Origin of the sequence: Sandarakinorhabdus sp. (assembly GCF_032115815.1) — a bacterium.
In the GTDB taxonomy this organism is placed as follows: domain Bacteria; phylum Pseudomonadota; class Alphaproteobacteria; order Sphingomonadales; family Sphingomonadaceae; genus Sandarakinorhabdus.
Genome location: NZ_JAUMBI010000243.1, coordinates 1 through 47,340, shown reverse-complemented (window position 1 = coordinate 47,340; position 47,340 = coordinate 1). Strand labels below are relative to the sequence as shown.

At 65.6% G+C, this 47,340-nt stretch carries 46 protein-coding genes and 2 tRNA genes; 25 read left to right on the top strand and 23 right to left on the bottom strand.

Translation table 11 applies throughout. The features are described from left to right. Positions 1–691: hypothetical protein (locus tag RT662_RS13995; protein WP_313671307.1), on the bottom strand; the 691-nt coding region annotated here is incomplete at its 3' end. 423 nt (positions 692–1,114) lie between these two features. On the opposite strand from RT662_RS13995, the gene RT662_RS13990 reads away from it, so the two are divergent. Then, positions 1,115–1,188: transfer RNA gene (locus RT662_RS13990), tRNA-Gly, on the top strand. A 206-nt stretch (positions 1,189–1,394) separates the two neighbouring features. Here the strand turns inward: RT662_RS13990 and scpA are convergent. Next, positions 1,395–3,533, bottom strand: a complete 2,139-nt coding sequence (gene scpA, locus RT662_RS13985) for a methylmalonyl-CoA mutase (protein WP_313671306.1) — start codon at positions 3,531–3,533, stop codon at positions 1,395–1,397. A 123-nt stretch (positions 3,534–3,656) separates the two neighbouring features. Between scpA and RT662_RS13980 the strand changes: the two genes are divergently transcribed. Further along, complete coding sequence (locus RT662_RS13980) at positions 3,657–3,845, top strand: hypothetical protein (RefSeq protein ID WP_313671305.1); 189 nt, start codon at positions 3,657–3,659, stop codon at positions 3,843–3,845. 277 nt (positions 3,846–4,122) lie between these two features. Further along, positions 4,123–4,401, top strand: coding sequence for a hypothetical protein (locus RT662_RS13975; protein ID WP_313671304.1), 279 nt, complete (start codon positions 4,123–4,125; stop codon positions 4,399–4,401). 82 nt (positions 4,402–4,483) lie between these two features. Here the strand turns inward: RT662_RS13975 and RT662_RS13970 are convergent, their stop codons facing one another. Beyond that, positions 4,484–7,246 (bottom strand): [protein-PII] uridylyltransferase, encoded by a 2,763-nt coding sequence (locus RT662_RS13970; protein ID WP_313671303.1) that lies wholly within the window; start codon positions 7,244–7,246, stop codon positions 4,484–4,486. A 42-nt stretch (positions 7,247–7,288) separates the two neighbouring features. Then, on the bottom strand, positions 7,289–8,281 hold the full coding sequence (dgcA, locus tag RT662_RS13965) for an N-acetyl-D-Glu racemase DgcA (protein WP_313671302.1): 993 nt from the start codon (positions 8,279–8,281) through the stop codon (positions 7,289–7,291). 77 nt (positions 8,282–8,358) lie between these two features. Here dgcA and RT662_RS13960 point away from each other — a divergent pair, with 77 nt between their 5' ends. From RT662_RS13960 to RT662_RS13935, 6 genes are all read left to right on the top strand, one after another. Next, positions 8,359–8,667 (top strand): hypothetical protein, encoded by a 309-nt coding sequence (locus RT662_RS13960; protein ID WP_313671301.1) that lies wholly within the window; start codon positions 8,359–8,361, stop codon positions 8,665–8,667. 29 nt (positions 8,668–8,696) lie between these two features. Then, on the top strand, positions 8,697–10,565 hold the full coding sequence (locus tag RT662_RS13955; protein WP_313671300.1) for a S9 family peptidase: 1,869 nt from the start codon (positions 8,697–8,699) through the stop codon (positions 10,563–10,565). 111 nt (positions 10,566–10,676) lie between these two features. Beyond that, positions 10,677–12,578 (top strand): DUF3604 domain-containing protein, encoded by a 1,902-nt coding sequence (locus RT662_RS13950; RefSeq protein WP_313671299.1) that lies wholly within the window; start codon positions 10,677–10,679, stop codon positions 12,576–12,578. Positions 12,579–12,587: 9 nt separating this feature from the next. Then, positions 12,588–13,436, top strand: coding sequence for a peptidylprolyl isomerase (locus tag RT662_RS13945; protein WP_313671297.1), 849 nt, complete (start codon positions 12,588–12,590; stop codon positions 13,434–13,436). Then, positions 13,433–14,419: a HupE/UreJ family protein gene (locus tag RT662_RS13940; protein ID WP_313671296.1), complete on the top strand. Its 987-nt coding sequence runs from the start codon at positions 13,433–13,435 to the stop codon at positions 14,417–14,419. Before RT662_RS13945 ends, RT662_RS13940 begins: the two co-directional genes overlap by 4 nt. A 90-nt stretch (positions 14,420–14,509) precedes the next feature. Then, positions 14,510–14,644, top strand: coding sequence for a hypothetical protein (locus tag RT662_RS13935; RefSeq protein ID WP_313671295.1), 135 nt, complete (start codon positions 14,510–14,512; stop codon positions 14,642–14,644). Here RT662_RS13935 and madM read toward each other — a convergent pair. The 4 genes from madM to RT662_RS13915 form a co-directional block, all read right to left on the bottom strand. Continuing rightward, positions 14,622–15,389 (bottom strand): malonate transporter subunit MadM, encoded by a 768-nt coding sequence (gene madM, locus RT662_RS13930; protein ID WP_313671294.1) that lies wholly within the window; start codon positions 15,387–15,389, stop codon positions 14,622–14,624. The genes RT662_RS13935 and madM overlap by 23 nt on opposite strands. Continuing rightward, a complete protein-coding gene (gene madL / locus RT662_RS13925) occupies positions 15,386–15,745 on the bottom strand; it encodes a malonate transporter subunit MadL (RefSeq protein WP_313671293.1) in 360 nt (119 codons plus the stop codon). Before madL ends, madM begins: the two co-directional genes overlap by 4 nt. An 11-nt stretch (positions 15,746–15,756) precedes the next feature. Further along, a complete protein-coding gene (locus tag RT662_RS13920) occupies positions 15,757–17,274 on the bottom strand; it encodes an amidase (protein ID WP_313671292.1) in 1,518 nt (505 codons plus the stop codon). A 123-nt stretch (positions 17,275–17,397) separates the two neighbouring features. Next, a tRNA-Cys gene (locus RT662_RS13915) sits at positions 17,398–17,471 on the bottom strand. Between the two features lie 142 nt (positions 17,472–17,613). Here RT662_RS13915 and RT662_RS13910 point away from each other — a divergent pair. The 8 genes from RT662_RS13910 to RT662_RS13875 all read left to right on the top strand — a co-directional run bounded on the left by RT662_RS13910 (position 17,614) and on the right by RT662_RS13875 (position 24,689). Next, the gene (locus tag RT662_RS13910) at positions 17,614–18,267 is read left to right on the top strand and encodes a protein-L-isoaspartate O-methyltransferase (RefSeq protein ID WP_313671291.1); all 654 of its coding nucleotides are present in this window, start codon (positions 17,614–17,616) and stop codon (positions 18,265–18,267) included. Between the two features lie 70 nt (positions 18,268–18,337). Then, entirely contained in the window at positions 18,338–18,637 is a 300-nt protein-coding gene (locus RT662_RS13905) for a DUF2497 domain-containing protein (RefSeq protein WP_313671290.1), read from the top strand. A 39-nt stretch (positions 18,638–18,676) separates the two neighbouring features. Beyond that, on the top strand, positions 18,677–21,316 hold the full coding sequence (locus tag RT662_RS13900; protein WP_313671289.1) for a valine--tRNA ligase: 2,640 nt from the start codon (positions 18,677–18,679) through the stop codon (positions 21,314–21,316). 65 nt (positions 21,317–21,381) lie between these two features. Then, the gene (locus RT662_RS13895; protein ID WP_313671288.1) at positions 21,382–22,827 is read left to right on the top strand and encodes a serine hydrolase domain-containing protein; all 1,446 of its coding nucleotides are present in this window, start codon (positions 21,382–21,384) and stop codon (positions 22,825–22,827) included. Positions 22,828–22,883: 56 nt separating this feature from the next. After that, positions 22,884–23,612, top strand: a complete 729-nt coding sequence (locus RT662_RS13890; protein WP_313671287.1) for a heme ABC transporter permease — start codon at positions 22,884–22,886, stop codon at positions 23,610–23,612. Beyond that, positions 23,612–23,764 carry a heme exporter protein CcmD gene (ccmD, locus tag RT662_RS13885; protein ID WP_313671286.1) on the top strand — a complete coding sequence of 51 codons (153 nt, stop codon included), beginning with the start codon at positions 23,612–23,614 and terminating at the stop codon, positions 23,762–23,764. The genes RT662_RS13890 and ccmD overlap by 1 nt, the downstream gene beginning before the upstream one ends. After that, on the top strand, positions 23,761–24,195 hold the full coding sequence (gene ccmE, locus RT662_RS13880; protein WP_313671285.1) for a cytochrome c maturation protein CcmE: 435 nt from the start codon (positions 23,761–23,763) through the stop codon (positions 24,193–24,195). Before ccmD ends, ccmE begins: the two co-directional genes overlap by 4 nt. Next, a complete protein-coding gene (locus RT662_RS13875) occupies positions 24,195–24,689 on the top strand; it encodes a biotin transporter BioY (protein WP_313671284.1) in 495 nt (164 codons plus the stop codon). The genes ccmE and RT662_RS13875 overlap by 1 nt, the downstream gene beginning before the upstream one ends. Here RT662_RS13875 and RT662_RS13870 read toward each other — a convergent pair. Genes RT662_RS13870 through RT662_RS13845 form a run of 6 tightly spaced genes read right to left on the bottom strand, consistent with a single transcriptional unit; the run spans position 24,686 to position 29,463 of the window. Further along, positions 24,686–25,084: a DUF2948 family protein gene (locus RT662_RS13870; RefSeq protein WP_313671283.1), complete on the bottom strand. Its 399-nt coding sequence runs from the start codon at positions 25,082–25,084 to the stop codon at positions 24,686–24,688. The genes RT662_RS13875 and RT662_RS13870 overlap by 4 nt on opposite strands. Continuing rightward, on the bottom strand, positions 25,077–26,360 hold the full coding sequence (murA, locus tag RT662_RS13865; protein ID WP_313671282.1) for a UDP-N-acetylglucosamine 1-carboxyvinyltransferase: 1,284 nt from the start codon (positions 26,358–26,360) through the stop codon (positions 25,077–25,079). The genes RT662_RS13870 and murA overlap by 8 nt, the downstream gene beginning before the upstream one ends. Positions 26,361–26,369: 9 nt before the next feature. Further along, positions 26,370–27,263, bottom strand: coding sequence for an EamA family transporter RarD (gene rarD / locus RT662_RS13860; RefSeq protein ID WP_313671281.1), 894 nt, complete (start codon positions 27,261–27,263; stop codon positions 26,370–26,372). A 48-nt stretch (positions 27,264–27,311) separates the two neighbouring features. Next, positions 27,312–27,866, bottom strand: a complete 555-nt coding sequence (dcd, locus tag RT662_RS13855) for a dCTP deaminase (RefSeq protein WP_022679986.1) — start codon at positions 27,864–27,866, stop codon at positions 27,312–27,314. Beyond that, complete coding sequence (locus RT662_RS13850) at positions 27,866–28,357, bottom strand: UPF0262 family protein (protein ID WP_313671280.1); 492 nt, start codon at positions 28,355–28,357, stop codon at positions 27,866–27,868. The genes dcd and RT662_RS13850 overlap by 1 nt, the downstream gene beginning before the upstream one ends. Next, positions 28,354–29,463: a serine hydrolase gene (locus tag RT662_RS13845; RefSeq protein ID WP_313671279.1), complete on the bottom strand. Its 1,110-nt coding sequence runs from the start codon at positions 29,461–29,463 to the stop codon at positions 28,354–28,356. The genes RT662_RS13850 and RT662_RS13845 overlap by 4 nt, the downstream gene beginning before the upstream one ends. A gap of 27 nt (positions 29,464–29,490) precedes the next feature. Here RT662_RS13845 and RT662_RS13840 point away from each other — a divergent pair, with 27 nt between their 5' ends. Then, positions 29,491–29,844: a hypothetical protein gene (locus RT662_RS13840; RefSeq protein ID WP_313671278.1), complete on the top strand. Its 354-nt coding sequence runs from the start codon at positions 29,491–29,493 to the stop codon at positions 29,842–29,844. On the opposite strand, the gene RT662_RS13835 is transcribed toward RT662_RS13840, so the two are convergent. Further along, positions 29,841–30,818, bottom strand: a complete 978-nt coding sequence (locus RT662_RS13835) for a magnesium transporter CorA family protein (RefSeq protein WP_313671277.1) — start codon at positions 30,816–30,818, stop codon at positions 29,841–29,843. The two genes, RT662_RS13840 and RT662_RS13835, sit on opposite strands and share 4 nt — an antisense overlap. Positions 30,819–30,913: 95 nt before the next feature. Here RT662_RS13835 and RT662_RS13830 point away from each other — a divergent pair, with 95 nt between their 5' ends. Beyond that, positions 30,914–31,756, top strand: coding sequence for a cytochrome b/b6 domain-containing protein (locus RT662_RS13830; RefSeq protein WP_313671276.1), 843 nt, complete (start codon positions 30,914–30,916; stop codon positions 31,754–31,756). Beyond that, positions 31,753–32,526, top strand: coding sequence for a molybdopterin-dependent oxidoreductase (locus tag RT662_RS13825; RefSeq protein ID WP_313671275.1), 774 nt, complete (start codon positions 31,753–31,755; stop codon positions 32,524–32,526). The genes RT662_RS13830 and RT662_RS13825 overlap by 4 nt, the downstream gene beginning before the upstream one ends. A 92-nt stretch (positions 32,527–32,618) precedes the next feature. On the opposite strand, the gene RT662_RS13820 is transcribed toward RT662_RS13825, so the two are convergent. From RT662_RS13820 to radA, 6 genes are all read right to left on the bottom strand, one after another. Further along, the gene (locus tag RT662_RS13820) at positions 32,619–33,233 is read right to left on the bottom strand and encodes an HAD-IA family hydrolase (RefSeq protein WP_313671274.1); all 615 of its coding nucleotides are present in this window, start codon (positions 33,231–33,233) and stop codon (positions 32,619–32,621) included. Between the two features lie 599 nt (positions 33,234–33,832). Beyond that, positions 33,833–35,632: a monovalent cation:proton antiporter-2 (CPA2) family protein gene (locus RT662_RS13815; RefSeq protein ID WP_313671273.1), complete on the bottom strand. Its 1,800-nt coding sequence runs from the start codon at positions 35,630–35,632 to the stop codon at positions 33,833–33,835. Next, entirely contained in the window at positions 35,632–36,063 is a 432-nt protein-coding gene (locus tag RT662_RS13810) for an iron-sulfur cluster assembly scaffold protein (RefSeq protein WP_313671272.1), read from the bottom strand. Before RT662_RS13810 ends, RT662_RS13815 begins: the two co-directional genes overlap by 1 nt. A gap of 55 nt (positions 36,064–36,118) precedes the next feature. Further along, complete coding sequence (gene cysS / locus RT662_RS13805; protein WP_313671271.1) at positions 36,119–37,462, bottom strand: cysteine--tRNA ligase; 1,344 nt, start codon at positions 37,460–37,462, stop codon at positions 36,119–36,121. After that, on the bottom strand, positions 37,462–38,127 hold the full coding sequence (locus tag RT662_RS13800) for a CvpA family protein (protein WP_313671270.1): 666 nt from the start codon (positions 38,125–38,127) through the stop codon (positions 37,462–37,464). The genes cysS and RT662_RS13800 overlap by 1 nt, the downstream gene beginning before the upstream one ends. A 38-nt stretch (positions 38,128–38,165) precedes the next feature. Then, on the bottom strand, positions 38,166–39,545 hold the full coding sequence (gene radA / locus RT662_RS13795; protein ID WP_313671269.1) for a DNA repair protein RadA: 1,380 nt from the start codon (positions 39,543–39,545) through the stop codon (positions 38,166–38,168). Positions 39,546–39,629: 84 nt separating this feature from the next. Between radA and RT662_RS13790 the strand changes: the two genes are divergently transcribed. Together RT662_RS13790 and RT662_RS13785 are read left to right on the top strand one after the other, a co-directional pair. After that, positions 39,630–40,868: a M20/M25/M40 family metallo-hydrolase gene (locus tag RT662_RS13790; protein ID WP_313671268.1), complete on the top strand. Its 1,239-nt coding sequence runs from the start codon at positions 39,630–39,632 to the stop codon at positions 40,866–40,868. A gap of 87 nt (positions 40,869–40,955) precedes the next feature. Then, positions 40,956–43,226 carry a patatin-like protein gene (locus RT662_RS13785; RefSeq protein WP_313671267.1) on the top strand — a complete coding sequence of 757 codons (2,271 nt, stop codon included), beginning with the start codon at positions 40,956–40,958 and terminating at the stop codon, positions 43,224–43,226. Here RT662_RS13785 and RT662_RS13780 read toward each other — a convergent pair whose 3' ends face one another. Both RT662_RS13780 and RT662_RS13775 read right to left on the bottom strand, forming a co-directional pair. After that, complete coding sequence (locus RT662_RS13780) at positions 43,227–43,967, bottom strand: hypothetical protein (protein ID WP_313671266.1); 741 nt, start codon at positions 43,965–43,967, stop codon at positions 43,227–43,229. It abuts the gene before it with no gap. Positions 43,968–44,049: 82 nt separating this feature from the next. After that, the gene (locus tag RT662_RS13775) at positions 44,050–44,526 is read right to left on the bottom strand and encodes a hypothetical protein (protein WP_313671265.1); all 477 of its coding nucleotides are present in this window, start codon (positions 44,524–44,526) and stop codon (positions 44,050–44,052) included. Between the two features lie 468 nt (positions 44,527–44,994). On the opposite strand from RT662_RS13775, the gene RT662_RS13770 reads away from it, so the two are divergent. The 3 genes from RT662_RS13770 to atpA form a co-directional block, all read left to right on the top strand. Beyond that, positions 44,995–45,381 carry a hypothetical protein gene (locus RT662_RS13770; protein WP_313671264.1) on the top strand — a complete coding sequence of 129 codons (387 nt, stop codon included), beginning with the start codon at positions 44,995–44,997 and terminating at the stop codon, positions 45,379–45,381. A 105-nt stretch (positions 45,382–45,486) separates the two neighbouring features. Further along, positions 45,487–46,047, top strand: coding sequence for a F0F1 ATP synthase subunit delta (locus tag RT662_RS13765; protein WP_313671263.1), 561 nt, complete (start codon positions 45,487–45,489; stop codon positions 46,045–46,047). Between the two features lie 15 nt (positions 46,048–46,062). After that, positions 46,063–47,340 (top strand): F0F1 ATP synthase subunit alpha (gene atpA / locus RT662_RS13760; RefSeq protein ID WP_313671262.1); only part of this gene is annotated, 1,278 nt, incomplete at its 3' end.

Here is a 47,340-nt window from a genome sequence, read left to right as displayed (position 1 = left end):
AGTAGGCAGCCCCAAAACCCGGATTGGCTTCCCCAAGGCTGCTGCGGAATTTCGCCACCGGATCATCGGGCTGCAGCGCCTGATCGCCGTTATGGATATCAAGGATGGCAAAGCGGCTTTTCATGTCATCGCCGCAATGCCGCAGCATGGCCCGCTGCACCGCGATGCAGCCATCCTGATCCAGCCTGACTGCATCCGGGATCACCAACAGGGTTGGCTCCGGCGCGTCTTTCAACGCCTCGATGCCACCCTTCAGGCCCGACTGCGCGTCGCCCAGAGCGATGACGTCTTCGTAATTGCCCACCGATACGATCCAGCACGGCCCGCCGCCGTTATCGAAGAACATCCGCATGGCATGCGACAGCAGATACTGCCTGTTCTGCGGATCGGAACGAACAACGCGGAAATCCCCGGTGCTCAGCTTCACCGGCCATGCGCGTTGCGGCCCCGCGCCAGGCACGGGCGGCTGTGTGCCCGGCCCCATCAGCGTGAAATGCGGCACCGAAGGCCCACCAAACACCATTTCAAACTCGATCATGGACGTGAGCTTGAACGGGATGTTCTTCAGCGCCTTGCCCTTGAAATCGGCCTTCTCGGTATAGCCGACAAAGGCCGGCACCGCCGTTTCCACCGGCACGACAGACGGCGGAAACGCGCTGTTCTCGGCGATATAGATGCCTGGCGTCTTCATCTGAACCGGCCTTTCCTGCCGCCCGTCTGGATGCGGGCCAGGCAATGCTTCAACGCCTCGTCACACTTGGAGATGCACCGCCACGATCCGGACGGCCAGTCGATCGGCATCGTGATCAGAAATGCGAAACGGCCAACTTCTGTGCATGATCGATCACGATTGCACCCCTTGCTTGGCCATTCATTCAGCGGATCAAGGCAATTGAACAGGCAAATCAGCCTTTTTGCAACAGGTGGGCGCCACACTCAGCAGCCGCGAAATCGTCCGCCCGATAGGGTGAATGCGAGCCGAGGTGGCCCCACAAGCACGCTTTATGTTGACGATGCAGCGGTGGTGGTGGCAATCGGCGTTCGCCTCGCTGGCCTCACCGCTTTAAACGGGGGGGCAAGCCAGTGAGCGCCGGCGGGTTCAACCCGTTGGAATGCGGGTATGATGTAATGGTAGCCTGTCAGCTTCCCAAGCTGAACGCGCGGGTTCGATTCCCGCTACCCGCTCCATCGCCGCCGGGCGTGAAAATAGCGCAGCTATTTGCCGGCTCCGGCAAGATCGGCCCGGCGACCAAAAAAGGCGGCCCTCAGGCCGCCTTTTTCGTGGCTCGTTCGATGCCAGATCAAGTCCGGGGCGGGCATTGTGGCTCCGCCACACCCGTCCTTCTTGTTTCCTGCCTCAAGGCAGAACCGGCGGCTCCGCCGCCAGCTGCCCCTTACTCCGCAGCTTCACCCAACGGCGGCAGATTATGCCCCAGCAGCCGCAGCAGTTCGGCCGCCGCCTCGACGATATTCGTCCCCGGCCCGAAGATCGCCACCGTGCCCACCGATTTCAGGAAGTCATAATCCTGGGCCGGGATCACCCCGCCGGCGATCACCTTGATATCGGGGCGCCCGGCTTGCTTCAGCTCGTTGATGAGCGCCGGCACCAGGGTCTTGTGGCCCGCCGCCAGTGATGAAGAGGCGACCAGATCAACATCCAGCTGCAACGCCAGTTCGCGGGCTTCCTCGGGCGTCTGGAACAAGGGCCCGACGGTCGCATCAAAGCCAAGATCGGCCAGCGCCGTGCCGACCACCTTGGCGCCGCGATCATGCCCGTCCTGGCCCATTTTCACGATCAGCACCCGCGGCTTGCGCCCGGTGCGGCGCTCGAACGCCTCCACGCCCTCGGCCACGCGCACATAGGCAGGATCGGCCTTGTAGGCATCGGCATAAACGCCCTTGACCATCTTCACGACGGCAGCATGGCGGCCGAACACATCTTCCATGGCCGCGCTGATTTCGCCCAGGGTGCAGCGGGCACGGGCGCACTCGATGGCCAGCGCCAGCAGATTTTCGCTGCCGCGCGCGCCTTCGCGCAGGGCATTCAACGCCGTTTCGGCCCGATCAGGATCGCGCGCCGCCTTCACCGCTTCGATGCGCGTGATCTGGCTGGCGCGCACGGCCACGTTATCCACGTCCAGCACCGGCACTTCGTCCACGCTGCCCGGCTTGTACTTGTTGACGCCGACGATGACCGTCTCGCCCATGTCGATGCCGGCCTGCTTGGCAGCGGCAGCGGCTTCGATGTTGAGCTTGGGCAGGCCGCTGGCGACCGCCTTGGTCATGCCGCCCAGCGATTCGACCTCGTCGATGATGGCCTGGGCACCGTCCACCAGTTGCTTGGTGAGCGCTTCGACATAATAGCTGCCGCCCAGCGGATCGACGACCTTGGTGATGCCGGTTTCTTCCTGCAGCACAATCTGGGTGTTGCGGGCGATGCGGGCGGAAAAATCGGTGGGGAGCGCGATGGCTTCATCCAGCGCATTGGTGTGCAGGCTTTGCGTGCCGCCCAGCGCAGCGGCCAGCGCCTCCACCGTGGTGCGGATGACGTTGTTGTACGGGTCCTGCTCCTGCAGCGACACGCCCGACGTTTGGCAATGGGTGCGCAGCATCAGGCTGCGCGGATCCTTGGCGCCGAAATTGGTCATGATGCGCGCCCACAAGGTGCGGGCGGCGCGCAGCTTGGCCACTTCCATGAAGAAGTTCATGCCGATGGCGAAGAAGAAGCTCAGCCGCCCGGCAAATTCATCGACATCCAGACCCTGGGCTTGCGCCGCGCGCACATATTCCATCCCATCGGCCAGAGTGTAGGCCAGTTCCTGCAGCGCCGTCGCCCCGGCTTCGTGCATGTGATAGCCGGAAATCGAAATGCTGTTGAATTTCGGCATGTTGCGCGCCGTGTGGCTGATGATGTCAGCCACGATCCGCATCGAAGGTTCCGGCGGATAGATATAGGTGTTGCGGACCATGAACTCCTTCAGAATGTCGTTCTGGATGGTGCCATCCAGTTTCGCCTGAGGGACGCCGGATTCCTCGGCCGCCACGATGAAGAAGGCCAGGCACGGGATCACGGCGCCGTTCATCGTCATCGAAACCGACATCTGATCGAGCGGGATGCCGTCGAACAGGATCTTCATGTCCTCCACGCTGTCGATGGCGACGCCGGCCTTGCCGACATCGCCCGACACGCGCGGGTGATCCGAATCATAGCCGCGGTGGGTGGCCAGATCGAACGCGACCGAAAGCCCCTTCTGCCCGGCCGCCAGGTTGCGGCGATAGAAGGCGTTGGATTCCTCCGCCGTCGAGAAACCGGCGTATTGGCGCACCGTCCATGGCCGGCCCGCATACATGGAAGCGCGCACGCCGCGCGTGTACGGCGCGAAGCCGGGCAGCCCCGGCTCCCAGCCCGCTGTGTCTTCTTGCGTGTAGAGCGGCTTGACGGTGAAGCCCTCAGGGGTGTGCCAGTCCAGCGACTGCCCCTTCACTTCCTTGGCGGCCATCGCGGCCCAATCGTTCACGGTTGGCTTGGTCATGTCACTCTCCGGCTTGCCATCCGCTTAAGCAAGGCGCAGCGCGGCTGGCAAGCTGGAGGAACTGCGATGTGGTCGCAGGGGGACGATCGGGAACCAATCCGCTGCTGCGGCGTTGATTTCTTCATGGCCATTGAACCAACCAAACCCGAAGTCATCTCCACCGTGAAGGCGCGCGGCGGCGTGACCGGCAACAAGGTGCGTTATGTGCTGGCGATTTCGCTACTGCTGGGAGTGGCGGCCATGATCTTCGTCTATCTCGGCGTGCCCGGCGGCCTGATGGACGGAGCAACGAGCGCGCCCGGAAAATACTGAATCGCGCCGCCGCCTTCGAGGCCGGAACTGGCAAAACCACAGTATTTCATCGACTTTCGTACGGATAGCCAGTCTATTGGCTGCGGAGGTGCAGATGAATTTTCGGTGCTGGCTCACTGCATGGATCGCCGGGTGGGCGACGTCCGTTTTCCTGCCCAGCCTGTGGATCGCCTTTCTTGGTCTTTCGGCACCGGTCGCAGTGAACGGCACCGGTTTCAGCCATCTTCCTGGCAACAGCTGGCAAGTTGCCGACGATGTTGGCCCCGCCGTCAAACTGATGATCGGCAGCCTGCTGTTGGCAGGCTTGTTAGGCTTAAACCGGTTGCTGCGCCGCCCACCGGCCGCCCGCCTGCTGGGTGGCGGCGTTGTTGGCGTGGCGGCGGTGCTGACGACGATCGGCTTCATTCCCGCAGGCCTGTCACGCGGCTTCGCACTGGCGTTGGCGGGCGAACGCTTCGACCCAACCTTGAGCCTGATCTATCTGCTGGGCGGTGTGATCGGCGGCGTCACCATGATCCTGGTCGCAGACCGCTGCACCCGGCAGGGTCGCCCATAGGGTCAGGACCCATTAATCCCATGTCCCGGCACGACCCGCAGAAGGCCGGGGGTATGGGATTAATGGGTCCTGACCTTCGCCGCTATTCCGCCGCCTCGGCCAGCATTTCCACCTTGGGGCTGGCGGTCGCCGCAATCGCCAGCAGGCGCTTTTCGATGGCCTTCAGCCGCACCGGATTGTCGATCTTGGCGCCGGTCAGATCGGTGACGTAGAAGGTGTCGGTAGCCTTTTCGCCATAGGTGGCGATGTGGGCGCTGTGAATGGTCAGCTTCTGCTGGAACAGGCCGTTGGTCAGCGCATAGAGCAGGGCCGGCCGGTCAGAGGCATTGACCTCGATCACCGTGTAACGGTTGCTGGCCTTGTTATCGATCAGCACACGCGGTTCCACCCGGAACAGTTCGGCCTTGCGGCGGGCCAGCGGCCGGGCGGCGAGCTTGTCGGCCAGGCGAATGCGGCCTGACAACACATCTTCGATGTTGCGCTTCAGCCGGCCCAATTGTGCCGGTTCAACGAACGGCCGGCCCAGCGGATCGAGCACGACGAAATTGTCGATCGCCATGCCGTCGCGGGTGGTGTGGATGCGGGCATCGAAGATGTTGCCGCCGGCAAGGGAAATGGCGCCAGCGATGCGGTAGAACAGGCCGGGGTGATCGGTGGCATAGATGGCGACCAGCGTGGTGCCGCGCGCCGGATCGGGCGTGCAGGAAATCGCCAGCGGGGCATCGCCGGCGCCTTCAACCAGCGCGGCGTTGGCGGTGAGCACGTCGGACGCTTCGGCCACCCAATAAGAATCGGCAAAGCGGCGGGCATAGGTGGCGAAACGCTGTTCGGGCCAGCCGAGCGCATCACGAAGGCCGGCCTGTTTGGCGGCGATGCGTTCGGTGCGACCGGTCTGCTTGTGGCCCAGACGCAGCACTTCTTCCGCCGAATCATACAGTTCACGCAGCAATTGCGCTTTCCAGCCGTTCCACACGCCGGGGCCGACGGCGCGGATATCAACCACGGTCAGGATGAGCAACAGGCGCAGCCGTTCCGGGCTGGCAACGGCTTCGGCAAAATCGAGGATGGTCTTGAAATCGGAAAGGTCACGCTTGAAGGCGGTGCGGCTCATCAGCAGGTGAAATTCCACCAGCCAGGCCACGGTTTCGGTTTCTTCCTTGCTCAGACCCAGCCGCGGGCACAGACGGCGCGCAATATCGGCGCCCAGCAGGCTGTGATCGCCGCCGCGCCCCTTGGCGATATCGTGCAGCAGCACGGCCACATGCAGCACGCGACGGTTGATGAGCTGGTGGATGATGGCGCTCGACAGGCTGTGATCGGATTTCAGCTCGCCACGCTCGATCCGGGCCAGCAGGCCGATGGCGCGGATCGTGTGCTCGTCCACCGTGTAATGGTGGTACATGTCGTACTGCATCTGCGCCACGACGCGGCCGAAATCCGGCACGAAACGGCCAAAGACGCCGGCTTCGTTCATCCACCTGAGCACGGTTTCGGGATCGCGCGGGGAGGTGAGAACCTGCAGGAACAAGCCGTTGGCGGTCTTGTCGCGCCGCACCCGTTCGTCGATCAGTTGGGCATCGCGGGCGGCGGCGCGCATGGCGAGCGGGTGAATGGCCAGCCCCTGGCTGTCGGCCAGCGCGAAGATTTCCAGCAGCCGCACCGGATCTGCCGTGAAGAATTCATCATTGGGCACGCCGATCTGGCCGCGCCGCAAGGTGAAGCCTTTCAGCCGGGTCGGCCGGCGGGTGAGTGTGGGCAGCCAGGCCAGCCGGGCGGTCGATTCATCAAGGTGGGCGAGGAACAGGCCCGTCAAGTCGCCCACCGATTTCGCCATCAGGAAATAATGGCGCATGAAGCGTTCCACCGCGCTCATGCTGTCACGATTGGCATAGGCCAGGCGGGCGGCGAGTTCGCGCTGCACATCGAAGGTGAGGCGTTCCTCGGCGCGGCCGGTGATGTGGTGCAGCATGATGCGCACCGACCACAGGAAGCTTTCGGCGCGGCGGAACTGGCGCAATTCGTCTGCCGTGAGCAGGCCCTTGTCCACCAGTTCGGCGACGCTGTGCACCTGGTGCAGATATTTGCCGATCCAGAACAGGGCGTGCAGATCGCGCAGGCCGCCCTTGCCTTCCTTCAGATTGGGTTCGACCACGTAACGACTGTCACCCATGCGCTGGTGACGGGCTTCGCGCTCGGCCAGCTTTTCGGCCACGAAGGCGCGGGCGGTGCCGGCCACAACTTCCTTGCGGAACCGGGCATTGGCTTCGTCGAACAGCGGCTGATCACCCCAGACGAAGCGGGCTTCCAGAAAGGCAGTGCGCACCGTCATGTCGGAACGGGCGATGCGGATCACGTCATCCAGGCTGCGGGTGGCATTGCCCACCTTCAGGCCCAGATCCCACAGCAGGTAGAGCAGGGTTTCGATGACCTGTTCGCCCCACGGCGTCTGCTTCCACGGCGTGATGAACACGATGTCCACATCGGAAAACGGCGCCATCTGTCCCCGGCCGTAACCGCCCACCGCCGCCAGCGCCAGGCGTTCGGATTGAGTGGGATTGGCCAGCGGATAGAGGCTGGCCACCACCGTATCGCAGGCAAGGCGCAGCAGCTGATCAGTCAGGAAGCTTTGGGCGGTGGCCATTTCCAGGCCGCGGCCGGGGTGCGCTTCCAGCCGTTCGGCGATCTCGGCACGGCCAGCAAGCAACGCGCCGCGCAGCGTATCGGCGAGCAGGCGGCGGCGATCGGCAAAATTCTCGCAGCGGGCCAGCCCGCTGGCCAAGCCATCGGCCAGAGCCCGGCGATCGATGATCGCGCGGCGGTTGTGGATGGCATCAACCCTCAACATTGCAGTGCAGCATAAGCCCTGCGCCGTGCAAAGGCCATGGCCTCATCCCCACAACATGGCATCCGGCGGATACACGTCGCTGCCTTCGAATCGCAGGCCATGCGGGCGGTCCTCGATCAGCAGTGGCCCATCCAGATCGGCGTAGCTGCCCTGCATGGCGACCATGAACGCCGGCGCGATGGCGAGGCTGGTGCACAGCATGCACCCCGTCATCACCCCCAGCCCGCGCGTGGCGGCCGCATGGCGCAGCGCCAGCGCCTCGGTCAGGCCGCCGGCCTTGTCGAGCTTGATGTTGATGAAGGCGTAGCGGCCAATGATGGCATCAAGGCTGGATCGGTCGTGGCAGCTTTCATCGGCAGCCAGCGGCACGACGCAGGTGAGCCCGTCCAGCTCGGCATCGCGGCCGGCGGGCACAGGCTGTTCGACCAGCTCCACGCCCAGCGGCGCCAGCTGGCGAAGCGTGCGTTCGATATCGGTGCCGCCCCAGGCTTCATTGGCATCCACGATCAGCCGGGCATCGGGCGCGGCGCGGTGGACGGCGGCCATGCGCTCCACGTCCGCCGCTGGCCCGCCGTCGCCGCCCAGCTTCACCTTCAACAATTCGCGGCCACGCACCGCGCTTGCCGCTGCCGCCATCGTGGCCGGATCAGCGAGGCTGATGGTGAAAGCGGTGAGCATCGGCTGCGGCACCGGCAGGCCGAGCGTTTGCCAGACGCGGCGGCCAGACTGTTTGGCTTCCAGATCCCAGAGCGCACAATCGAGCGCATTGCGCGCGGCACCAGCGGGCAGCAGCGCCAGCAGATCGGCACGGCCGGCACCCGCCGCCACCGCGCCGGCACTGTCCGTCAGCGCCGCCAGTGCCAATTCCGCCGAATCGCCCTTGTAATAGATGGCCGTGCCCTCGCCGCGGCCGGTGTGCGGGCCATCCGACACTTCCGCCACCACCACATCAACATGGGTTTTCGCCCCGCGCGAAATGGTGAAGCTGCCTTGCACGGGAAAGCGTTCGATGCGGGCGACAAGCAGGCGGGCCATGGCGCCTGCCCTGCCCCAAGCCGCGACTGGCCGCAACAGGCTTTGCGTGCGGCCGGTTTCACGTCATGCTGTTGGACATGAGCGATGAGGAATCAGTCGAACTGGATGCGGTCGCCACCGTGTCGCGCATCACCGCCCTGGAGATGCTGGTACGCCAGATCATGATCGTGCAGCTGCGCATCCTCGACAAGATGGGCGAGATCAAGCTCGATCCCGACTATGTGCAGACCATTCACAAGGCCTATGCCGAAAAGGTGGATGAAAGCCCGATCATCGAAAGCGCCAGCCCCGACGTGAATTACGAATTCAAGATGATGGTGCTGCACAATCTGGAGCGTTTCTTCGACGATCTGGAACGCCACGTGAAAGACAATCCGGCCGCCTGACCGCGCCGGCCAGCCTTGGAGCAACTGCAATGACGACGCGCATCTGGGCAATGGCTGCAGCCATGGTGATTTCCGTGCCGGTGCTGGCCCAGCCCGCCGATGTGGCCAGCCGGGTGGCCGCCTTCAGCCGGATCAACAGCGCCGCCTCGCCCAGCCTGTCACCTGATGGCCAGCGCCTCGCCTATCTGTCCAACGCCAGCGGCAGCCCGCAGATCTGGGTGAAATCGCTCGGCGATGGCAGCGCCCGCCAGGTCACCAGCCTGGCCGACCCGGTCTCGCGGGTGATCTGGTCACCCGTGGCCGACATGCTTGCCTATGTGGTGGCGCCGGGCGGCGGCCTCAACGAACAGATCTGGGTGATGCGCCCCGATGGCAGCGACGCAAGGCAGCTCACCGATGGCGGCAAGGCCAACAATGGCCTGAGTGGCTGGACGCACGATGGCCGGGCGCTGATGGTCAACAGCAACCGCCTCAACCCCGCCGCCCGCGATCCGGCGCTGATCGATGTGGCCACCGGCACCTGGACGATGCTGGCCAGCAACCAGGGCCTGAACAGCGTCACCGATGTGCGCGGGCCGCGGGCCATCTTGTCCCGGCTGCGCGGGCGCGGTGATGTGAATCTGGTGCTGGCTGATTCCGCGCGCGGCCGCGAAATCTTGCTCACCCCGCACGACGGCAAGGCCGAATCTGGCGGCGGCAAACTGTCGGCCGATGGCAAGACGCTGTTCGTGGACTCCAACGTGGGCCGCGATCGCCACGCTTTTGGCCGCATCGCGCTGGCTGCTGACGGCACGCCCGGTCCCATCACCTATTTCGCCGAGCGCGCCGACGCGGTGGCCGAAGACATTGCGCTGAGCCGTGATGGCCGCACGCTGGCCCTGCTGTGGAATGTGGGCGGTCGGTCGGAACTGGCCTGGTATGATACGGCCACCAGCCAGTTGCGCGCCGGCCCGACGCTGCCATTCGATCTGGCGGGGCTGGGCGAGTTCAGCAACGACGGGGGCAGCCTGCTGATGGTGGGCAGCGGCGCCGACCGCACCACCGACATTTACCGCGTCGACGTGGCTAAGGGCACCATCACCCGACTGACCGAGAGCGCCCACGACGGTGTTGATCTGGCCAGCCTCGTGCGGCCGGAACTTATCCGCTATGCCGCCCCTGATGGCGTGCCGCTGTCGGGCTGGCTCTACCGGCCCAAGGGCGCCACTGGCCCGCTGCCGCTGGTGTTCAACTATCACGGCGGCCCCGAGGGCCAGGCCCGCCCGACGCTCAGCCCCGATGCGCAGGCGCTGGCCGCGGCGGGCATCGCGGTGTTCGCGCCCAACGTGCGCGGCTCGTCCGGATTCGGCAAAGCCTTCATGGCAATGGACGACGGCGCCAAGCGCGTGGAGGGCGTGCGCGACATCAAGGCCACCACCGATGCGCTGGTGGCGATGGGCATCGCCGATCCCAAACGGCTGGGCATCATGGGCGGCAGCTATGGCGGCTATATGGTGATGGCCGGCACCACCGAATTTCCCGACATGTTTGCCGCCGGTGCCAATCTGTTCGGCGTGGTCAATTTCGAGACCTTCTTCAAGCAGAGCGAACCGTGGATGGCGGCGATTTCCACCACCGAATATGGCGATCCGGCCACCCAGGGCGAAATGCTGAAATCGCTATCCCCCATTCACAAGCTGGATCGGGTGAAGACGCCCTTGTTTGTGCTGCACGGCGCCAACGACACCAATGTGCCGCTGATCGAGGCTGAACAGATCGTGGCAACCATGAAGGCGCGCGGCGTGCCGGTGAAATACACGCTGTTTCCCGATGAAGGTCATGGCTGGCGCAAGACCGTCAACCGGGTGCGCTCCACCACCGAGATCGTCGGGTTCTTCGCCGAGCATCTGAAGCCCTGAGCCCAGCCTGCTGTGTGTATGGACAGGCAGACTGCCAAAAGCATTGACCGCCCTTCCCGCCGTGGCATTTTGCCGGCAAAGGGCCGCAATCGGCCAACAGGGGAGCATGTAATGCGGCGCACGATGATGATGGCGGCTTTGTTGCTGGGAAGCAGCGCAATGCTGGCGGGCTGCGACGCGCTCAAGCCCAAACAGACCGCCAAGAGTGACGCCTCCGTGAAGGAAGGCGAATTTCCGGAACGGCCGCTGTGGGGCGATACCCATCTGCACACCGCCAATTCGGTTGATGCCTTCGGTTTCGGTGTGCGGCTCGACCCCGAAGATGCGCTGCGCTTTGCCCGCGGCGAGGAAGTGACCGCCACCACCGGCATGAAGGCGAAACTGTCACGTCCGCTCGATTTCCTGGTGGTGACCGATCACGCCGAGGCGCTGGGCGGTACCAAGGCACTTGCCGATTCGCCGCGCCTGTTGATCCGCGATGCCACCATGCGGCGTTGGCACGACATGATGAACGAAGGCCCGGCTGGTTCGCAGCGCGCCATGGCCGAAATATTGGATGCGCGCGGCCGCAATGCGGTGCCCGAAGCCATGCTCAACGCCGATGGCGCCGCAAAACGCACAAAAGAAGTGTGGAACGCCAATGTGGATGCCGTCGAGCGCTACAACGAGCCCGGCAAGTTCACCGCCTTCCACGGCTTTGAATATACGTTGATGCAGGGTGGCAACAATCTGCACCGCAACATCATCTTCCGCGACGGCGAGGACAGGGTGCGCACGGTGGTGCCGATCGATCCCACCTACAAGGCGACGCCAGACGAAATCTGGAACTACATGGACGCCTATGAGAAATCGACCGGCGGCCGCGTGCTGGCCATCCCGCACAATTCGAACCTCTCCAACGGCTTGATGTTCGAACTCACCCAGCCCGGCGGCGGCCCGATGACCGCGGACTATGCCCGGCGCCGCGCCCGGCTGGAGCCGGTGGTGGAGATCACCCAGATCAAGGGCGACAGCGAAGCCCACCCCTTCCTGTCGCCCAACGATGAATTTTCCGGTTATGGCGTCGCCGGGTGGGAGTTGAACAATCTCCTCTCCAACCAGCCCAAGGTGCCGGCGATGTATGCCGGCGAATATGTGCGCGAAGCACTGAAGCGCGGCCTGGCCCTGCAAGCGCAGACGGGCGTGAACCCCTACAAGTTCGGCCTGATCGGTTCGACCGACAGCCACACTGCGCTGGCCACCGCCGATGAAGACCAGTTCTTCGGCAAGCACAGCGGCACCGAACCAAGCGCGGCCCGGGCCATGGCGCCGCAGAATCTGGGCACCCGCAAGGGCCGTTTCGGCTGGCATTATCTGGCCAGTGGCTATGCCGCCGTGTGGGCAAAGGCGAATACCCGCGCTGCCATCTTCGATGCGATGACCCGGCGCGAAGTTTATGCCAGCACCGGCCCGCGCATGACGGTGCGGGTGTTCGGCGGCTGGGATTTCACCCCCGATGATCTGAAGGGCGATTGGGTGCGCGCCGGCTACGCGCGGGGTGTGCCCATGGGGGGAGAGTTGAAGCCGGGCAAAGGCGCGCCACGCTTGGTGATTTCGGCCCTGAAGGACCCGGAAGGAGCCAATCTGGATCGCGTGCAGGTGGTGAAGGGCTGGATCGACAGCCAGGGCAAGACCCACGAACAGCTGTTCGATGTGGCGTGGAGCGGTGATCGCAAGCCGGTTGGCGGCAAGCTGCCGGCGGTGGGTGATACGGTCGATGTCGCCACCGCCACCTACAAGAACAGCATCGGGGCGGCGTCGCTCACGACAGTCTGGACCGATCCGGCGTTCGATCCCAAGGTGAGCAGCTTCTATTATCTGCGCGTGCTGGAAATCCCCACGCCCAGCTGGCCGGCCTATGATGCGGTCAAATACAAGCTGAAACTGCCGCCGGAAGTGCGGGTGAAATCGCAGGAACGCGCCTACACGTCGCCGATCTGGTACACGCCCAGTCAGAATTCGGGCAAGAACTGAGGAACCGGCATGACGGCTTGGCAAGCCCGCGCGGCGGCGTTGCTGCGCGAGCCTCTGGTGCATTTTCTGGTGGCGGGCGCCGTGCTGTTTGTCGCGATGGCGGGGCGCGCGCCCGATGTGGGCGAACGGCGCATCGTGGTGGATGAACCGGTGGTGGCTGCCCTCGTCAACCACCATGTCCGCGCCTTTCGCCGGCCGCCCACCGCGCCGGAACTGGACGAACTGATCCGCGATCATGTCCGCGGCGAAGTCTATTACCGCGAGGCATTGCGGCTGGGCATCGATGCCGACGACGAGGTGGTGAAGAAGCGGCTGCGCAACAAGATGCTGGCGATCGCCGGCGCCGACGCCGAAGCCGCGCGGCCCAGCGATGCCGAACTGCAGGCGCTGCTCGACAAGGACCCGGCCCGCTATGCCGCTTCGCCGCGCTACAGCCTTGAGCACATCTATCTGGGCGACGACACGCCTACCGTGCGGGCAGCCGCGACCGCCGGCCTGCAAGGGCTGAGGCCCGGCGCACGGCCCGTTATCGCGGCGGCAGCGCTGCCGCTGGCCGCCCGGTTCGACAAGGCCAGCCAGACCGATCTGGCCGCTGGGCTGGGCGATGAGTTCGCCGCTGCGCTGGCCGCCCTGCCCCTCGGCACATGGAGTGGCCCGGTCGTCTCCGGCTTTGGCCTGCATCTGGTGCGGATCGAACAGCGCCTGCCCGCACCGCCGCCGCGCCTCGCAGATGTGCGCCAGCGGCTGGAAAATGACTGGCGCAGCACAGCCGTGCGCAAGGCGCAGGACGCGCATCTGCAGGCGCTGCTCGACGGCTATGACGTGACGATCAAGCGGCCCACAGAACCGGCATCATGATCGCTCTCCTGCGCCTGTTGCTGCTGATGCTGCTGGCCGTTCCGGCGCACGCCGACGAACTGCGCCCCGGCTATCTGGAACTGACCCAACAGAACGAGCAGCAGTGGAAGATCATCTGGAAAGCCCCCGTGCTGGGCGGGCTGGCGACCAGCGCCGCGCCGCTGCTGCCGCCCTTCTGCCGGGTGACGATGGACCGGCCCAACCTGTCAGTCGGCGCGCTGGTGGCGGCCGGACGCGCGACGTGCAGCAAGCCCCTCGACGGCGCGACTGTCGGCCTATCCGGGCTGGAGCCCGGCGCCACCGACACGCTGCTGCGCATCGCGCCGCTGGGCCGGCCCGTGCAGACGGCGCGGCTGCTGCCCGGCCAGGACACCACCATCGTTGCCGCCGTGCCTGATGGCTGGCAGGTGGCGCGCACCTATTTCGGGATTGGCGTCGAACATATCATCGGCGGGTTCGATCACCTGCTGTTCGTCGTCGCGCTGGTGCTGCTGCTGCAGCGCGGTTGGCCGGTGGTGGCCGCGGCCACGGCTTTCACCATCGCCCATTCGCTCACGCTGGCCGGCACGACGCTCGGCCTGTTCGGCCTGCCACAGGCACCGGTGGTAGCGGTGATTGCGCTCTCCATCATCTTCCTCGCCGTGGAGGTCGTGAAGGCGCAGCCGGGAAGCCCCAAGCAGGCTCTGCGCCTGTCGGAACGCCTGCCCTGGCTGGTCGCCTTCCTGTTCGGCCTGCTGCACGGCTTCGGCTTTGCCGGCGCCCTGCGCGAGATCGGCCTGCCCGAAAGCGATGTGCCGGTGGCGCTGCTGACCTTCAACCTGGGCGTGGAAGCCGGCCAGATGCTGATCATCGCAGCCGTGCTGGCGGCCCTGGCGCTGCTGCGTCGCCTCGCCCCTGCCGCCCAACGCACGGCCCTGATCGCCAGCGCCTACACCATCGGCAGCATCGCCAGCTTCTGGTTCATCGAACGGCTCTGGGCCTGAGCGTCAGGCGATGCGGCCGGGCTGGCAGCGCCGCCGGACGTTACCGCGCTCAGTCTGGATGATGCGCGCCTCGCCGGCTGGCAGGCGCCCTTGCAGGAATGGCTGGCCAAGGCCGGCACCGCCGCCGTGCTGGTGCGCCCCGATCGCCACGTATTCGGCGCGGGCGCGGCGGCCGATCTGCTGACGGCCTGGCAGCGTGCCGTCAGCCCGGCACCAGCGCCCTGATAACAAGGTAGATCAGCGACGGGCCCAGCAGGCAGCCCAACCCGGTGTAGAAGGTGGAGGTCATCGCGCCATAGGGCACCAGCTTGGGATCAGTCGCCGCCAACCCGCCGGTCACCCCGCTGGTGGTGCCCATCAGCCCGCCATAGACCATCGCGCTGGCCGGGTTGTCGAGCCCGATGCGCCGCGCCACCAGCGGCGTCGCCACCATCACCAGCACCGCCTTCACCAGCCCGGCCGCAATGCTGAGCGAGATGATCCGCGACGACACGCCCAGCGACGCGCCCGTCACCGGCCCGACGATATAGGTGGCCGCGCCGGCGCCGATGGTGGTGATCTCCGCCGGATCGGTAATGCCGAAGCCCACGGCGACCCCGGCCCCCACGGCAAACGAAAGCACAACGCCGATGGGCACGGACAGCGCCCCCACCAGGCCGGCTTTGCGCAGATCAGCGATCCGCACGCCGAACGCTGTGGAAACGATGGCGAAATCACGAAACATGTTGCCGCCCAGCACGCCGATCCCGGCCAGCAGCGGATAATCCGCCACGCCGTTCTTGCCGCCGGTATCGGCCCCCGCCCAGAAGGCCAGCAGCAACCCCAGTGCAATGGCGATGGCCGAACCGTGCACCTTGCCGCGCGCGACGTGGCGGGACAGGAAATAGGCCACCACCATGATGACCCCAACGAAGACGAACGCCACCAGCAGGCCGTTGTCGCCGGCAAATTTGACCAGCCGCTCGCTCACGGCCGCTGCGCCCAGCGGCTGAGCACCGGCACCAGCGCGAACGCCGCAACCGCCGCCAGCACGCCCGCCACCGCCGCCATCACCCCACCCGACACCGCGGCAAACACATTCTGCCTGGCGGCCATGGCAACGATGATCGGGATATACATCAGGCTCCAATACTGGATGCCGCTACCCGCCGGAGTTTCCGGCCCCAGCCGCCGCCCCGGCAGGTTGGTGAGCGCAATCAGCAGCAGCATGGCGACACCCACGCCGCCAACATTGGCCTCCAGGCCCAACGCTGCGCCCAGCAGATCACCGGCAAACAGCCCGGCCAGCGTGCAGGCGGCCAGCAGGGCCACACCCAAGATCGGCATATCGTCTCCCTTCAGGCCAGCGCCGGTGGCAGCCGGTCGATCACGGGCTTTGCCGCCTGTTCATAGGCATGGGCGAGTTTCAGGCAGGCCAGTTCGGCACCGCGCCGGCCGATGATCTGAATACCCGCCGGCAGACCGCTGGCCGAGAAGCCCGCCGGAGCCGCCAGTGCCGGCAGCCCGGTCATCGTCACCAGAAAGGTGCCGAGCATCCATTCATGATAGGTGCGCATGGTCTTGCCGGCCACTTCGGTCGGCCACAATTGCCCCACCGGGAAGGGCAACAGCTGCACTGCCGGCGCCACCAGAAAGTCATGACGTTCGAACAATTTGTCCACCGCCCGCGTCCATGCGCTGCGCACCGCCGACGCGCCCAGCACCTGGGCACCGGTGATGGTGCGGCTGTTGGCGATCTCCCAATGGGCCTGCGGGCCGATCAGGTCGCGTGTCGCCGGATCATCGGCCAGGCGTTGCAGGCCGGTGCCCGACATCCAGCTGCGTAACAGCTGCAACGCCTGCCACACCGGCTCGATCTCGAAATCCACCTGCGCGGGCTCGACCGTGCATCCCATGGCGCGAAACGCCGGCAGCGCCCCCTCGCAAATCTTCAGCACCGCCGGATCGTGCGGCACGCGCCCGCCCCAATTGCCCAGCCAGCCGATGCGCACGCCCTTGTGATCGGCATCCAGCGGCCCGGCAAAGGCGCGGGCATCGACATCGATCGATTGCAGCGACCCAGGATGCTTGCCGGCCATCACCGACAGCACCAGGCCCAGATCGGCCGCATGCCGCGCCATCGGGCCGGACACGCCCATGCGGCCAATCCATTGGTCATTGCCTTCGGGCGGGATGACGCCGGTCCCGGTGCGAAAGCCGAAGACATTGTTCCACGCCGCCGGGTTGCGCAACGACCCGCCGAAATCCGAACCATCGGCCAGGGGCAGCATGCGCAGCGCAAGGCCCACGGCCGCGCCGCCGCTGCTGCCGCCAGCCGACCGGCTGGTATCGAAACTGTTGCGCGTGGGGCCAAAAACCCGGTTGATGGTGTGCGAACCCAGGCCAAACTCCGGCGCATTGGTCTTGCCGATGAAGAGGGCACCGGCGGCGCGCAGCCGCTGCACCATGATGCCTTCGCTGGAGGGAATCCTGTCCTTGTTGACCAGCGATCCGTTGGTTGTCCTGATTCCGATCACGTCGGCCAGGTCCTTCACCGCCCACGGCAGCCCGAACAACGGCCCCGGCGTTTCACCTGCTGCCAGCCGCGCATCCATTGCGCGGGCCTGCGCCAGCAGCCGATCGCCATCCTGCAGCGCCACAATGGCGGTATGGGCCGGGTTGTGGGCGGCGATCTGTGCCAGCACCGCGCGCATCACCTCCACACAGCTTGCCTTGCGCGCCGCGATCAGGGCGGCGATGCGGCGGCCGGGCAGTGCCAGCAGCGGATCAACAGGTGCTGCGGCCAATGCCGGCGCCGCCGCCAGCGCGCCGGCCCCCACCATGAACGCCCGCCGCGTCGCCAATGCCTGCCCCATCACCTGCCCCCGCACATTTTCGTAGAGGTGTGTTGGCCAGACGCGCGCCCGTCAATGGCAATTCGGTCAAGTTGGGCACACTGGTCGGGCCAGCTCAGCGGCGGCGCGGCTTCAGGATATCCTTGGAGGCCCGACCGGGAATCGAACCCGGGTGCACGGATTTGCAGTCCGTTACGTCACCACTCCGCCATCGGGCCTCGCAAGTGGAGCGCTGCCCTAGCAAGGCAGGGGCGTGGGGGCAATGGCCTATGTTGCGGAAGTCGGTTTGCGCGACACGGCAACCAGATCCGGCGATTCGGCCATTGCGCGACACGCCGCCGCAGGGCAAAAGCCGTGGCCATGATGACGACCGCTTCCGCCACACAGCGCCAGACCATGGTGGATTCCCAACTGAAGACGGTTGGAGTCACCAATGCAGGCGTGCTGGCAGCCTTTGCCGAAATCCCGCGCGAAGCCTTTCTGCCGCCGGCCCTGGCGGCACTGGCCCAGGCCGATGCCGCCCATGAAGTGGCGCCCGGCCGCTACCTGCTGGCGCCGCTGGCGTTGGCGCTGCTGTTGCAGCACACCGCGGTGCAGCCAGGCGAACGCGTTCTCGTGATCGGCAGCGCGTCGGGCTATTCGGCAGCCGTGCTGGCCCATCTGGGCGCCAGGGTGACCGCTCTGGAAAGCGATGCGGCACTGATCGCCATGGCCGAAGCCGCCGGCGTTGCCAGCGTGTCCGGTCCACTGGTCGAAGGCTGGCCGGCCGCTGCCCCCTATGATCTGATCCTGTTCGAAGGTGCCATCGCCGCCGTGCCGCCGGCCATTGCCGCGCAACTGGCTCCCGGCGGCCGCATCGCCGCCGTGCTGCGCCAGTCCGGCGTTGGCCGCGGCTATGCCGGGCCACTCACGGTCCCAAGCTCTGGCGATGCCCGCCCGGCTGGCCTGCCGTTCATCGAAATGGCGGCCCCCGATCTGCCCGGCTTCGCCCAGCCGCGCGAATTCGCCTTTTGACCCACGTTTTTCTCGTTCTGCCCGCACGGCGGGAGTGGCGCTTTTCTTCACGATGTCGTAACTGTTTGGCATGAGCGAGCCGCCGCCAGCCCTTGATGTCATTCTTGCCTCCATCCGTGCCCGGGTGATGGAACCCGGCAATGATGACTATGAAGATGCGCCGCCGCCCGCGCCCGCCCTGGCACCGGCACCGGCCCCGGTTTCGCTGGCCAATGTGACCCTGCCGGCCAGCAGCACCGGCATGACGCTGGACGAGCTGATGCGATCGATGCTGGCGCCGCAGATCAAGGCCTGGCTGGATGCCAACATGCCGGAAATCGTCGAGAAAATGGCGCGCGACGAGATCAAGCGGCTGACCGGCAAGCTCTAGGGCTTTCCCCGTTGCCGGCCAGCGGCTATGCGCCGTGGCATGATCGACAAGATTTTCGACCCCGCCGGTTTTGAACAGACCATTTACGCCCGGTGGGAGCGTGACGGGGCCTTCCGCCCTGCCCGTCCGGACGCGCAGCCCTTCACCATCGTCATCCCGCCGCCGAACGTGACGGGGTCTCTCCACATCGGCCACGCGCTCGATAACACGCTGCAGGATCTGCTGATCCGCTGGCACCGCCTGAACGGCCGCGATGCGCGCTGGGTGGTGGGCACCGATCATGCCGGCATCGCCACGCAGATGGTGGTGGAGCGCCAGTTGGCCGAAGCGCAGCAGCCCGGCCGCACCGCCATGGGCCGCGAGGCGTTCGTCGAAAAAGTCTGGGCCTGGAAGGAAGAAAGCGGCGGCACCATCACCCGCCAGCTGCGCCGCCTCGGTGCGTCGTGCGACTGGTCGAACGAGCGTTTCACCATGGACGACGGCTTCAACAAGGCCGTGCTCAAGGTGTTCGTGGAGCTCTACAACCAGAAATTGCTCTATCGCGACAAGCGGCTGGTGAACTGGGACCCGAAGCTGAAGACCGCGATTTCCGATCTGGAAGTGGAAACCCGCGAAGTCGCCGGCAGGTTCACCCACATCCGTTATCCGCTGGCCGATGGCGCCCGGCTGGCCAGTGGCGCCGATGAGATCGTCGTGGCCACCACCCGGCCCGAAACCATGCTGGGCGATACCGCCGTCGCCGTGGGTGCCGATGATCCGCGCTATGCCTCCGTCATCGGCAAACATGTGCTGCTGCCGATCACCGGTCGCCGCATTCCGATCATCGCCGATGAACATGCCGATCCGGAACTGGGTTCGGGCGCGGTGAAGATCACGCCCGCCCATGATTTCAACGACTGGCAGGTGTATGAACGCAACAAGGCCATCGGCTGGATCAACATCCTCGACGCCGAAGCCCGCATCTGCGCCGCCGATGGTGTGCCCGCCGCGTATGTGGGGCTTGCTCGCGAAGACGCGCGCAAGAAGGTAGTGGCCGATCTGGAAGCGCTCGATCTGATCGAGCGCATCGAGCAGAAGACCATCCAGATGCCCTATGGCGACCGTTCGGGCGTGGTGATCGAGCCGTGGCTGACCGACCAATGGTATGTGAACGCCGCCGAACTCGCCAAAGATGCGCTGGCCGCCGTGCACGATGGCCGCACGCAGTTCGTGCCGAAGAATTGGGAAAAGACCTATTTCAACTGGATGGAAAATATCCAGCCCTGGTGCGTGAGCCGCCAGCTGTGGTGGGGCCACCGCATCCCGGCCTGGTATGCACCCGATGGCCAGGTGTTCGTGGCCGAGACCGAAGCGGAAGCGCAGGCTCAAGCTGGCGACCTGTCACTGACCCGCGACGAGGACGTGCTCGATACCTGGTTCTCCTCCGCGCTGTGGCCGTTCGGCACGCTCGGCTGGCCGGAACAGACGACCGATCTTGCCCGCCACTACCCCGGCGATGTGCTGGTGACGGGTTTCGACATCATCTTCTTCTGGGTGGCCCGCATGATGATGCAGGGCCTGCACTTCATGGACGATGTGCCGTTCCGCACCGTCTATTGCCACGGCCTGGTGCGCGACGCCAAGGGCCAGAAGATGAGCAAATCCAAGGGGAACACCGTCGATCCCCTGCTCCTGATCGACAAATATGGCGCCGACGCGCTGCGCTTCACGCTCACCGCGATGGAAACGCAGGGGCGTGACATCAAGCTCTCCGAAAGCCGCATCGAAGGCTATCGCAACTTCGCCACCAAGCTGTGGAACGCGGCGCGCTTTGCCCAATCCAACGGCATTGGCGGCAGTGCGTCGCCGCTGCCGCCCGCCGCCAGCCAGCCAGTCAACCGCTGGATCATCGGCGAAGTGCGGGCCACGGCGCGCACGCTGGAACAGGCGATCGCCGATTTCCGTTTCGATGCCTATGCCGACGCCATCTACAAATTGGTGTGGAGCCGGTTCTGCGACTGGTATCTGGAACTGATCAAGCCGTTGCTGGCTGAAGGCGCCGATGCGGCCGTGGCCGCCGAAACCCGCACGGTCGCCGGCTGGGCGCTCGACCAGATCCTCGTCATGCTTCACCCGGTGATGCCGTTCCTGACTGAGGAATTGTGGCACCAGCTCAGCGTGCGCGATGACTTGATCCTGGCCCAATGGGTCGCCACCGACTCCATCCCGGAAGACCCCGCCGCCAGTGCGGATATCGATTGGCTGATCGGCCTGATTTCGGAGGTCCGCTCGGCCCGCACAGAAGTGAACGTGCCGCCATCGGCCAAGCTGGCCTATGCCGTTGAAGGTGCATCGCCCGAAACGCTGGCGCGCCTCGCCGCCAACGCCGCCGTGATCGAACGCCTGGCCCGCATCCTGCCCGGCGATGTGGCCGATGGCGGCCGCTTGCAGGTGGTGCATGGCGAAGCGACCATCTTCGTGCCCATCGGTGACGTCGTTGATCTCGCCGCCGAAAAATCCCGGCTCGACAAGGCACTGGCCGCCGCGATCAAGGAGCGCGATGCGCTGGCCGGCCGGCTGGGCAACCCGGGCTTCACCGACAAGGCCAAACCCGAAGCCGTCGAAAAGGCCCGCGAAGACCACGCCGCCCGCAGCGCCGAGGCGGAGCGGTTGCAGGCGGCGCTGTCGCGGTTGGGGTGAGACTTCCCTCTTGGCGGCGGCGTCCAGCCTGTTAGGCTGCGCCACAGACCAAGGGGGAACGCCACATGCTTCACCGCACCATCGCAATCGCACTGTTGCTTGCCACTCCGGCGCTGGCGCAGCCCGCAGCACCACCTGCCGCCAGCGTCGCCGAGAATCCCGACGTGCAGGCGGCGGAGCGCCTGTTCAGCGCCTGGCTGGAAGGCCAGATCGCCTATCGCGGCCTGCCTGGCGTGGCGGTGGGCGTGGTGCAGGATCAGCAATTGGTGTGGTCCAAGGGCTTTGGTTTCGCCGACATCGCCGCCAAGAAACCGATGACGGCGGACACGCGCTTCCGCATCGCGTCCAATTCCAAGATCTTTGCCGCCATCGCCATCCTGCAACTGCGCGAGGTCGGCAAATTGCGGCTGGATGATCCAGTGTCCAAGCATCTGCCCTGGTTCACCATGAAGTCGGCAGGCCCCGACGATGGCCCGATCACCATCGAGCAATTGCTATCCCACTCGTCCGGCCTGCAGCGCGAGGCGGGCGATCACTGGTCCAGCTTCAACTTCCCGAGCGAAGCCGAACTGAAGGCGCTGATGGCCGGGCGCCAGGCCGCCTTCCCGCCGCAGACGCGCTGGAAATATTCCAACCTCGCGTTCGGCATCGCCGGGCTGGTGGTGGAGCAGGTGAGCGGCCAGCGCTGGGCCGATTATGTGAATGCCAATATCCTGAAGCCGCTGGACATGACCGCCAGCAGCATCGACAAACCCGATCCCGGCCTGGCCACGCCTTATGCCGCCCGCACGCCCGAAGGCACCCGCCGCGTGCTGCCGTTCGTTGATGCCAAGGGCATGGCGGCGGCGACGGGCATGACCAGCAACGTGAACGATCTCGCCAAGTTCATCGGCGCCTGGTTCCGCCGCGCGCCCAAGGCTGGCGGCGCCAACGTGCTTTCGGCCGGTTCGTGGCGCGAGGCGCTGCGGGTGCGCAGCGTGGACGAGGATTGGGAATCGGGATCGGGCCTGGGCTTTGATATCGAGCGTTTCAAGGGCAAGACCTATGCCGGCCACGGCGGCGGCTATCCGGGCAACACCACGATGACGATGGCGCAGATCGACGCCAAGGTGGGCGTGATCGTGCTGACCAACACCAATGATTCCAACCCCGGTGATATCGCCAACCAGCTGATGGCCACCGTGGGCGAAGCGGTAGTGAAGGCCGCCAAGGCCAAGGCCACCCCCGCATGGGATCCGGCCTGGGCGCGCTTTGCCGGCCGTTACATCGGCGCCAGCGACAATGTCATGCAGGTCGTGCTGCTCAACCAGCAACTGGCGCTGCTGCCGGTCGCCGGTCGCAATGCCGAAACCCGAACCTTGCTGGAACCCATTGGCAATGGCCGTTTCCGCCTGACCGCGCCCACCGGCGGTGGCCCGGTGGGCGAAACCGTATGGTTCGAGGAAAAGGACGGCAAGGTGACCCGCATGTATACCGGCGACGGCTGGAGCACGCGCATCGAGGGATGGTGAGAAAGGCGACGCTTCGCCCCCTTCCCCCACGCCCGCCATCTGACTAGAAGGCACACGTGCATCGTTACGCAAATCCGACGCGATTCCTGAAGATCGCCCGTGTCGCCACGCCAATCGTGGCGCTGCTTGGCCTGGCGCTGACAGCGGCCGGCTTGTGGATCGGCCTGTTCGCCAGCCCGCCGGACTATCAACAGGGGGAAAGCGTGCGCATCATGTATGTGCATGTGCCGGCGGCGTGGATGGGCGCGGGCGGTTATCTGTCGCTCGCCATTGCCTGCGCCACGGCTTTGATCTGGCGTCACCCGCTGGCCACCATCGCCGCGCGCGCCATCGCGCCGGCGGGTGCTGCCTTCACCGCCATCTGCCTGGCGTCGGGCAGCCTGTGGGGCAAGCCGACCTGGGGCACCTATTGGGTGTGGGATGCGCGGCTGACCTCGATGCTGGTGCTGCTGTTCCTCTATCTCGGCTATCTGGCGCTGTCGGCCAGCGAAGCGGAAAAGGGCGGCGAGACTCGCGCCTCGTCCATTCTGGCGCTGGTTGGCGTGATCAACCTGCCGATCATCAAATATTCGGTGGAATGGTGGAACACGCTGCACCAGGGCAGCAGCATTTCGGTGGTCAACGCGTCGTCCAAGATCGCGCCGGAATTGCTCACCCCGCTGCTGCTCTCTGGCGCAGGCTTCGCCTTCCTGTTTGGCGCCATCGTCTTGATGCGGATGCGCGCCATGCTGGCGCAGCAGCGTGTCGACGCGCGCAGCCGGCGCATGGCGGAGGCCCTTGCCTGATGAACGGCGTCGTCACCCGCCCCGATCTGTGGGCCAATTTCATCTGGCCGGCTTATGCCATCACGCTGGTTGGCCTTGTTGGCCTACTGGCGTGGGCCTACATCTCGATGCGCAGCGCCGAGAAGAAGGCTGATGAGGTGAAACGCAAATGAAGGCAAAGCATCAACGCCTTTGGCTGGTGGTCGGCGCGCTCACCGCGCTGGGCGGGGCGGGCGTGCTGGCGTTTTCGACGCTGGGCGAGAAGGCGACCTATTTCTACGCCCCGTCCGATCTCGCCAAGGGCCCGGCGCCCACCGATGCCATCCGGCTCGGCGGCATGGTCGAAACAGGCTCGATCGTGCGGGACGGCGAAACCATCCGCTTTGTGGTGACCGACATGGCGAAAACCGTGCCCGTCACCTACACAGGCATCCTCCCCGATCTGTTCCGCGAAGGCCAGGGCGTGATCGCGGAAGGCAGGATCGATCCCGCCACCGGCACCTTCACCGCCGAAACCATCCTGGCCAAGCACGACGAGAAATATATGCCGCCCGAAGTGGCCGGCGCCATGAAGAAGACCGGCGCGGTTTCGACCGGCGGCTGATGGCGCGTCCCGTTTCGCCGCTGTGGGGCGGCCTGTTCACCACTGCTGCCCTGTGCGCCTGCGCGCAGCTGTCGCTCGACCTCGGGCCGGTGCCGATCACCCTGCAATCGCTGATCGTCTGCCTGGCGGGTGCCCTGGCGGGCGGCGCGGGCGTGGTTGGCGTGCTGGGCTGGTTGTTGCTCGCCGCGCTGGGCCTCCCCGTGCTGGCGGGCATGAAGGGCGGGCTGCTGGCGATGGGCGGTTTCAGCGCCGGCTTCATCGTGGCGCTGCCGCTGGCGGCGCGGATGGCGATGCGCTGGCAAGCTGGCTGGGCCTGGCGCCAGACGCTGGTGCTGATGCTGGCGTGCCACGCGCTGCTGCTGGCGCTGGGCGGCGCCGTGATCGCCCTGCGCGGCGGCGACGTGACCGCACTGGCCGTGCTGCTGCCGGGCGCAGGGGTGAAGGCGGTGGTGGCAACTTTGGTGTTGGTGATGGTGGGGCGACGGCCTGCCTAATCGTGCTGTGGCACCCGCGTCGTGGCCCACGCCTCGCCCATGTCCTCCAGCACCAGATCGATCACCTCGATCCGCGCGCGGATCGCGATGCCGGCGGCGCAGGTGATCACCAGCCAGTCGCCCTCCTGGGCCAGCGAGAGGATCACGGTTACGGCTTCGGGATCATTCGGCCAGCCGGCGCGCTGCACGGCATCCACCGTCTCCACCCGCAGCGCACAGCGAATGCGCGACGGGGCATCAACCTCGCGGCGGTAGCGGTTGATCAGCAGCGCCAGCCGCCGCGCCTTGCGATCATAGCCGACATCGGCCAGCCGCAGCGTTGCATCCTGCAGCAGCGCCGAGAAGGTTTCGATATCGCCGGGCTCCTGGCCCAGCAGGGCGAGGCGCTCAGCCATCCCCGACGCGCTCGATATCTGCGCCCACGGCCTGGAGCTTCTCTTCCAGCCGCTCATAGCCGCGATCGAGGTGATACACCCGGCTGACCGTGGTTTCGCCTTCCGCCGCCAGCCCGGCCAGCACCAGGCTCATGGAGGCGCGCAGATCGGTGGCCATCACTTCGGCGCCGTGCAATTTTGGCACGCCGCGCACGATGGCGCTGCGGCCGCGCACGGTGATATCCGCCCCCATGCGCGCCAGTTCCGGCACGTGCATGAACCGGTTTTCAAAGATGGTCTCGGTCAGCAGCGACGCGCCGTCGGCTACGGTGAGCATCGCCATGAATTGCGCCTGCATGTCGGTGGCGAAGCCCGGATATGGCGATGTTGAAACATTGATGCCCTTCATCGCGCCGCGGCGGCGCACGATGATGCCATCGGTGGTTTCTTCGGTTTCAACGCCGGCTTCGTGCAGCATGTCCAGCGTCACACCCAGATCCTCGGCCGACGCGCCGACCAGTTCGACCTCGCCGCCGGCAATGGCCGCGGCGCAGGCATAAGAACCGGCCTCGATGCGGTCGGGCATCACGGCATAGGTCGCACCGTGCAATTCCTTCACGCCGGTGATGGTCAGCTTCTCGGTGCCAATGCCCTGGATCTTGGCGCCCATGGCGACCAGGCAGTTGCACAGATCGACAATTTCCGGTTCACGCGCGACATTTTCCAGCACGGAGGTGCCCTTGCACAGCACGGCAGTCATCACGGCATTTTCGGTGGCGCCCACAGAAACGATGGGGAACACGTAACGCCCACCGGGCAGCCCGCCCATGGGGGCCGTCGCCTTCACATAACCCGAAGCCAGTTCGATATTGGCGCCCAGATGTTCCAGCGCCTTCAGGTGGAGATCGATCGGGCGGTTGCCGATGGCGCAGCCGCCGGGCAGCGAAACCGTGGCTTCGCCAGCACGCGCCAGCAGCGGGCCAAGGACGAGGATGGAGGCGCGCATCTTGCGCACGATGTCGTAGGGGGCGAGCGTGGAGGTGATGCGGTTGGCGCGCACCGTCATCACGCGGCCGAATTCATCGGGGCTGGTGCCTTCGATGGTGGTCGACAGGCCGTGATTGTTGAGCAGGTGCCCGAACGTATCGATATCGGCGAGCCGCGGCAGGTTCCTGAGCGTCAACGGCTCATCAGTGAGCAGCGCGCACGGCATGAGCGTGAGCGCGGCGTTCTTGGCGCCGGAAATCTGGATGCGGCCCTTGAGGCGGCGGCCCCCGCGGATGACGATCTTGTCCATGTCGCGAGTTTAGCGCGGTTGCGCGGGTTGCGCCACTGGCCGGCGCAGCGAAAACGTATAGACCGCCAGACCTGCCCAGATGCAGCAGAACGCCGCCAGCCGCGCCGGATCCAATACTTCGCCGAACAGCAGCACCGCTTCGATCAGCACCATGGTGGGCGCCACATATTGCATCAGCCCAAGGGTTGAGAGCGGCAACCGCCGCGCCGCGAAGCCGAACAGCAGCAGCGGCACCGCCGTGGCGAGGCCGCCCAGCGCCAGGGTCATAGTGGTGGCCGGCGGCCAGCCAGCAAAGCCTTGCGGCGTTTGGGCCACCCACAGCGCCGCCATCGGGGCCAACAGCAGCGTTTCAACAAACAGGCCGGTCGCCGTATCCACCGCCGCCTGCTTGCGGATCAGGCCATAGACGCCGAACGACAAGGCCAGCGCGAGGGAAACCAGCGGCAGCGACCCACGCTCGATGGTGAGCACCGCCACGCCCAGTGCGGCCAACCCGACCGAAACCCACTGCAGCCGCCCCAATCGTTCACCCAGCAACACCACGCCAAACAGCACCGAAACCAGCGGGTTGATGAAATAGCCCAGCGACGTATCGATGGCGTGGCCGGCCAGGATCGCCCAGGTGTAGACGCCCCAATTGATGGTGATGCACACCGCCGATGCCAGCAGCATCAACAGCAAACGCGGCTGGCGCAGGGCTGCGCGCACCCGTTCCCAGCCCTTCAGGCCGGAGATCAGCAGCACCACCACCAGCACGGTCCACAAGATGCGGTGCGCCAGCACATCGGCCGCCGGCACGCCCTGCAGCAGGCGCAGGTAGAAAGGCAGCACACCCCAGATCAGATAGGCGCCCATGCCGGCGAAAAAGCCAAGGCGGGCTTCGGATGCAGAGGTTGCGTTCACGGGGCGGCGTTAGCCGGCATTGGCTGTGCGCGCCACCCCCCGACGGCGTTACAACTTCGGCAACGTGACTCCGCGTTGGCCCATATATTTGCCGGCGCGGTCGGCATAGCTGACCTCGCAGGGCTCGTTGCCCTTCAGGAACAGGAACTGGCAGGCGCCTTCGTTGGCATAGATGCGGGCTGGCAGCGGCGTGGTGTTGGAGAATTCCAGCGTGACATGGCCTTCCCAACCCGGTTCCAGCGGGGTGACGTTCACGATGATGCCGCAGCGGGCATAGGTGCTCTTGCCCAGGCAGATCACCAGCACGTCGCGCGGAATGCGGAAATATTCGACCGTGCGGGCCAGGGCGAAGCTGTTGGGCGGGATCACGCACACATCCGTCTTGCGATCGACGAAGCTGTTGGGATTGAAATTCTTGGGGTCCACCACCGCGCTGTCGACATTGGTGAAGATCTTGAACTCGTCGGCCACGCGCGCGTCATAGCCATAGCTCGACAGGCCATAACTAATGCAGCCGCCGCGCGTCTGCCGCTCCACGAACGGTTCGATCATGCCCTCGTTCAGGGCGGTTTCGCGAATCCAGCGGTCGGACAAAACGGACATCAGTGGCCTTTGATGTGGAGGACGCAGATCAGGGTGAACAGGCGGCGCGCCGTGTCGAAATCGACAATGGCGCGGGTTTCCAGCCGGTCCTTCAGCAGTTCGGCGGCATCGTTGTGGATGCCGCGCCGCGCCATGTCGATGGTTTCGATCTGGCCCGGGCTGGCCTGGCGGATGGCCTGGTAATAGCTGTCGCAGATGGCGAAATATTCGCGGATGGTGCGCCGGAACGGGCTCAGCGCGACCTGAAACGCATCGATCTGGATGTCGTCGCCATTGCTCACCGTCACGTCGAGCCGGCCATCCTCCACGCCGAGCAGCAACTTGTACGGCCCGTGATGGCCGGCGTCCGCCGCAGCGATGGGCTTGAATTCATTGCCTTCCAGCAGATCGAAGATGGCGACGCGGCGCTCCTGCTCGATATCGGCGTTGCGCCACAGGATGGTGCGTTCATCCAGCTTGATGTCGATCAGGCGGTAATCCGGCGTGGTCATTTGCTCACTGCCAAACTACCCTTGGGCTCAAAGCTGTTCACCAGTTTTGCGAGGCCATCGCGCACCGGCTGCAGCACATCATCCTGGGTCTTGCCCAGCCGCACCACGACGATACGCTTCGATGGCACCACGATCACATATTGGCCCAAGTGCCCGATCGCGGCAAAGGCATCGGGCGGTCCGGCGCGCCAGAACAGCGCTTCATCCTTGCCATTGGCCGGCTTGCGGTTCAGCCAGAATTGCCCGCCATAACCGGGATTGGTGGGCGATGGCGTCGTCACGAAGCGCACCCAATCCGGCCGCACCACCTGCACGCCGGCGACCACGCCGCCATCCAGATAAAGCTGCCCGAACGCCGCCCAATCGCGCGCGGTGGCAAAGCACAGCGAGCCGCCATAAAGATTGCCTTGCGGATCAAACTCGCACAGCAGGCTGGCCATGCCCGCCGGCCCGGCCAGCCGATCGTTGATGAAGGCGCGCACCTTGCGCTTGCGTTCGGCCGGCGTCGCGCCCGGCGCCACCACATCGGAAACGATTCGCGCCAAAATGTGCGTGGTCAGCGTGTTGTATTCAAAGCGGGTGCCGGGCGGGACTTCCAATGGCTCGGCGACGGCGGCCTTGGCGATATCGGCCGAGGTATCGGCGAACAGCGCGCGATTGGTGTCGGCCCGCTCCGGCGCCGGTCCGGCTTCGATATGCTTCACGCCCGACGCCATGTGGAGCAGTTGGCGCAGCGTGATCTTCGCCCGCGCATCGTTCCGCCATTCCGGCACCGGCGCGGGCGTATCCAGCTCCAGCTTGCCATCGGCGACCAGGAAGCCGATCAGCGTGGACGTGATGGGTTTCGCCATCGACCAGCTGATCAGCCGCGTGCCGGGGCCATAGCCGGGGGCATAACGTTCATAGATCGGCTTGCCATCTTTCAGCACGATCACCGCCCGCGTTTCCTTCAGCGCCGGATCGGTGAACAGGGCATCGGCGGCAGGCAGGGCCGAGGCCGGCACAGTGGCCGGAATCGCCACTGGCGAGCGCTCGGGCTGCGCCAGGGCGCCCCCTGCGGTCAGCAACAGGCTTGCGGCTGCCGCGATGTTTCTCCACCTTGTCATGAATTTCACGCTAAAGGCCCTGCCCCCATGCTGGCAAGTGACACATCACCCCCTGCTGCCCCGCCGCGCCGCCGCTGGCTGATCTGGGTGCCGCTGTTGCTGCTCTGCCTGGCGGCGGGCGGCTGGCTCGGCCTGCGCTATTCCACCACCGGCCGGCAGGCGGCGCTGGCCACCGGCTATATCGCCCAGGTCACCTGCAGCTGCCGCTTCGTCAGCGGGCGGGACATGGCGAGCTGCGACACCGATCGCGAACCGGGCACAGAAGTGGTGCAGGTGGAAGAAGACAGCGCCAACCGCACGATCACGGCGAAAGTGCCGCTGCTCTCCAAACGCATCTCGCGTTTCGATCCGGAATATGGCTGCACGCTGGACGCGCCTTAAAGCCACCCCCGCCAGCGGAAGATCGCATAAGGCAGCACGGCGGCGGCCAGCATGATGCCCAGCGCCATCGGGTAACCAAGCTGCCAGCCCAGTTCCGGCATATGCTGGAAATTCATGCCATAAACGCCGGCCACCAACGTGGGCGGCAGAAACACGATGCTGGCCACCGAGAAGATCTTCTGCGCCGCCGTCTGCTCAATGGAGATCAGGCCCAGCGTCGCATCCAGCAGGAAGGTGAGATTGCTGCCGATGAAACTGGCCTGATCCGCCAGGCTGGCCAGATCGCGCACCTGCGTCTTGATCTGGGCCGAAAGGCCGGCATCCTTGGGCGCTGCAAACTGCAGGAACGACAGTGCCCGGGTGAGCGAGACCACCGATTCGCGCGCCTTGCTCAGCCCATCCTGCGCCGCGCCCAGCCGGGTCAGCAACGCCTGCAAAGCGAGATTTGACCGGCGCTGCAACTGGCGGCCATGGGCCCCAGCTTCCGCGCGGCGGAAGGCGGCGCGGCTGATCTGGTCCACCTCGCGGCCAACATGTTCAAGCCCATCGGCCAGCCGATCGACGATGGCATCGATCAGCCCCATCAATGCCATCGGCGCATTGCCGCACTGGCCCGGCGCGCGTTCCAGTTGCGCGACAAAGCGATCAAAACTGCGAATCTCGGCATAGCGCACCGTCACCAGGTGGCGCGCGCCCAGCACGAAACTCACCGGCACGGTTTCCGGCGTTTCGGTGATCAGCCCGGTGGCCAGCGTCGCGGTCATCACGATGGCGCCGTTATCGACATACAGCCGGCTTGATGTCTCGATCTCCGCCATCTCGTCGGCCGTCGGCACGCCAAAGCCCAGCGCGGTCTCGACCTGCGACTCCTCCTCCGGCGTGGGGTTGCACAGGTCGATCCACACCGCATCATCCGGCAGGGCATCACCCGTGCCGATCAGTTGGTGGCCCGTGGCAGAGAAGATCCTCAGCATCGCGGCCACCATGGCGCAACATCATTCACTTTGCACCCCCACCTGCGGCGCCTGCAACCAATTGGACTTTGGCTGCGAACAGGCCATTAACAGCCATGGCCACCGCCGCCCCCTCACCAGCTCCACCGCGCCGCGTGCTGCGCCACCACTGGCTGGTGCGCCTCACCCACTGGCTGAACGCGATTGCCATCATCGTGCTGCTGATGACCGGGCTGAACATCTTCGGCGCCCACCCGCGGCTTTATTGGGGCGATGCCGGATCGGTGGACCAACGCGAGCGACTGTGGCTGGAAACCGGTGCTTCGCCGCCGTGGCGCAGCCCCACCGGCTGGATCGAGATTGCCGGCACGCGCCTTGATACCACCGGCTTCATCGGCGTGTCGCAATCACCCAAAGGCACGATCAGCTTCGTCGCCTTCCCGCACTGGGCCACACTGCCATCTGGCCGCGATCTCGCCACCGCCCGCACGTGGCACTTCTTCTTCGCCTGGGTCATCATCCTCAACGGCCTGGCCTGGTTGCTTCATGGCCTCGTCTCCGGCCGGCTGTGGCGCGAGATATTGCCCAAGCGCCGCCACCTCACCCGCGCCCATCTGTGGCATGACATCGTGGAACATGTGAAACTGAACTTCCCCAAGGGCGAAGCCGCGCTGTCCTACGCAGTGCTGCAACGCTTCGCCTATGCCGGCGTTACCCTCATCCTCATCCCCACCGTCATCCTCACCGGCCTCGCCATGTCGCCGGGGATGGACGCAAGCTGGCCCTGGCTCGATCAGTTGTGGGGCGGCCGCCAATCAGCGCGCTCGGTGCATTTTCTCGCCATGGCGGGCATCGCCGGCTTCCTCGTCCTCCACCTCGTGCTCGTCGTCCTCTCCGGCCCGTTTCGCCAGATCGGCGCGATGATCACCGGGCGCATGACCATCGGAGGGGGCAAATGATCCTGCACCGCCGCCACCTCCTCACCGCCGTCCCCGCCGGGCTGCTGCTCACCGGCTGCGACGCGCTCACCCGCAATTCCACCGCCAAGGCCGTGATCGGCGCCGGCGAACAGGCCACCTATCGCTGGCAACGCCTGGTTGGCCGCGATGGCCTGGCCCGCGAATTCACCGCGTCTGACATTTCGCCCACCTTCAAGGTCAACGGCACCCACGAACCCACCAACCCCGAATGGCAGCGCCTCTCTGCCGGCGGCTTCACCGATTGGCGCCTGAAGGTGACTGGCCTGGTGCAGCGCGAACTCTCCCTCACCCTCCCCCAGTTGCGCGCCCTCCCGCAACGCACCCAGATCACCCGCCACGATTGCGTGGAAGGCTGGAGCGCCATCGGCCAATGGACCGGGCCGCAACTCGCCCACCTCCTGAAAGCCGCCGGCCTGCGCGACGGCGCGCGTTACATCGTCTTCCTGTGCGCCGATGATTATGGCGGCGAAGCCTCCAAAGGCGGCCTGCAATCCGCCAGCCGCTATTACGAAAGCGTGGACCTCGTCGACGCCTTCCACCCCCAGACCATCCTCGCCCACAGCCTCAACAACCAGCCCCTCAGCACCGGCAACGGCGCGCCCGTCCGCCTGCGCGTCGAACGCCAGCTCGGCTACAAGCAGGCCAAATATCTGATGCAGATCGTCGTCGCCGACAGCCTGGCGCCGTTTGGCGGCGGCAAGGGCGGCTATTGGCCCGACCGTGGGTACGAGTGGTACGCGGGGACGTGAGGATTTAGAGGAAAATGGGCCTCCGGCGGGCAGGGTCGCAGACCCTGCACCCGTTTGTTTTCGGGGGGCGCTTGGTGGCGGATTTGGGGTGGCTAGCGGTCGTCCCACTGAACCGCACGCATGAGTTCCCTGACGGTGCTGTCCCCTGTCCATAGTGCAGCGGCCCAACCACACTCTCTCGCCGCCTCAACGTTGTCGATCTTGTCGTCGATGAAGAAGATGGCTGCGGGTGGGATCTGCACAGCGGCTTCAACCGCACGGTAGAAGGCATGATCGGGCTTGGAATAGCCTAGGGAGGCAGCATAATGCATGCCATCGAAGCTATCTTTCAGCGCCAGACGATCCCAAAGATATGCGGCACGCTCATGCTCCTGGACTGTCGCCAGATGGAGCTCGAAGCCTGCCTTTCGCAAGAGCTGAAGTTCCGCGAGTAAGCATTCGTCGATGTGCGCGTCGTTTTTGAACCAATATTCAATGAGGGCTGCCGGAGAGACCGAGGGTGCAAATTCGGCGAGAGCGAGTGCCAAGCGATCTCGAAGAGCAGCGCGTCCGTGCACGACATCAGCCCAATGGCGACGGAAAAATCCGTCTTGCAGTGAGGCAAGCGGGATGCCGAGGTCGTTCTCGAGATTGGCAGACCAGCCACCTGCATCCGGGTGCGTGACGAGCACGCCGTCCACATCAACCATGATCGCCTTGCGTCTCATTCCTCCACCCTTTCGCTTTCCTCGGAAGGCCCGCGAGTCCGCTAATGGCTCGATAACGCTCGCCTGTCATTTGTCATGCTGGCGAAGGCCAGCATCCATGGTGGGGCTGGGACCAATGACGGCCACGCGTGCGCCCACAAGGCGGTGGATGCTGGCCTTCGCCAGCATGACGGCGCCTCTCGGCGATTGGCGATCCTGAAAACAAACGGGTGCAGGGACTGCGACCCTGCCCGCCGGAGGCCCCTTTTCGCTCTCGAAACCGCGAACGGCCGCCCGCCTGTCCTACACGGGCAAAGCCTGTCATCATGGCACTGCCTTGGCGCTTGGGCGCGGGATGGCCGTGGGTCGTGAAAAAATCCTGTATCCGATACAATTCGTCAAAACTGGCAAATCTGAAATCGTACAATTATTGATTTGATTCCAGTGATTTACTCGTGATGGCACGGGTGGCACTCGGAGTTTCGCTCTTTCACAGGTTCAGGGGCGAGCGGTCGCCAAAATCAGCTCAGCTCCCGTGTCAGGCGGGGGTGACGGTGGGAGATATGGGCCACCCCAAAACGAACGGGTGCAGGGGCTCAGCCCCTGCCCGCCGGAGGCCTTCACGCCGGCGGGATTTCGCCCAGCGAGGCCGGATCGGGCGCGCCGTCCAGATCAAGCGCGCCGCGGATGATCGTGTCGGCGCCCGACATGATGTCGCCGCTGCACAATTGCAGATCGAGCCGTTCCAGATCGCGGCGGCGATATTCGGCTTCGATGGCGTCGATCATCGTTTCGGGCGTGCCCAGCGCGGTGAGCACTTCGCGGCCCATGGCAACGGCGCCATCCAGCGTTTCGCGCACCACCTGTTCCACGCCAGCCTGGCGCAGGGCGATATTGTGGCTGCGATCAAAGGCGCGGGCGATGATCGGCAGGTCGGGCCATTCGGTCTGAATTGGTACCAGCACCGCCTTTGGATCCCAGCGGCCATCGATGGCAAACACCAGGGCGCTGGCGGTTTCGATGCCGGCGGTGCGCAGGATATCGAGGCGGGTGCCGTCACCCCAGAACACGGTGTTGCCAAAGCGGGCGGTGATATCGATGAGTTCGGCATCCAGATCGATGGCGGTGATGGCCTGCCCGCGAGCCCGCAGCATCTGGGCGATCACCTGCCCCACGCGGCCGCTGCCGACCAGCACGACATGGCCGCCGTGGCCAGCGGTGCCGGCGCTTTCCGGGCCGTCGCGGCTGCCGGGATCGTCCTTGCCGGCGATCATCCGCCCGGCCAGCCGGAACAGCAGCGGCGTGAGCGCCATCGAACAAGTGACGACCGCGCCGAACAGTTGCGCCGCCGAATGGCTGATCAACAGGCCGCGTTCGGCTTCGGCAAACAGCACGAAGCCGAATTCGCCGCCTTGGGCCAACAGCAGCCCCATCTTGAAGGCACGCGGCCATTCGGTGCCGAAACTGCGCGCCAGCACGGCGATGATGGTGGTTTTCACCGCCATCACGCCCACCACCAGCGCCAGCACCAGGCCCCAGTTGGCCGCGACCACGCCCAGATCAAGGCTCATGCCGATGGCGATGAAGAACAGGCCGAGCATGAGCCCGCGGAACGGCTCGATGTCGGCTTCCAGGGCGTGGCGATAGGGCGATTCGGCCAGCATGACGCCGGCGACGAACGCGCCCAGCGCCATCGAAAGCCCCAGGCTGGCCATCAGCAGTGCGCTGCCCATCACGCAGAGCAGAGCGGCGGCAACAAAGGCTTCGCGGGCGCCCAGCGATCCGATGATGCGGAACAGGCGCGGCAGGGCATAACGGCCGACCAGCACCAGAAACAGCAACGCACCCGCCGTCATCAGCGCTGTTTGCCAGCCCGGCACCGGATTGGGGCGCGGGGCGCGGCTGAGGGCGCCGACAATGGTGAGCATGGGGACGATGGCCAGATCCTGGAACAGCAGCATGGCAAAACTGCGCTCGCCAAACGGCGTGGCGGCCATCTGGCGCTCGTTCAACAGTTGCATCACCAGTGCGGTGGAGGACAGGCCCAGCGGCAGGCCGACGACCAGCGCCGCCTCCCAGGTGAAACTGGTGAGCGCCAGCAGAAGCCCGGTGAGCCCAAGCCCGCACAGCAGTACCTGTGCCAGCCCCAGCCCGAAGATATCTCGCCGAAGGGCCCACAGCCGCGACGGCTGCAGTTCCAGGCCGATCACGAACAGCAGCAGCACGATGCCAAACTCGGCGAACTGGAGGGTCTGTTCGGCATTGCCCACCAGGCCAAGCACCGCTGGCCCGATCAATATGCCGGCGGCGAGATAGCCCAGCACCGCCCCCAGCTTGAAGCGGATGAACAATGGCACCAGCACAACGGCGGCCGCCAGATAGACGACGATATCGCGCAGCAGGGTGGAGCCATGCTCCATCAGGCGGCGACCTGCCCGGCTTCGGCGAGCGCGGCCAGCACGGCATCAAGCGCGAGCAGGATCGAAGGATGGCGGGCGCGGTGGGCGCGGGCCGGCACGAAGATGGCCCAGCCTTCCGGCGCAGCTTCGGCGCGGCTGGCGAGGAAATCGGCGAGGGCAGAACGGGTGGCGGTGAGCGCAGCAGCGTCCATGCCCGGCACGCGTTCCATCACCACGGCAGCACTGGCCTGGCCCAGCGTGCAGGCCTTGGTCGCGTCCAGCCCCACGGCGGCGATGCGGCCATCCGGCCCGAGCGCCACATCGGCGATGATCTTGCTGCCACACACGGGGGAGACCCGGGTGGCGCTGCCATCCGCCGCCGCCAACCGGTGCGCGCCCTCACCCGCCAGTTTCAGGCGCAGAATCGCCGCGTTGTAGAGGGTTTCGGACATGTGTACTTCTTACCCGTCCCGCCCCTGTTGTGGATAGGCGGGAAAATGCCGCCCTTCAGGCGCGGCGCCAGGTCGTGCCGCCCGGTCCATCCTCCAGCAGCACCCCTTCGTCCACCAGCGCATCACGAAGGCGATCGGATTCGGCCCAGTTCCTGGCCTTCCGCGCCGCCACGCGCTCCGCCACCAGCGCGTCGATGCGGGCCGCGTCCGGATCGGCGTTGCGGGCGTCGCTGGCATGACGGCTCCTTTCCGGCCCCAGCGAGGGCAGGCCGAGGAACGCGAGCGCGCCCAAAAGCGCCTCGCGGTCCTGCTCGATGCCGGCGATGGCAGCCAGCGCGGCGGGCGTGTTGAGATCGTCGGAAAGCGCTTCCACCACCGCAGCCGGCGGCGGCGGGCGCACGCCCTTCGGCACATCGCCCAGCTTGCGCAGCCATTTGTCCAGGCGGCTGCGGACCTGGGTCAGCAGCGCTTGGTCCCACGTGAGCGGCTGGCGATACTGGGCGGACAGCAGCCCCAGGCGCAGCTCGTCACCCGTCCAGCCGGCCTCCACCAGCTCACCGACGCTGAGCACATTGCCGAGCGACTTGGACATCTTCTCACCGCCGCCGAAGTTCAGGAAGCCGTTGTGCATCCAGATGTTGGCCAGCGGCGCACCATCATGGGCGCAGGCGCTCTGCGCGCATTCATTCTCGTGGTGGGGGAAGGTGAGATCAATGCCACCGCCGTGGATATCGATGGTGGTCCCAAGGCTTTCGGCAATCATCGCCGAGCATTCGATATGCCAGCCTGGCCGACCACGACCCCAGGGCGAGGGCCAGCCGGCCTGGTCCTTGCTCGACGGCTTCCACAGCACGAAATCGGCGGCGTTCTTCTTGTACGGCGCCACTTCAACCCGCGCGCCGGCGATCATTTCGTCCAGCGGCCGGCGCGACAGGCTGCCGTAATCGCCGTGGCTGGCCACATCGAACAGCACATGGCCTTCCGCCACATAGGCATGGCCCTTGGCGATCAGCAGATCGATCATCGCCACCATCGCAGGGATGCTCGTGGTGGCGTGCGGGTGCAGATCAGGACGTTCCACGCCAAGGGTGGCCGCGTCTTCCAGATAGAGAGACTCGTAGCGCTCGGTGATCACGTCGATGCTCACGCCCTCGGCACGGGCCTTGTCCATGATCTTGTCGTCGATATCGGTAATGTTGCGGGCGTAAATCACCTTGTCCGGGCCATAGGTGTGGCGCAGCAGGCGCTGCAGCACGTCGAACACCACGGCGGGACGGAAATTGCCGATATGTGCCCGGCCATAAACGGTGGGGCCGCAGACATACATCGTCACCCGATCGGGATTGATCGGCACCAGTGCCTGCTTAGTGCGGGCGGCGGTGTTATACAGACGGATCATCAGATAGCGGTTCCGGGGCTGGATTTTTCCTGATCATCGAGGAGCTTGTCGAGCGAGTTGCGCTCCTTCTTGCCGTACCCGTCACCCTCCTCGTCGTCGCCAAAACCGGGCAAGCCGGCATGAGGGTCGCGCTCAGGATTGATCAGCTTCTGCTGCTGGTTCCACGCATCGCCAACGTAAGAGACCATGGCGCTCGCCACCAGCGCCAGCGTTGGCGTCGTCTTCGCCCTGGCCAGCCAATCGGGCCGGCTATCGTCACCCGGCACGATCTTCATGCCCAGCGTGATTAGCAGGAAAATCAGGCTGGCGGCCAAAAAGCCCTTCACCAAGCCAAAGCCAAGGCCGAGCAAGCGGTCCACCGGGCCGATCACGCTGCCCTTGGCACTGTTCGACAGGAAACTGCCGATCAGCTTGACCAGCAGCACGGCGATCAGGAACGGCCCCATTACGGCAGCGACCGCAGCGATGAGTTCACTGCCACTGGCCGTTTCGAAAATGGCGCGGGCCGGCGCATAGAACAGCCGCACAGCGACGAAGCCGGCCACCCAGGCGGCCAGGCTGGCGACTTCGGCAATGAAGCCGCGCATCAGGCCAAAGACGGCCGTGATGCCGACGATCAGCACCACGATCCAGTCAAAGCCGGCAAGCTGCGTTACAGTGTCCATACAGCAGCGCCTAACCGATTTGGGGGCGTGGAAAAAGCCTATTCCGGCCGGCCAAGGTGATCCACCAACCCGTTCATCGTGCGAAACCCGCTGACCAGCATCGGCCCTCCAGCCATGGTCCCGTCCGGCACGAAGGCCCGGCCAAAGCCCAGCTTCGCCGCCTCCTTCAGGCGCAAACTAGCCAGGCCGGCCGCCCGCAATTCGCCCGATAAGGCCACTTCGCCAAAAGCCACAGCGTCTGCAGGCAGCGGGCGGTCCGTGAGCGCCGAAACCAGCGCACAGGCCACTGCAAGATCGGCCGCCGGATCGGCAATCCTGAGGCCGCCGGCCACGTTCAGATAGACTTCATGGCCGCCGAAGGCCAAGCCGCAGCGCGCTTCCAGAACGGCCAGCAGCATCGCCAGCCGGCCCGAATCCCAGCCCACCACGGCCCGGCGTGGCGTCGCGCCTGATGGCACCCGCACCACCAGCGCCTGGATTTCGCACAGCACCGGCCGCGTGCCTTCCAGCGCCGGAAACACCACGGCGCCTGTCACGCTGGCGCCTTCGGCACGGCTGGTCAGGAACAGGCTGGATGGGTTGGCGACTTCCTCCAAGCCGTCAGCGCCCATAGCGAATACGCCGATCTCGTCCGTCCCGCCAAAGCGGTTCTTCACGGCGCGCAAGATGCGGTACTGGTGGCTGCGCTCCCCTTCGAAATAGAGCACCGTATCGACCATATGTTCGAGCACACGCGGCCCGGCCAACTGCCCGTCCTTGGTGACATGACCCACCAGAATCAGCGCGGCGCCCGACAGCTTGGCATAACGGATCAGTTCCTGCGCCGATGCCCGCACCTGAGAAACTGTGCCCGGCGCGCCTTCCAGCGTGTCTGAATGCATGGTCTGGATGGAATCGATCACCAGCAGACCGGGTGGGGCCTTCAGGCTGGTCAGCGTTGTCAATATGTCCCGCACATTGGTTTCGGCCGCCAGCGCCACATCGGCCTTGGCCAGCCCCAGCCGCCGCGCCCGTAGCCGCACCTGGTCCGCTGCTTCCTCGCCTGAGACATAGGCGACACTCGCCCCTGTGCGCGCCATCTTGCCGGCCGCCTGCAATAGCAAGGTAGATTTGCCGATGCCGGGATCGCCGCCGATTAGGGTGACACTGCCCGGCACCAACCCCCCGCCCAGAGCGCGATCAAGCTCGGCAATGCCTGTGCTCAGCCGCGGCGGCAGCGCCACATCGTCGGCCAGACTTTCCAGCGCGATGCGCCGGCCGCCACCCTGTAGCGATTGCTTGGCCGCAAAGGGCGTGAACACTGGGGCGGCTTCCTCCACCAGCGTGTTCCATTCCTTGCAGTCCCCGCACTGCCCCGCCCAGCGCGGCGCCACCGCCCCGCAGGCCTGGCACACGAAGCGCGTCTTGCCTTTTGCCATCACATACCATCCAGAACAGAAAGGCAACATTAGGCGGGCGCGGCGGCACTTGCAAGCGGCCTGCCCGCCGTGCGAGATGCAGCCATGCGCACTCTCCTCCTCTCCCTGCTCCTCGCAACTGCTGCTCCGGCGCTCGCCCAGCCAGCACCCATCAAGGCTGCTCACGCGAAAATTGCTGCCGATTATGATCAGACCATCGCCGAGGTGATCGAGCTGACGGAAATCCCCGCCCCGCCGTTCAAGGAAACTGCACGCGGGCAGCGCATACTGGAGAAGTTCAAGGCACTGGGCCTCAGCGATGTCCACATCGACGCTGTCGGCAACGTGATCGGCACCCGCCCCGGCAGGGATCGCGCTACCAAGGCGCTGATGGTCGCCGCCCACCTCGATACGGTGTTCCCCCCCGACGTGCCCATCAAGGTTCGCCGCGAATTCAACACGCTGCATGCGCCCGGCATCGGCGATACCACCGTCACCCTGGCAGCCTTGCTGGCCTTTGTTCGCGCCATGGACGCCGGCAAAGTGCAGACCACTCGCGATATCATCTTCGTCGCCAACGTCGGTGAAGAAGGACAGGGCGATCTGCGCGGCGTGCGCCACATCTTTTCGGCCAGCCCACTGAAACCCCGCATCGGCGATTTCATAAGCTTCGATGGCAGCAATGTCGCGCGCATCGTCAACGGCGGCGTCGGCTCCCGCCGTTACCGCGTCGCCTTCAAGGGGCCGGGCGGCCACAGCTATGGCGCGTTCGGCATCGTCAACCCGATGGCGGCGATGGCCGGCACCGTGCAAGGCCTCTACAAGATCGCTCCGCCCACTGACGTGAAGACCACCTTCGCCGCCTCTACAATCGCCGGCGGCACTTCGGTGAACTCCATCCCCAATCTCATCCTCGCCGAATTCGACATGCGCTCGGCCTCCACCACCAATCTGAAGGCGCTCGAAAGCCAGTTCCTGAAGATTATCGAAGACAGCGTCGCCGCCGAAAACGCCGCCCGCGACACGCGCTACGGCAAGATCAGCGCGGTCCCCGAACTGATCGGCGACCGCCCAGCCGGCACCACACCGGCCACAGACCCCCTGGTGCAAACCGCCGAACGGATTCTGAAAGCCGGCGGCTACGATGCCCAACTGATGCCCAGTTCCACCGACAGCAATATCCCGATCAGCCTCGGCATCCCGGCCATCACGCTGGGTGCCGGCGGCGGCGGCTTCCGCGCCCACGCGCTGGATGAATATGTGAACGTGGAGCGCGGCACCTTCGTGAAAGGGCTGACCACGGCGTTCGACATCGTGGTAGAAGTGGCCAACATCAAGCGCTGAGGCAATTCCTGCTTCTCGCCTTGAAATTCCCCAGCACTTGCGGGGGCTTGAAGGGTCAGCCAGACTGATCTGTGAAAGGAGGCCCCTTTGCAGACAAAGGAGCTGCGCCTCGCATTGGTCTGTTACGGCGGGGTAAGCCTGGCGGTGTACATGCATGGCCTCACCAAGGAGGTGTGGAAACTGGCGCGCGCCTCGATGCGGCGGCACAGTCCGGCCGGATTGCCGCCGGCGCGGGACAGCGAGATTGTCTATCAGGCACTGCTCGACAGCCTGCCCGGCCTCGATCTCAGGGTGATGTGCGACATCGTTGCCGGCGCTTCGGCGGGCGGCATCAACGGCGTGCTGCTCTCCCGGGCACTGGTGGAGGGCCATGATCTGGATGCCATCCGCGGCCTGTGGCTGGACGGGGCAGACAGCGACGTTCTGCTCGACAAGGCGGCAGCGTCGCGGCCGCTGTCGAAGCTGTGGGCGATCCCGCTGGTGTGGTGGGTGCGCCGGCGCGGCCTGGAGGATGAAGACAAGGCCGAAGTCGCGGCGCACGGCGAGGTGAAGCGCAAACTGTCCCGTTTCATGCGCAGCCGCTGGTTCAAGCCGCCGTTTTCCGGCGCGGCCTTCTCGGGCCTGCTGGCCGATGCCTTTGCCGCGATGGAGAAGGGCGAGCGCACGCCGCCGCTGGTGCCGCGGTTGCACCCATTCGATCTGTTCGTGACGGTGACCGATTACCACGGCGCGCCGCAGCGGCTGCGGCTGAACACGCCAGAAGAAGTGACCGAGCCCGAACACCGCCTGGTGATTGGCTTTGCCTGCCCCGGCGACGGGGGAGAGCGGCGTCTGGGCCCCACGCCCGATCTGGTGTTTGCGGCCCGCGCCACGGCGAGTTTTCCCGGTGCCTTCCCACCGGCACGAATTTCCGAGATCGACGAATTGCTCAAAGGCCGCGGCGAGGATTGGCCCGGGCGGCAGGCCTTCATCGATCGGGTGCTGCCCGGCCGCCTCCAACCGGAGAGCGTCGACCTGATCGATGGTGCCGTGCTCGACAACCGGCCGTTTGGCCCGGCGCTGGCCGCCCTGGGCAAGCGGCCGGCGCATCGCGAGGTGGACCGGCGCTTTGTCTATCTCGATCCCAAGCCGGGGATGCACGACGATGGCGCGGTGACCGGCCAGCCGCCCGGCTTTTTCGGCACCATCTTGCGCTCCCTCGCCGATATCCCCCGGCAGCAGCCGATCCGCGACAGCCTGGGCACGATCGAGGCGATTTCGACCCGGTCGCGCCGGCTGCGCCATATCGTGATCGGCATGATGCCGCAGGTGGATATCGCCATCGACGCCGCCATCGGCATGCGGCTGCTGCTGTTCTCGCCCAGCCTCGAACGGCTGGCGGCCTGGCGCAGCCGCATGAACAGCGAGGCGGCGAAAGCGACGGGCTTTGCCTATGGCGCCTATGGCCGGCTGAAATTCGCCATGGTGACCGAACGTCTGGCCGAGCGTATCGCCGATCTGGGCGGGCAGGAGGTGGGCGCGGTGCGGGCCAGCCTGTGGCGCCACCTCAACGCCGGCGGTGTCAACAAGCCGGAAAGCGCCATCGGCAAGACCGGGGCGGCGTCGCCCTATGTGCTGTTCCTGCGCAATTTCGATGTCGATTTCCGCATCCGCCGCCTGCGTTTCCTGATTCGGCGGGTGAACATGGAACTGGCTGGGGCGGACGAGGCAACGGCGACGGCGCTCGGCAAGATCAAGGCCGGGCTCTACGCCATATTGGGCCCGCATTTGCTGTGCTGGCCCAGCGCTGGCAGCGTGGCGGCCGCCGGCAACGCCATCGCCGATCCCGCCAGTGCACTGGCCGCCGTGGCCAGCGCCCTCGACCTGAAGGGCCTTGATGGCCGCAGCGATGCCGAACTGGTGGCGCTGCTGGCCAGCGGGCTGCCGCGCCGCCTGCGCCGCGATCTGGTGGCGGCCTATCTCGGCTTCCCCTTCTTCGATATCGCCATCCTGCCGCTGATCGCCGATGGCAACATCGACGAGCTGGACGAGATCAAGGTTGATCGCATCAGCCCCGAAGACTGCTCGGCCCTGACTGCGGTCGGCGGGCATCGGCTGAAGGGCGCTCTATTCAATGCCTTTGGTGCCTTCTTCAGCCGCGCCTATCGGGAACATGATTATCTGTGGGGCCGCCTGCACGGAGCCGAGCGGCTCATCGACCTGATCGTCTCCTCCCTTCCCGCCAAGGCCCGGCCCGATGCGGCCACCCTCAGCGAAATCCGCCGCGCCGCCTTCCGTGCCATCGTGGCGGCAGAGCGGGCGCATCTTGTTGACATTCCAGACACGATCGCCGCGCTCGATACCGCGCTGGCCGAATGATCACTCCGCCGGTTGGGTTTTCCCTGCCGGCCGGTACTGCCGCAGATAATGAATGATGATCGCCATGCCGAACATCGTCGGGATGGCCCAGATCGCCGGGTTGAAGGCGTGGGTGGGGAACATCTCGATCAACCCGACGGACAGGAATGCCGTGTAGGCCGCAATCCCGGTCGCCACCATCGCCTTGAAATGTTCGGGGATATAGGCGCGCGGGCTTGCCGGCGTGCTGAAGATATAACGGAAATAGGTGGTGCTGGTGCCAAAGCCGAGCAGCGCCACCATCACCATCAATATCGGCTCCATCACAGGCCCATTGCGATCCAGCAGATACAGGCCATGCACCAGGCAGATGCCCGCCGCCAGCATGGTGCCGCCCTGCACCGCCAGCATCGACCAGTGCCGGTTGCCGGGATGATCACGCCGGTTGCTCACCATCACCAGCCCGTATCTGGTCATCGAAATCGCCAGCAGTCCAAGATAGACCATCATTGTGCCGAACATGCCGCGATAGAGCACTTCGTCGGTCAACTGCGGATGCATCGCCAGCGGCCACACCAGCGACAGCGCCCCCATTCCCAACGCCTGCCCCGCCGCGGTATAAATCGCTGCCGAAAACATGAACCCCCAGCGCCGATGCGCCGGCCCGCCCTTGCGCGTCAGCACTGCCCCCCAGAAACTGGTGAGCGCCACCACGCCGGCTCCGACGTGAATGGCCAGGAAGATGTGGAACAGCCAGGGCATGGGTTTGTGCTGTCAGTGCCTTTTGGGTGCCTGCCTTCCTTGGCCACAACGGCGGCCTGAGGGCAAGAGGATCGGTGTTGCTTCAGTCAGCAGGCGGCCAGTCCTCCCCCGCCGCCAGCGCCCTGAGCTCCGCGCGCAGTTCTGCCGCTTTTGACGATTCGTATCGAATTGGGGAATTTGTCTGCGCGGCCCGTCGCTCCAACCGCTTCAAATGAAACAACAACAGCCGCGCATCACACGGGCGCCTCCGTACAGCCACGGTCTGGCCATCCCGCTCGATCACCTCCTCCTCCCCCTCCAGCACCCGGTCCATCGCCAGATCCTCGATCCAGCGATCCCGATCGGCCAAGGCGTCATCCCAGGCGCGGGCGAACTCCCAGCTGTGCAACTGCCGCCGCAACCAATAGGCCGATTGCTTGCTCATCCCTGCGGCTTTCGCCGCCGCCGTCACATTGGCCGTGGCGGCGAGATGATCCAGAAACCGCTGCTGCCGGGCTGGCGTCCAGCCGTTGTGCTGCGGGCGGAGAGCGGGCGGCTTGGAGGGCTTGGAGCTGTTCATAAAGGTTAATATAACCGATGAACGGGGTTGTAGGACAGATGGGGACAGAGGAAGTGAGGCCTCCGGCGGGCAGGGTCGCAGACCCTGCACCCATTTGTTTTTGGTTAGCCCTTTGACCAAATATTACACCGTCGCCCCGGACTCGATCGGGGCCCCGGATCAAGTCCGGGGCGACGAGCGCTTTTGGGATGGACGCTGCTGATACTCCCACCGCCTGTCATGCTGGCGCTGGCCAGCATCCATTTTGCCGCCGGGTGCCTGTGTGGCTGCGGATTGCCCTCGATCAACGGTGGATGCTGGCCTGCGCCAGCATGACGTGTGTTTGTGGGGCGGGCGCGCTCCAAAACAAACGGGTGCAGGGGTCACCCCTGCCTGCCGGAGGCTTGTCTGGTTCTTGCGTGCGGGAAGGGCCGGCATCCGTAGTGTCGGCAATGGCTGGAGGGGCGGCGCGCGTGCATACTGGCCGCCATGACCGCCCTCGCCCTTGGCCTGCGCTATTTCGCTGGCGTGTTTGCCATCGCCTTTGCGTTGGGCACGATCCGCACATTGTGGTTGGCGCCGGCGGTGGGGGCGATGGCCGCCGTGGCGATGGAAGTGCCGATCATCCTGGCGGTGAGCTGGTGGTGGGGCCGCCGCTTGCTGGCGCGGCAGCCGCTCGGCCTGGCGGAGCGGGTGGTGATGGGTGGTTCGGCGTTTGTATGGCTGATGCTGGCGGAGTTCGGGCTGGCGATGGCGTTCGGGCGGGCGCCGGGGGCCTATCTGGCGTCGTTCTTCACAGCAGACGGCCTGCTGGGGCTGGCCGGGCAGCTGGCGTTTGCGGCCTTGCCCCTCTTCATAAAGCCCGCCCGCCGCTAATGCTGCCTTGCAACATCGGCAGGCCCATGCTAGCCGCGCCCCGCACACGGTGGACCTTGTTCATCGCGCCTTTTGTCATATCCGATTCAAAACGGGGCTGAAGCCTTGGACGCACAAATTTCATCCAGCGTGGCCACCGGCCTTTCCGGGCGCTATGCCCGTGCCTTGTTCGCGCTGGCGATCGAGGGCAAGGCGCTTGCCGCCGTTGAGGCCAGCCTGGCGACGCTGACCGAGGCGCTGGCCGAATCGGCTGATCTGACCGCGCTGACGTCGTCGCCGCTGGTTGGTCGCGGCGCGGCGGGTGCCGCTGTTGCGGGTGTGGCCGATGGGCTGGGCCTTGATGGGCTGACCAAGAATTTCCTCGGCGTGCTTGCTGCCAATCGCCGGCTGGCCTTGTTGCCGGCGGTGATCCGCGATTTTGCCGCGCTGAACGCTGCCCGCAAGGGTGAAGTGACCGCCACCGTAACGGCAGCCCACAAGCTGACGGCGGCGCAGCAGAAGGCGCTGGGCGCCAAGTTGAAGGCCGGCATCGGCCGCGATGTGGCGCTGACCGTGAACGTTGATCCGTCCATCCTGGGCGGCCTGATGGTGCGCGTTGGCAGCCGCCTGATCGATTCGTCATTGAAGACCCGGCTCGACATGCTCGGCCAGGCACTCAAAGCTTAAAAGAGGACCACCCAGATGGACATCAATGCCGCTGAAATCTCGCGGATCATCAAGGATCAGATCGCCAATTTCGGCACCGAAGCGCAGGTTTCGGAAGTCGGCCAGGTGCTCAGCGTTGGCGACGGTATCGCCCGCGTGCATGGTCTGGACAATGTGCAGGCCGGCGAAATGGTCGAATTCCCGGGTGGCATCAAGGGCATGGCCCTGAACCTGGAAGCCGATAACGTTGGTATCGTGATCTTCGGTTCGGACAGCGCCATCAAGGAAGGCGACACCGTCAAGCGCACCGGCACCATCGTCGACGTGCCGGTGGGCAAGGGCCTGCTGGGCCGCGTTGTGGATGGCCTGGGCAACCCGATCGACGGGAAGGGCCCGTTGGTGGACGTGACCCGCATGCGCGTGGAAGTGAAGGCGCCGGGCATCATCCCGCGCAAGTCCGTCCACGAACCGATGCAGACCGGCCTGAAAGCGCTCGACGCGCTGGTGCCGGTTGGCCGCGGCCAGCGCGAACTGATCATCGGTGACCGTCAGACCGGCAAGACCGCTGTCGCCATCGATACCTTCATCAACCAGAAGGGCGTGAACGCCGGCACCGACGAGAGCAAGAAGCTGTATTGCATCTATGTCGCCGTTGGCCAGAAGCGTTCGACCGTGGCGCAGATCGTGCGCGCGCTGGAAGAAAATGGCGCGATGGAATATTCGATCGTGGTCGCCGCCACCGCTTCGGAACCGGCCCCGCTGCAGTTCCTGGCGCCCTACACCGGCTGCACCATGGGCGAGTTCTTCCGCGACAACGGCATGCACGCCGTGATCGTGTATGACGATCTTTCCAAGCAGGCCGTGGCCTATCGCCAGATGTCGCTGCTGCTGCGCCGCCCGCCGGGCCGCGAAGCCTATCCGGGTGACGTGTTCTATCTGCACAGCCGCCTGCTGGAGCGCGCCGCCAAGATGAACGACGCCAACGGCAATGGCTCGCTGACCGCGCTGCCGATCATCGAAACGCAGGCGGGTGACGTTTCGGCCTACATCCCGACCAACGTGATTTCGATCACCGACGGCCAGATCTTCCTGGAAACCGAATTGTTCTACCAGGGCATCCGCCCGGCCATCAACGTCGGCCTGTCGGTGAGCCGCGTCGGTTCCGCCGCGCAGACCAAGGCGATGAAGAAGGTCGCCGGCTCGATCAAGCTGGAGCTGGCGCAGTATCGCGAAATGGCGGCGTTCGCGCAGTTCGGTTCGGATCTTGATGCCTCCACGCAAAAGCTGCTGAACCGCGGCAAGCGCCTGACCGAG

Excerpts from the sequence above, each read along its gene's own strand:
- RT662_RS13910 (WP_313671291.1), top strand. The coding sequence starts at position 17,614 with ATGATGACGACCGCTTCCGCCACACAGCGCCAGACCATGGTGGATTCC.
- RT662_RS13830 (WP_313671276.1), top strand. The coding sequence starts at position 30,914 with ATGGCCACCGCCGCCCCCTCACCAGCTCCACCGCGCCGCGTGCTGCGC.
- dgcA (WP_313671302.1), bottom strand. The coding sequence starts at position 8,281 with ATGGCCCGCCTGCTTGTCGCCCGCATCGAACGCTTTCCCGTGCAAGGC.
- RT662_RS13840 (WP_313671278.1), top strand. The coding sequence starts at position 29,491 with ATGCTGGCAAGTGACACATCACCCCCTGCTGCCCCGCCGCGCCGCCGC.
- RT662_RS13975 (WP_313671304.1), top strand. The coding sequence starts at position 4,123 with ATGATCGGCAGCCTGCTGTTGGCAGGCTTGTTAGGCTTAAACCGGTTG.
- RT662_RS13955 (WP_313671300.1), top strand. The coding sequence starts at position 8,697 with ATGACGACGCGCATCTGGGCAATGGCTGCAGCCATGGTGATTTCCGTG.
- RT662_RS13950 (WP_313671299.1), top strand. The coding sequence starts at position 10,677 with ATGCGGCGCACGATGATGATGGCGGCTTTGTTGCTGGGAAGCAGCGCA.
- RT662_RS13970 (WP_313671303.1), bottom strand. The coding sequence starts at position 7,246 with ATGTTGAGGGTTGATGCCATCCACAACCGCCGCGCGATCATCGATCGC.
- cysS (WP_313671271.1), bottom strand. The coding sequence starts at position 37,462 with ATGATCCGTCTGTATAACACCGCCGCCCGCACTAAGCAGGCACTGGTG.
- RT662_RS13905 (WP_313671290.1), top strand. The coding sequence starts at position 18,338 with ATGAGCGAGCCGCCGCCAGCCCTTGATGTCATTCTTGCCTCCATCCGT.
- madL (WP_313671293.1), bottom strand. The coding sequence starts at position 15,745 with ATGCCGATCTTGGGTGTGGCCCTGCTGGCCGCCTGCACGCTGGCCGGG.
- ccmD (WP_313671286.1), top strand. The coding sequence starts at position 23,612 with ATGAACGGCGTCGTCACCCGCCCCGATCTGTGGGCCAATTTCATCTGG.
- RT662_RS13845 (WP_313671279.1), bottom strand. The coding sequence starts at position 29,463 with ATGACAAGGTGGAGAAACATCGCGGCAGCCGCAAGCCTGTTGCTGACC.
- RT662_RS13770 (WP_313671264.1), top strand. The coding sequence starts at position 44,995 with ATGACCGCCCTCGCCCTTGGCCTGCGCTATTTCGCTGGCGTGTTTGCC.
- ccmE (WP_313671285.1), top strand. The coding sequence starts at position 23,761 with ATGAAGGCAAAGCATCAACGCCTTTGGCTGGTGGTCGGCGCGCTCACC.
- RT662_RS13870 (WP_313671283.1), bottom strand. The coding sequence starts at position 25,084 with ATGGCTGAGCGCCTCGCCCTGCTGGGCCAGGAGCCCGGCGATATCGAA.
- RT662_RS13850 (WP_313671280.1), bottom strand. The coding sequence starts at position 28,357 with ATGACCACGCCGGATTACCGCCTGATCGACATCAAGCTGGATGAACGC.
- RT662_RS13875 (WP_313671284.1), top strand. The coding sequence starts at position 24,195 with ATGGCGCGTCCCGTTTCGCCGCTGTGGGGCGGCCTGTTCACCACTGCT.
- RT662_RS13800 (WP_313671270.1), bottom strand. The coding sequence starts at position 38,127 with ATGGACACTGTAACGCAGCTTGCCGGCTTTGACTGGATCGTGGTGCTG.
- RT662_RS13780 (WP_313671266.1), bottom strand. The coding sequence starts at position 43,967 with ATGCCCTGGCTGTTCCACATCTTCCTGGCCATTCACGTCGGAGCCGGC.
- scpA (WP_313671306.1), bottom strand. The coding sequence starts at position 3,533 with ATGACCAAGCCAACCGTGAACGATTGGGCCGCGATGGCCGCCAAGGAA.
- radA (WP_313671269.1), bottom strand. The coding sequence starts at position 39,545 with ATGGCAAAAGGCAAGACGCGCTTCGTGTGCCAGGCCTGCGGGGCGGTG.
- RT662_RS13835 (WP_313671277.1), bottom strand. The coding sequence starts at position 30,818 with ATGCTGAGGATCTTCTCTGCCACGGGCCACCAACTGATCGGCACGGGT.
- RT662_RS13920 (WP_313671292.1), bottom strand. The coding sequence starts at position 17,274 with ATGGGGCAGGCATTGGCGACGCGGCGGGCGTTCATGGTGGGGGCCGGC.
- RT662_RS13895 (WP_313671288.1), top strand. The coding sequence starts at position 21,382 with ATGCTTCACCGCACCATCGCAATCGCACTGTTGCTTGCCACTCCGGCG.
- RT662_RS13810 (WP_313671272.1), bottom strand. The coding sequence starts at position 36,063 with ATGTCCGAAACCCTCTACAACGCGGCGATTCTGCGCCTGAAACTGGCG.
- RT662_RS13945 (WP_313671297.1), top strand. The coding sequence starts at position 12,588 with ATGACGGCTTGGCAAGCCCGCGCGGCGGCGTTGCTGCGCGAGCCTCTG.
- RT662_RS13815 (WP_313671273.1), bottom strand. The coding sequence starts at position 35,632 with ATGGAGCATGGCTCCACCCTGCTGCGCGATATCGTCGTCTATCTGGCG.
- RT662_RS13960 (WP_313671301.1), top strand. The coding sequence starts at position 8,359 with ATGAGCGATGAGGAATCAGTCGAACTGGATGCGGTCGCCACCGTGTCG.
- RT662_RS13775 (WP_313671265.1), bottom strand. The coding sequence starts at position 44,526 with ATGAACAGCTCCAAGCCCTCCAAGCCGCCCGCTCTCCGCCCGCAGCAC.
- RT662_RS13820 (WP_313671274.1), bottom strand. The coding sequence starts at position 33,233 with ATGAGACGCAAGGCGATCATGGTTGATGTGGACGGCGTGCTCGTCACG.
- RT662_RS13900 (WP_313671289.1), top strand. The coding sequence starts at position 18,677 with ATGATCGACAAGATTTTCGACCCCGCCGGTTTTGAACAGACCATTTAC.
- RT662_RS13825 (WP_313671275.1), top strand. The coding sequence starts at position 31,753 with ATGATCCTGCACCGCCGCCACCTCCTCACCGCCGTCCCCGCCGGGCTG.
- dcd (WP_022679986.1), bottom strand. The coding sequence starts at position 27,866 with ATGTCCGTTTTGTCCGACCGCTGGATTCGCGAAACCGCCCTGAACGAG.
- RT662_RS13790 (WP_313671268.1), top strand. The coding sequence starts at position 39,630 with ATGCGCACTCTCCTCCTCTCCCTGCTCCTCGCAACTGCTGCTCCGGCG.
- murA (WP_313671282.1), bottom strand. The coding sequence starts at position 26,360 with ATGGACAAGATCGTCATCCGCGGGGGCCGCCGCCTCAAGGGCCGCATC.
- RT662_RS13940 (WP_313671296.1), top strand. The coding sequence starts at position 13,433 with ATGATCGCTCTCCTGCGCCTGTTGCTGCTGATGCTGCTGGCCGTTCCG.
- RT662_RS13980 (WP_313671305.1), top strand. The coding sequence starts at position 3,657 with ATGGCCATTGAACCAACCAAACCCGAAGTCATCTCCACCGTGAAGGCG.